The organism is Vibrio sp. J2-3(2022) (assembly GCF_021725735.1).
Taxonomy (GTDB): Bacteria; Pseudomonadota; Gammaproteobacteria; order Enterobacterales; family Vibrionaceae; genus Vibrio; species Vibrio diabolicus.
The window spans coordinates 230687-288357 of sequence record NZ_JAKKCK010000002.1 but is presented as its reverse complement, the minus strand read 5'-3'; the positions used below and the strand labels follow the sequence as shown (position 1 = coordinate 288357).

Sequence of the window (57671 nt, the reverse complement as noted above, 5' to 3'; positions counted from 1 at the left end):
AGCTTCTGCAAGAAGTGGAAGAGCTTGAACACAAATCTCGTCGTCGTGACATCTTGGTGGATGATGATGAGCTGTTTGATTTCTATGACCAACGTGTTGGTACCGAAGTAGTGTCTGGTAAACATTTCGATACGTGGTGGAAAAAAGCATCGAAAGAAGATCCTGAACTGCTGAACTTTGAAAAAGAGATGCTGTTCAAGGGCGATGCTAGCCATGTGACCGATTTGGATTACCCGAACTTCTGGCATCAAAATGGTTTGAAGCTCAAGTTGAGTTACCAATTTGAACCGGGCGATGATAGTGACGGTGTCACAGTGCATTTGCCGTTGCCGATTTTAAACCAAGTTGAGCCAGCGGGCTTTGACTGGCAGATCCCTGGTCTGCGTCATGAGCTTATTGTTAGTTTGATTAAATCGCTGCCGAAGACGATTCGTAAGAACTTTGTGCCTGCGCCGAACTATGCAGATGCATTCTTAGCACGTGTAACACCAATGGAAGCACCGCTGCTAGACTCGCTAGAAAAAGAACTGCGCCGTATGACGGGTGTAGAAGTATTGCGTGAAGACTGGAACTTGGAACAGGTGCCTGAGCACTTGAAAGTCACGTTCCGAGCGGTTGATCATCGAAATCGCAAACTGAAGGAACATAAAGACCTTCACGAATTGAAAGAGAGCTTGAAAGACAAAGTTCAAGAAACGCTTTCCAAAGTGGCAGATGACGATATTGAACAGCAAGGTCTGCATACGTGGAGCTTCGGTGAATTGCCGAAAGTGTATCAACAAAAACGTGGTGGCTACGATGTAAAAGCGTATCCAGCACTTGTTGATAGCAAAGACAGCGTTGAAATCAAACTCTACGAAACGGAGTACGAGCAGATAACGGCAATGCGTGCTGGTCAGCGTCGTTTGATTTTGTTGAATGTGCCGTCTCCAATTAAATATTTGCACGCTAACTTACCGAACAAATCGAAGTTGGGTTTGTATTTTAACCCTTACGGCAAAGTGCTTGATCTGATTGATGACTGTATCGCCTGTGGTGTCGATAAGCTTATCGAAGAGCAGGGGGGCTTAGTTTGGGAGCCCGAGAAGTTCGAAGCGTTGAAAGAACACGTTCGTGCTGAACTGGGTGATACCGTTGTAGAGATCGCTCAACAGGTTGAGACTATTCTGACAACGGCGTTCAGCATCAATAAGAAGCTCAAAGGCAAAATCGACTTCACAATGGCGTTTGCTCTGTCGGATATCAAAGCACAAATTGAAGGCTTGATCTTCAAAGGTTTTGCGACGGAATGCGGCTGGAAACGCTTGCCGGATATTCTTCGCTACATGCGTGCGATAGAGCGTCGTATGGAGAAGTTGCCAATCGATCCAAACAAAGATCGTTTACACATGCTGAAGATTGAATCTGTGACTCAAGACTATAAAGAGTTGCTGAACAAGATCCCGAAAGGTGTGGCCATTCCTGAAAACGTAAAGGAAGTGCGTTGGATGATTGAAGAGCTTCGCGTGAGTTACTTTGCTCAACAATTAGGCACTCCTTATCCTGTTTCTGATAAACGAGTCAAAAACGCGATTGATGCTTGCTAATCAACCAGTAAAATAGCGTCAGATTTGTAATTATCGCGTATGAGGTTACTGGTACACTAATTGCTAGTAACTCAATAAGCGTTATTTTTTAGTTCTGGGAGGCAATGGTTCGCCTCCCTTTATTTGTAGTACCAACGACTGAGTTATGCAGACGTGGGAATAATAAAGAGTAAAGGTAGATGATGAAAAAAACTCTATTAGCAGTGGCGCTACTTGGCGCATCTTCTGCGGCAATGGCAGATTCTTGGATTTACGGTGGTGCAACAGTAGGTCAGTCTGACTACAAAGGTGAGACGGATACATCATACTCTGTTCACGTTGGTACAGGCATCCTACCTATCATTGGTATTGAAGCTGGTGTAACGCAACACGGTGAATTTAACGTAAATGGTCAAGACACTAAGCTAACGTCTTACTACGCAGCACTTAAGCCAAGCATCGACTTTGGTCCACTGCATGTGTATGCAAAAGGTGGTTTCCACCAGTGGGACAAAGAAGTGAAAGGCGGTAAAGACGATGACGATTTGGATCTAATGTACGGTGTAGGTGCTGAGTACTTCATTTTTGGCCCGATGTCTGTTGGTGCTAGCTACATGAACTACACGGCGGGTAAAGACGATATCGGCACGTTCTCTGTTAACGCAACACTGCATTTCCTATAAGCGTCTAGCTTTCTAACACCCATATGAAAAACACCGACATAAAGTCGGTGTTTTTTGTCTGGAAGTCACAAAACAAAAGTTGAACATAAATTATTCACTTTTGGATCTTAAAATGCTCATGCTTTCCAATATATAGTGGCGATTAAATGCGCATGTTTGCGTAATGTTTCGCTTAGGAATCGCTCAGGAAGGGATAGTATGAAAAAAACACTCTCGTTATTAACTCTAACGTTGTGCTCCACATCAGCAATGGCTGACTCATGGATTTACGCTGGCGGTCAAATCGGTCAATCTGATATCGATAGCGAAAACGATACAACCTACGGTATTCATGTAGGTACTGGTATTTTGCCATTCATTGGCATTGAAGCAGGTTACTTTGACCACGGCAAGGTGGATTTATCACTGAGTGGCAGCAGGGGTAGTGCTGATTTTGATTCATTCTATTTAGCAGCGAAACCAAGCATCGACTTTGGGCCGCTTCATGTCTATGCCAAAGGTGGCATCAATGCATTCAATGTTGATTATGACGGCGGACTGAGAAATTTAGATAAAGATGATGGTGTCTCCTACATGTATGGTGTCGGTGCCGAATACTTCTTGCTCGATAATGTTTCTATTGGGGCAAGCTATCAAGCGTTTGGCGTGGATATTGACAGCGATAGTGACACCGTGAGCAGTGTGACGGGGAATATTACCTTCCATTTCCTATAATACTCAATCTATATGAAAACTTTACTGACATGGTTTCATCGCTAGCTTTGAAACCAAGTCAGTGTTACTTATCTCAATTTACGCGTCCATCAATGATAAAGCCACAGAGCGCAAGTATTTCCAGTGCTTTTCGAACGATCAAATTACGATAAAATCAATCGTTAGACCTCATAATTTTTGTGTTGATATTACTTTGTTCTCATCTGCCTTTAACTGAGCCAAAAATGCAATAAATGGCGATTTTTTGCAAAAATATGTGATTACTGCTAAACTTCGCCCCGCTTTAAAACTTTAGAGTTCAAATTAATGGAGGGCGGTATTGGAGTTCTTCTCACCTGAGGGGCGTTTCAAATTCACGTTAAATTTGTATTTATGGATAATGCATTTAAAAAATATAGTATCGACACAACAGACTATCAGGTTGGACAGGACAACGTTCAAAAGTGGGGATTCGACATACATAACCCCGTTTTTGGCATCAGTGCGGGTCTCGTTGTTTTTTGTCTAATTTCACTTCTTCTTGTTGAGCCAACCACTGCTCGTGATGTATTAAACGGTCTGAAAAACGGAATTATAGAACAGTTTGATGCGTTCTTTATGTGGTCGACAAACTTCTTCTTATTATTCGCTGTTGCTCTTCTTTTTTCTCCGCTGGGTAAAATCCGCTTAGGTGGCAAAGAAGCAACGCCGGATCACTCAACCGTTTCTTGGTTGTCGATGCTCTTTGCAGCTGGTATGGGTATTGGCCTTCTGTTCTGGAGTGTGGCGGAGCCGACTGCGTACTTCACTGATTGGTGGGGAATGCCACTGAACGCAGTGCCATACACCGAAGAAGCGAAATCTCTCGCGATGGGTGCAACCATGTTCCACTGGGGTGTGCATGGTTGGAGTATTTACGCACTCGTTGCACTAGCACTTGCGTTTTTTGCTTTTAACAAAGGTTTACCGCTTTCATTGCGCGCGGCGTTTTATCCAATTTTTGGTGACCGAGCATGGGGTTGGTTAGGACATGTTATCGACATTCTTGCCGTTTTATCCACGCTGTTTGGTCTTGCAACGTCGCTGGGTCTCGGTGCTCAGCAGGCGACCAGTGGTATTAACCATGTCTTTGGTCTAGAAGGCGGCATTGGTACACAAATGATTGTGATCACCTTTGTTACCTTTATCGCGGTGCTATCAGTAATTCGTGGTATTGATGGTGGTGTTAAGCTACTGAGTAACGTCAATATGGTGGTTGCGTTTGCCCTGCTTATTTTCATTACCTTTATCACGTTTGATACGGCGTGGGGTTCGCTACGCGACACAACAATGGCTTACATTGAAAATATTATTCCGTTGAGCAACCCCCACGGTCGTGAAGATGAAACTTGGATGCACGGCTGGACGGTATTCTACTGGGCTTGGTGGGTATCTTGGTCACCGTTTGTTGGTATGTTTATCGCGCGTGTGTCTAAAGGTCGTACGGTTCGAGAATTCCTGTTCGCAGTGATCGTTATTCCTACTGTCGTTACCTTGATTTGGATGTCTGTATTCGGTGGTATCGCGCTTGACCAAGTGGTGAATAAAGTGGGGGAGCTAGGTGCAAATGGTCTAACTGATATTTCACTGACTCTGTTCCATGTTTACGATGCGCTACCGTATAGCTCAGTGATTTCAATGCTTTCTATCGTGCTGATTCTGGTGTTCTTTATTACATCATCAGACTCTGGCTCACTGGTTATCGATAGTATCACTGCGGGCGGTAAGATTGATGCACCAATTCCACAGCGTATTTTCTGGGCTTGTATTGAAGGTGCAATTGCAGCCGTTATGCTTTGGGTTGGTGGCAAAGAAGCCTTGCAAGCATTGCAGTCAGGCGTGGTTGCAACGGGATTACCGTTTACCTTTGTTCTGTTGTTGATGTGTGTAAGCTTGGTTAAAGGGTTAAGAACCGAACTGTCAGCTTACAAATAAACACTATCCACTATTGAATTTAAATGCCGAGCCTAATGCGCTCGGCATTTTTTATTTCTACTTTTCTTTTTCAATAATTCCGTTACAGTTTGGGCTTATTCCCACCTCATTTAACAGCATTATGTCACTGGCTAAACTCATTCTTATTCGTGGACTTCCAGGTTCAGGTAAAACAACCTTAGCAAAGCAATTGGCGATAGAGCTTGGTGCTAAGCATTTTGAAGCTGACATGTATTTTGAAAATGATGAAGGTGATTATCACTTTAATCCAACTGAGTTACCCCAAGCGCATGAATGGTGTTTTCAGCAAACTCGAAAGTGGTTGAACAAAGGGAAAGTCGTGATTGTGAGTAATACGTTTGTTCGTCACTGGGAGATGAAGCGTTACTTGGACTATTGCGTGAAGAAGCGCATTGAGGTGGAAGTTAAGGTGTGTCGCGGAGCGTATCAAAGCATTCATGATGTGCCACCAGCGACCATCGAAAAGATGCGACGCCAGTGGCAAGAGTGACCGTTACGAGAATCGAGAAACTACTGGCCTCGTCCATCAATCATCACAACGAATGTTTTACTCATGATTGAAAGGTCCATTGAAATCCAAGAGTAGAACGAACCTAAGCTTAGTGCGTAACTGTGGTCAAAACCAACTTTACGTCTTACATCTTCAATGCATGCATCATAGCCTTGGTTTACTTGCGCTAGGCCTGTAATTCCTGGTAATACGCCATATGTGCGTTCTACAAAATAAGGGATTTCATCTTCCAACTTTTGGTAGAAAGCAGGGCGCTCTGGACGTGGCCCGATCATGGACATTTCACCTCTCAACACATTAAACAGCTGTGGTAACTCATCTAAACGCGTCTTACGTAAAAAACGTCCTACTGGTGTGATTCGAGGATCATTTTCGGTTGCCCAAACTGCACCGGAGCGTTGCTCCGCATCAATATACATGGTGCGAAACTTCATGATTTGAAAAAGATCCATTTTTTCTGGTGTACAGCGCCCAACACGCAGTTGACGATAGATCACTGGGCCTTTTGATGTGATTTTTATAGCTAGCGCGATAAATGGGAATAGTGGTGCAGTGACGAGCAAAATAAACATTGCAACCAGTACATCAAACGTTCTTTTCGCGTGGCATACATTTGAATCGTAGCGTGAGTTTTTCATGATGCTTTCCTTATTGGTTGACGCGTTTCCAACGTCCATTTTCCATTCCTAGCAAATACTTCATACCGCCGATGAAATTGGCGAGATGACCAATGACGATGTAGCTAATCAGTTTAAAAGGTTTGACTGTGTTAAGTGCAGGCACCAAGTAAGTGACAAGTGCGATACCATAAACACAGGCTTGAGCGAGCAGCATTACTTGAAAAAGCGGGTTGTGTGCCAGTAGTAGTGAACAAACCAAGCAAACAATCATCAAATAGGGTGTTGCTAAGCGCAGAACCTTTCCCGATAGAAATGCAAAGGCAGTGCCACGATAGCGAGGTAGCAGTAATTTCTTTAATTGCATGAGCTGCTGCATGTTACCCGCTGAAATTCTTAGGCGTCGCTTGAAGTCTGCGTCGTCTGAGCTTTGTTCGAGTTCAAGAGCTAGCATGTTAGGTTCGTAGATAGCGTTATAGCCTCGCAAAACGATTCTCATAGGGAGAATAAAATCGTCATTGATGGTGCTGACTTCAAGTGGTTCAAATAGGTGGGTTCTGAATGTATAAAACGCACCGTGAGAACCAATCGTTGAACCCAGCAAGGATTCTTGGTGCTTCACTCGAGACTGGTATTGCCAGTACGCTGCTTCACCTTGGTTATCGGTACTCATTATTTGATATGTCGCGTTAACCACTCCAACCTTCTCATTTTGATAATGCTGACTAGCTAGCAACAGAGAATCGCAAGAAATCAATGCCGATGTATCACTCAGTGCGGTAATGTCCGAGCTAACATGACGCATTTCTTCGTTGAGTAGGGCAACTTTACCGCGATTGACTTGGTGGTCATTAATGATGAACAGTGTATCGGAGCAGATTGCTTCTTGAATCGTCGCTTGAGCAATCTCGGCTGTGTTATCTGTGCAGCCATCACATGCGATCACCACTTTCAATTTATCTCTTGGGTAATCTAAGCTCGCAAGGTTGCGGATCTTTTCTGCTATCCACTGTTCTTCATTGTAGGCGGGCACGATGACAGTAACAGATGGTAACTGACTGTCTGTTTGAGAGGCTTTGTAAGCCCGCTCTACAAATGGTGCTGTGGTTTTTTGCTGTTTTAAAGGAAGCCATTTAAGTAGCAATGGATAACCAACATGATGATAGACAATCAAAAATGCGGATAAACCAAAACCTGTAATCCAAAGTAAATCATTCATAGCTAGCCTCCTTGGCCAAACGTGAGTAGCGACTCACCATGTCTCTGATATCAAAATGTTTGAGAATAAAAGTTCGAGGAGAACCATGGGTTGATTTCAATTGCTGCGACAAAGCTTCCGCCAAAGAGAACACTCGGTTGGCTTCAACCAATGTGCTGTTAATCGGGCAGAGCGTCTCTTTCACGCCACCAACATCGGTTGCGACACAAGGAATGTCACATGCTTGAGCTTCTAGTGTTGAGAGGGGGAAACCCTCTTGAAGCGACGGTAAACAAAATAAATCGAGGCTTTGGTAAAAACTGGGCATATCGTCGACCAAGCCTAAAAAGGTAACGCGATCCTCAAGTTTTAACGTTCTAACTTGTGCTTCCAATTGAGCTCGCTGAGAACCATCTCCAGCAATGGCTAGGTGTGTGTTTGGCGTAAGATGAGAGAAGGCTTCGATAAGCACTTTATGGCCTTTAACAGCTTCTAAACGTCCAGCTACTCCAATTACGGTTTTGTTGGCTGGAAGCCCAAACAAGTTTCTCTTGGTTGCTTGATTACCGCTTTGAAATTTCTGGCAATCGATTCCATTATGTATGGTGCAGACTTTGCGGTAATTCAGTTTTGTCTGGATTTGTTCGGCGACAAAGTTCGCATCGGCAACCACATGTGGACGAATCATTTTTAGCAGTAGGGACTGCAGTCGAGCTGACTTTCTGTTATTCAGATGCCAGGCATCGTGCTCAGTATGGATAATTACTGGCACCTGCGCTAAGCGTGCCGCAATCCCACCATATAATAGTGGACCGATATGGTGAGTGTGGACCACATCAGGCTTAAGTCCTTTGAGCATGGAAGTCAGCGTACTGATGGTTGTCCCGCTGAATCCAGGTTTCTTATTGAGAAAGTGCAGTTGGCCTTGGTAGGCCGAGAGTTTTGACCAGCATTGCAGTGCTTGCGCTTTGCTTCCCTCTAAACTTACGACAAACACGGAATGATTCGGTTGCGCAAAACGAAGCATCTCTAATACGAGCGTTTCCAAACCGCCAGGAGCTAAGTGCTGCACGACGTGTAATATCACTTTTTTATTGCGTTGAGTGCTATTTTGTTTTTGTCTGAATTCCATTCTCAAACCCTCGTTGAGTTCTTTGTTTCTTTAGGAATTGCAGACTGCGTGCCAATAAATTAAGTGTTTAAAAACATGAGGTTAATGGCAATGCATATGAAGGGCGATGTTTATTCTCAATTTGAGATTCATATTAGTGGAAACCGTATGCGGAGTTAGAATAAGCACCAAAAGAAAAGCACTCGCTGAACGAGTGCTTGTAATGGAGTGTTAACGGCTGTTAGCTTCCGTATACCACTTTAGGTAGGGTGGTGATCACAGGAACGCCAAGATGCTTTTCTAATGCTCTTTTAGAGCGGATAGAGTTATCGGCTAACTCAAGTATCGTCGCTAATCCAATGCCCAAACCCGCGCCACCGATAAACCCTAAAATGACAAACACAAAACTAGGTAAGTTAGACGGAATGGTTGGTGTGAAAGGTTCATCAATGATTTTCACGCGTTTATTCTCTTCAAATACGCCAAGTGAACCAGTTAATTGAGCCATTTCATAACGCTCCACAAGGTCATCATACATTTCTCTTTTTACCGCTACATCACGAGCTAGGCGGTTGATTTCTGTTGCTGTGCTACCAAATCGATGCGCATTACTTTCTAACTCTTGAATCATTGTGCGTAAGCTATTTGTTTCTTCTGTGAGGGCTTCAAAGCGTCCGCGCATAATTTGCAGTTGGTGAAGCTGAGAGACCAGAAGAGGCTGAGCTTCTCCAAGACTGTTTACGGTGGTATTGCTTGCGATATCCCAAAGTTGGGCGCTGTTTAATTCCGGTTGTTTAGAGTTCAATAGTACTGAGCGCTCTTGCTCCAAGCGGTTTAACTCTCGTAGCTTGCCTTGAACCATGCTATGCGCCTCAGTGTACTTGGCGCGAAGCAAAGTGAGCTCACTACGAATGTCGATGATTTGTTCTTCAAGCTTACCGATAACCGGGTTGGTTTTAGAAAGTTGTTGGTCCAAACTACCTAGGCTTCGGGTAACACCAGCAAGCTCCGCTTCTTTTTCTGCCAAGGTTTGTTTAAGGCTTGCCAGACGAGTCAGGCTTTGTGCTTGCATTTCAGGCGTCGCGTGAGAGTAAGTATTCTTGTATTCCGCGAACGCTTGCTCTGCTTTATCCAGCTCTTCTCTGCGTTTATTAATATGGATGGTTAAAAAGTGACTTGAATCTTTAATTGAAGATCGTTCAGGAGCTAAAAGCTGTTCGACAAAATGTTCGCTGACGGAGAGTAACATCGACTCCATGCCATTCGGTTTGCCACTTCGTAGTTGGATTTGAATGAAGTCCTTACCAAGCTGCTGAACAGACAAACGCGACGCGAGATCTTTAATGATGAACTCTTGCTCTTTGGCACTCATTTCGTCACTAATCAGCGCTTGTTCTTTGGCAACTGAGTACAAAACATGTCGGCTTTTAAGCAAGGTACTGAGTGCGCTCAATCGATCTTTCAGCATGGTTGAGACGGCAAGATCTTGAAGGAATGGGTTCATTTTCGCTGTCTCTTGGATAAGCATACTTGTATGAGCGACATAAGTCGTCGGAACCAGTTTACTTACGATGAAACCCAGCACAGGCAATACAAGCATAGGAATAACGATCATGTAGCGACGTCTCCAAGCACCATGTAACAGTACGCTGAGGTTTTCTCTTAAATCGTTCATAGCGCCCTCACTAATTTATCAACTTGGTTGGCTCTTGCTTCCCAGCTTTGCTGTTGAACAAATGACTTTGAATCTGTCGGTGGCGGTAGGAGGTGATCGAGACTGGCACGCACGTCTTCGACATCTTGAACCACATGGAGCATATGTTTGTAGGGCATTAATGCGGGAAAGGGTGTGCTGATAACAGGGGTTCCTGTTGCCAAGTACTCAAGAAGTTTAAGCGGATTACATGCCTTGATTTGAGCGTTATCAACAAAGGGCAACCAACTGGCATCCCAGTGTTGAGAGTAACGTGGCAGAGTGTGATGCGCTCTCGGGCCCAGGTAGTATATGTTGCTTCTTTGTGGAAGTGGATTGTCACTGAACTCGTTGGGGCCGATGAACACGAGATCCCAGTCAGGCGCTTGGTCTGCGACTTGGGCAATTAAGTCGTAGTCTAACCATTCAGACAAACTGCCATAAAAGCCCAGCACTTTGCGACCATTATTAGGTAAATCTTCAGCCTTAGGTGCTGGCTCAGAAAACAGGCTAAAGTCGACACCGTGAGGTAAAGTGACGGTTTTACCAGATGGAAATTGAGTGGCGAGTTTGTCACTTGCTGTAAAAATCACATCAGCCGCGTTAACCAGTGTACGTTCATGCTTGGCAACCGTGTCGTGGTCAACACCAGCTAAAGCGCTAAAGTCATCGCCACAATAGTAAATTAGCCCACGTGAATTCATTTCCGCACAAACATCTGCGGCCGTCGGGAGCGATGTCCAAAATATAGGCTTATCAAAACCAAGAACGTGTAATTTTTTATTGAGCTGGTATTTCATCATCTTAGCCGCTACTTTTCTTGCCAGCGCAGAACTTGGAGCAGGAATAGTGAGTAGGTTAATGGTGTGAATATTTGGGTTTATTGCAGACTCTAACGTTGGCTTATGCGATCCAGCGTTATTAAATACACGAGTGAGCTTGTTTAACGCACGTTGCATGTCTTTAGTGGTCAGCCTAGGTTGACGAAGACCGATTGAGTTAACCCAAAGGATGCGGTGGCTCGTTGCTAGTCGTTTGACAATGTGTTGAGTGGAGGAGGGTAACCCGCCAAAATCTTCTCCAAATACTACGATGTCTGTCATGTGGCTCTCCTTGAGTCTTTGTTATTTGATTACTAATCAAGAGAGTAATCACAATACGTGCCAAGGATTTATTTGTTATAAAACAGGTGATTGGGCTTTCTGTTGGTATTTGAAATTAGGGTTTCTCATTTTGACAATCACTTTGAACGATTCGACTAACGACTACCGTTAATGCTGCCAGAATGTAAATTGGCCAAGTGAAACCTTGAGTGAGGAAAGTGCCTGATACGATGGTCCCGATCAGCCCACTTAAGACTGCATTTGCTCCAACAGATAGGGTGTAATCCGATGTTGGCGTCAGTAGTGAAATAGAATGCAAAGAGGTTCGAATCAATGACACAATCAATGTAATGAACACGGCGAGTCCAACAAACCCCGTTTCCGCTAATACGCCAAACCAAGTACTGTGTACGGCGTGATTGATGCCATCCCAGTGAGGGCTATAGAAATAGTAATTAAAGTAGAAATTATCAAGCCCAACCCCAGTTAACGGATGGTGGAGAGCCATTTTAAATGCGGCTTCCCACGCGTAAAGTCGCCCCATCGCAGAGGCATCTATACCATCCTCGGCTGCGCCACCCGATTCTCGCCCTGAGATACCAGCAAATGCGTAGAGTACGATGGCTGCTACGGCGCCTAGTACTAAGACTAACGTTTTGCTTTTGATGTGCTTAAAGGCAAAGTACGCAAATACCGATAAAGAGCCTAACAAGCCTCCGCGGCTTTGTGTCTCAATAATCGCAAAAAACAACACCAAACAGGTAACAAGTGCGAAGAGCCGGAGATGCTTAGGTGAACGTTTCTCCATTAACTGACTAACGGTAAAGGCGAGGGGAAACATTAATACCAGCGCCAAGTCGTTCGGATCGCCGAGTACTGAACCTATGGAGCGTCCAATCGATACGCGCGTCCCTTCGACTAAATCAATGCCATTCGCTGCGTTTTGTAATGCGACTAAACCAATCAACAATCCGGCGAAAATTATCGCTTTCGACATTTGTGCTAACTGAGCCGGTTTGGTAATAAGCCAGGTGATCGCCAATGTCATAATGATGATTTTCCAATAGGTATTTTTGAAAACTGTAATGGCAATGTCACGACTGGATGCAAAGACGATGCCGATGATCACCAACCCCCAAAATATGCACAGCCATTTTAATGAAGGGTGCCAAAAAGCAGTAAGCTGGCGACTTATCAAAAGGTGGAAAGCAAGTGCGGCCAGTGCCCCCAATGATAGTAGCAATGGGATCTTAAAGTTATAGATAACGGGAAACGCTTCATGAATACGAAAGAATGAAAAAATAACGAACAGCGTGACAAGCCAAAACGTTTGGTTGAGAACGAACAGTAAAGCCAGCGGGGCGAAACATAATGCGACAATCAAAATAGGGTGAGGCATAACAATCCAAAGCAGGCCGATACAGACGGTAATCGTCAGCGCTGCGATGGACTGCTTTCTTCTCACCTTGCTTTCAGTCATAACGAGTATCTCTTCACCTGTCCACGCCATTTCACCATGTATCGAGTGAGCGCATTTAGCGTCTCTTTACTCATATAGCGAGTGGCTATCCCTGCCAGCAAAGTGCATGTCAAAATGCAAATTGCGATGGCGATGCCTATTGATTGTGAGGAGTGAAGCAGGAACAGTGCCACACCGGAGATAATCTGCAATAAAACCATCAGACTTAGGTGAAAAGGCAACGGCATGCATTGTTGGCCTACCACATAAGTAAGGCCAAGCTTACACAGTTGAGCGTAATAAAGCGCAATGAAAACTCCATAGATACCCAGGGACGATAGGCCAAACAGCAAAGCAATTGCAACGCATGCTGAGACGACATTAATACCCAGTAACCAGCGAGTACGACGCTTGTACAAAATGGAAATATTAATGAGCTCGCTCCACTCTTTTAGCATAGCGATAGGCAGTAAGAACAAGCTGAACAGTACCGCCTCATGATAGGTTTCTGGTAACAGGTAAGTGATCATCACCATTGCTAATGTGCCGACTGCAACACTTAAACCGGTAATGTAAATCATGCCTAGATGAGTGATGCGCACAGCTTCTGTACTCTTACGACCTTCTAGGTAATTAAATCGACGTGGCATCCACCACATGCCAAATGGCTGAACTAAAATACACATGCCAACCGCAAATTTTACGGCTATCGCGTAAATCCCTAAGGTCGCAAGTGAGGCGTTCGCGCCGATGAACCAGCGTTCAGCGCCATTGAGACAAAACGCAACCAATCCAGCCATCATCATTGGCAGACAGTAATTTAGGTATTGTTTCGCCACTGTCATACTTGGCAGAGTCATGCTGTAGCGGTTAATGATGTGCAGCCAGACAAACTGAGTAATAGCAGCCAACAAGCCACCCCATAAAACAGAAATAACATGTGGGTGAACAGACAGCGCCGTGATGATGAAAATGACCTGAAAAACAGTGGTAGTCACCATGACGTTAAGTAGGGTTCTTGCTTTGTCGTCCTGTGTTCTCAACCAAGCTGTGCCGATTGCGATACTGCCTTCTAGAACGATAGCAAACATAACAATAGCAAACTCGACTCGCGTAAAAGGTGCAGGAATAGGCGCGAGCATAATGATAGCGAGTAGGCATAAAGCCACGATGCCAGCGATGAATAAAGCAAGTGAGTACAGCTGGTTTAGAAGGCTTGTGCGCGTATTTTGATCCTTTTCAACCCCGACGAATCGATACAGCGCTTCATGTAAAGCGAAACTGACGAATAAGGTTGTGACAACGCCAAAGGTGGTAAGCAGTTCAAGCTTGCCCATTTGTTCTGGTGAGAGAAAGTGGGGCAATACAGGCAGCATGATTAAGCTGATGCTTTTGTTTATCACTAACGCGATAGCGAACAGCGACATGTTGGTCATTGCTTTAGACATGGTCATATCCTTTGATGTATCGCGGTGTTTTGAGTTTACAATCGCCATTCGGTGCGGATTCTGCTGCAAGGTGCTGAGCGATTGGCAGATAACAACGTTCGGCCGTATAAAGTTGAGAAACGTTGAGTGCTTCGATACCCATTGTCACTTTCATCCATGGAGACTCATTCAAAAGGCGAATTGCGTTATGTAACGACGCCACATTGTTTGGTGTGTACTTGATGCAATTGCGGCCATGCGTCAATACGCGATCCCAGTAGCTATCATCATGTGGGATGACGATGCACATGCCTGCTGCGAGAGCTTCTAAAATGGATAATCCAAAAGGTTCGTTAACACTGGTGGAAACAAACACACCACACTGAGAGCGTAGGTCATCGAGGTTATCTGGGCATTCATGCCATTCAACACCTTTTGTGGTGAAGTCTGGTGTTGAATATTCCACACCTGCCACATTTGGTTTGATGTAACACACGGTAGATTTGATCTCTTTTGTCTTATCAAGTGTTAAAGCATCAAGAAAAAGATCGATGTTCTTCCATTTTAGTAAGCTGGCCGCCCAGAAGACGCGGTTTGAAATCGGATTTGCTTGTTTTGGCCAACGGTCTCTCGATAGTCCGTTAACAAACGTAGACGCATTCAAACCACACCAATAGCGTTCAGTGGCTGGCTTCTCTGTTTTGAGGTAGACCTGTAAGGCCTCTAGCATCGATTCTCGGGTGTTTGCCAAGTAATAAATTGCGGATGCTTTTACCAAGCAGTAGCCGGAAGATCTTGAACGACCAACTGGACCATGAACCATTTGTACCACAGGCTTTTTGCTGATTAATCTTAGTAAGTACAAAGGCATATCGTTACTTGGGCAAGATAGACCTAAAAAGCTATCTATCTTTGGTAGTTTCATGCACGCAAAAATCAGTTGGATAAAGTAATACGCGTTCATTAACCAGTAAGTGAGGCCATGAGTGGAGCTCAGTGGTGATGGTTTGATTTTGATAATCTGCACACGAGGCGTATCGCTAAGTAGTGACTCCCAATGCTCTGGATTCGTGGTCAGCAGATAACCAATTACGTTCAGTTTATCGCACTGTTTGAGGAGCTCTGCATTCGCAATTTTAGAACCACCTTGCATTGGGATGGCGTCGAACATTAATACACGTTTCATGACTGGCCTCCTCAATTGATGCTCAACCAGCGTGAAAGAGGCTTCATGCAGTGAGTCATTGGCATTGGTGTAATACTGTTGTTCTCAAGCTCACCTTCATAAATACGTTCAATGGCGCTTATGGATGCTGCAGTCGTGAGGTTTTGGCTAGCATGAAGATAGGCGTTTTCAGCTAGCTTGTTTCTTAGTGCTGCATCCTGCATGACTTGTTGGATCGCGTTTAATAAGCCTGCCATTCCGCGATTCTGGTACAGTAGCGCAGAGTGATTATGCTCGAACAACTCAGGGATGCCTCCTGTTTTTGGTGCGACGATAGGCAATTGGGCTAAAGCCGCTTCCCCTAATACGAGACCAAAGGCCTCTTCATAGGCGCCGCTAATAAAAGCGTCTGCATTCCCAGACATCCATGCACCAGCATTACTTTTTTCCCCGACAAAGTGGACTCTGTCTTGGATACCGAGATCCGAAGCAAGTTGTTGCAATGTTTCTCTTTCCTCGCCATCGCCAACGATAACAAGATGAGGATTATCGTGATGGTAATTGTGCATGCGCATAGCGCGAATAAGGCGGTCGAATCCTTTTCTTTTAATCAACGAACCCACCGAGAGAAAGGTAAACGCTTGTGGAGGTATTCCGAGGTGAGCCTTGATATCAATGGGCGTATCAGAGTCTTGAAGCGATACACCGTTGTGCACAACATAAAGCTGGTCTTCTGGGTAACCGTCCTGAATAATTTCACGACAGACATCTTTACTAACGCAAATCAATTTTGGGGAGAGGTGTAGCCCAAGAGAGAAGCGATCTCGCAATGTATAGTGACAATGAAGTTGAGTGACAAGTGGGATGTGATTCATGCGTGCAGCCAAACACATCCATTGACAAGGACCACCGCTATTAACGTGTACCAAGTCGATATTGTGTTTTTCGATCAGTGCTGAGCCCTGTTTGATAAGGCTATTCCATCCGCTAATATCCCAGCGAGGCGCACTCCAGCCACCAACGAGATTGAAAACAGAATGTTCCGCTTCAATTCCGAGCGATTGACACTTATCGATTAGTGGCTGGCAGTTTGACCACACGAATGGCTCAAACTTATCACGGTCAATCCCTGAGATGAGATCCAGAAGTACCACTTCACTGCCGCGAATCCAGTTATCACCATAATGAACATATAGAATGCGTTTTGGAGTAGTCATAAGTCACCTCTGTCTCATCATTAACTTGTGTTAACTGCTGAGTTGCAACAGAGATGCCAAAATATGCCATTAGTTTATGTGTTTGAATATTATTAGATATTTGTGCTTGGACTTAAGTGGAGAAGCAATATTCTCATATTGAGAACCAATATGGCTTATTGCTCCGTTTCAATTTGATATTTTCGTAGCAATACAGGAATAACGCTTTGCGCCGAGAAATCATCAATAATGGTCTGCCGAGCGTTTTGACGAATGAGAGATTGCTGCGCTTCATCAAGAGACATCCAATGTTTAAGGCATTGAGCGAGAGATGGGATGTCATTGACAATAAAGCCATTTTCGCCAGTTTGGATAATATCGGGCAAGCGACCCACGCGTAGGCTCATCACGATTATTCCTCTAGCCATTGCTTCAAGCGCCGCCATAGGCAGGCCTTCATAGCGAGAAGAAATTACCAGCACGCCAATGTTTTTCCAAACGGTCTCCATTTCAGTTTGATGACCGAAAAATTTCACATTTGAAGGGGCAATTTGGGCGAGTGATTCTCTTTCTGGTCCATCACCGTAAACACTAAAATGCAGTGTTGGGCAGAGCTCAGCCACTTCGATAAATTGGTCGGCACCTTTTTCTTGGCTCAATCGGCCGACGAAAGCGATTTCTTGATAGTTGAGATTACGATCGGGAATCGAAACAAAGTTATTCAGCAGCTCCGAAGGGAAAATGATTTTACGCTGAATGCTTGGGCTGACGGAAAAGCAGTGGTTAGAGAGGTAGCCTGAACTTCTATCAAGCCAATCATAGAGCCACAGTTTGCCCGAGGATGATTCTCCTGCATGATAAGTTGAAATCAAGCGAGGAAATGTGCGCGTGAGTAGCTTGGCACAGCGCGCTAAGATTGACGCTTTGTAACCGTGGGAGTGAATGACCGATGGTTGGTGATTGGCGACCGCGCTTGTTAGGTGTTTGATCTTTAATGCCTTATGTGGCTCACCAGACAAATGGTTCAAGTAACTCACAGGGATGGTGGATTCTTCTGCTTTCTCTACAATCTGTGCTGGTGGCGAGTACTCAGTCGTTAAGACAACACGTGCTTTGTGCCCAAATGTCATTAATCCACGAGCAAGCTCTATGACGTGACTTTCGATACCGCCAAACAGGCGGCTATCAAGAAAAATCCAAATTTCACCAACGGCAGGTTTCTCAAGATTGTTCGAGATTAATTTCATCCGCTTCCCACGCTTGTTTTTTTCGGTAAACCGTAGATGGGCTTAGCTCCAGCATTACGGCGGCATTGAGGACGTTGCCATCACAGTATGCGATTGCGTTTTGAATCGCCTCACGTTCCACTTGCCACATAGGGCGAATGGTTCCATCAGAGTTAAAGTAAGGCGAGGCAGCCGCTGAGGATTGTATGCTAGGTTCCGTTGTCGGTATTGACGGTTCTCTAGCGGGGGCCGACTGTTCCTCAACATACACAGGTTGGGAGGTTATTGTTGGAGGGGGTGCTGGCTCTTGAGTTACATGTGCGGGAGTGGATGTTCTCACCGTTTTAGACTTTCTAGTCAGTTGGGCGGGTAGGTGATTCACCGTGACTTTTTCGTCATTATTAAGCACTACAATGTTACGTATGATGTTTTGCAATTGCCTTACATTACCCGGCCATTCGTAGTGCTTGATGATATGTTGAGCTTCGCTGTCGATTGTTGAGAATTTCTTTTTGTCCTGTTTGGCATAAGTGGTCAAAAAGTGCTTGGCTAGCGTGACAATGTCACTTCCTCGCTCGCGTAGGGGGGGCATATCGATAGGTATTACGTGTACGCGGTAATACAAATCTTCACGAAAACGACCTTCTTCCACTTCTGTTAATGGATCTCGGTTGGTGGCACAAATGATTCGAACATCCACCTTCATCTCTCGAGTGCCACCAAGCGGTGTGTAGGTTCCTGTTTGAAGAAAACGGAGCAACTTCTTTTGCATCTCAAGTTCCATTTCACACAGTTCATCGAGAAAAAGCGTACCACCGTGAGCCAGCGTCGCAGCACCTTTTCGGTCTGTTGTGGCTCCGGTAAATGCGCCTTTAACGTGGCCAAAGATCTCACTTTCCATTAAATCTCGTGGGATAGCCCCGCAGTTAATAGCAATAAAAGGCTTGTCTTTACGATCGCTCTGACGGTGCACGGCTTCAGCACAGACTTCTTTACCTGTGCCGCTTTCACCCACAATAAAGACACTGGCAGATGTTGGAGCAACGGCATCAATGGTTTTATATACCGCCTGCATTGGGAGACTTGAACCGAGAAATCCGTGATAGTTATGGCGATCAAACTTGGACTGAATGTTTTCTACTAAATCTTCCAGTTTGGCGCGTTTGAGGTGCAATGCAACAGAAGTTTTTAGGCGATCAGCGTTAATAGGTTTTTCTAAGAAATCTTCCGCGCCTTTTTGAATTAGGTTAACGGCTAAGTCTACGCTGCCATGCGCTGTAGCAATAATAACGGAGGTAGGAATGTCATTCTGGTTGATCCAATCCAACACGTCTTCACCAGACATATCGGGCAGTTTCAAATCGAGAATGATGAGCTGAGGTTTGCTTCTTTCAATAAATTGAATTGCTTCGCGACCTGTTTCGACATGAAAAATGTCATAAGGTTCGTCTTTGACATACTGCTTATAAAGTATGGCTAATGAAGTAGAGTCTTCTACCAGTAACACCCTTGGTCTCATAGTCCTATCCCAACGTAGTTCGTTTCACTTTTATGATTTTTGTCAGCACTATTATTTCTATTTGGCGTGATGAGCGAGTTATATGGCTTAGTGCTCTCTAGTGCTGAATATTCTCAATTTGAGAAAAGCGTTATCTAAGTATTAGCACAAGGTGGAAAATTTGCGAAAAATCCATACTTTTTAATTGATTAAGTTAAATTGTAAATGTCTTAGATGATATCGGCATCGCACTTTAATAAGTGCGATGATTCATAAGATAATTTATCATTGAAACTGTTACTCGAATCCTTGATCTTTTCGCTTTTCTAGCGCGTCAAAAGATTCATTTGCCAGCTGGGATAGAGACTCACAGAGAGCCAATGCTTCTAGTGTTTTCCCTTCCACACAATATTTCTCAATCATTCTTGCTTGTCTGGAAAGCGTTCTGTTACCTAAAGCAAGGGCAGAGCTGCCGAGTGTATGAACTTCGAACTCTAATGTTTGGAGGTCTTTCGCGCTTAATGCTTGCTCTATTTTCTCCATGCGCTCTCGTGACTCTTCAATATAGTGTTCAATCAGCGTAGGGATGATTTCGGCGCACGTATCTTTGATCATTTGCTGGAGAATGTGTTCATCCACCAATTCTTGTTCGATAGTCGGTGTGTTATTTGCAGTCATATTGGCGCTCCCTATAACATAAACAGTTCACTTTTCTTAATTTGTTGAGATATCTTTTCTTTCCACTTTTTGGGTAAAAAGCGTAGCTTGGAAACTTGGCGGATCAACTCATCTTTCAGGCTAGGTGTATGCTTCATATTCAGCACGGAACCAATCAAATTCGCATCGCTAGCATCAAGTAGTTTTTTGGCTTGTTCGAGTTGGGTTGCCGTCGTAGAGCCATAATGTGCGACTAATAAGGTGGCATCACATACGCCCGCAATCACTTGAGGGGCAATATTGCTTCGGTTGACACTCAGAAGTGGAGATGTGTCTATCACGACGCGCTCGTACTGCGTTAACCACTCTGCAATATTGCGCTTCAGCATTGTCGGATCTCGGTACGCCAATTGAGTGCTGGCGAGAGATGGAGCAGGGAGACCGACTAAGGTTTGATGCGTATTTTCTCTTGTGATCAGGTGGCCAACTTTTTCTGTATCATCAAACTCGTGAATGGTTCGATAAGCGGGCTTGAACAAGTTAAGATCCACATACAAAGTATTGTGTCCAGCTAAAACCAGACGCTCAGCTAGAGATGAAGCAACGGAAGTGACGCCGTCTTCAGACTTACAACCCACGACACAAATCGTTTTGTGGCCTTTCTGTTCACTCTGAAGATAAATTTGCTCAATCTCAGCGTGAGTGGCAGGAATAGTCATTACAACGCTCCTATTAACACGATGGTTGTGGTGATTTGTAAAATATCTCTTAATCCGGCTCTTGCTTTTTCAGCAAAGCTTTCGTCTTTATGTGGAATGTAAATAGTGTCGCCTGCACGGATGACTGGTAAATCATAAATGTTGGCGGTTTTGCTAAAGTTCACCAAATCAAATGTTCGAGCTTGGCCCTGACAGCAAGACATGTTGACCACACTGATTTTTTCAAGATACGCATTGTTTGTCGGGCCTCCTGCTTCGGCCAGCAAGTCAAGTACCGTCATGTTGTCATTAAATACATAGCGCCCAGGGTCTCTTACTTCACCTAATACACGCACGGTGGATTCTTTGGAGCGATCCAACCAGTTTTTGTTTTTTTCCGGAATGTAAATGGTATCGCCGGGACGAACGTGGGGCAGAATAGACTCATCGCCCGTTTCAAAGTACATCGACAAATTCAATTTACTCACTTTGGCATAGCCTAGGCCACGGTGCGTCACACGAATATTGTGAATATCGGCATCCATTGTTGGTCCATCGGCGGCAGATAAAATATCCAGAAAGTGCATCTCTTCGGTAAAGCGATAGCGGCCTGGGGCATTGATTTGACCGAAAACATATATCGAGGCATCAGAGCTCTGGCTTACCCATTGCGATTTGTTGTCTGATGGATCGTCAGGTAATGCATGGACTCTTACTACCGTGCCAGCAGAAACTCGGGGCAGATTCGATGTTGGTGAGCCATCTAAAATGTATTGATCTAAATCGAACTGTGTCATTTGACCATTATTGGCGACTTCAATTTTGGTGGTGTCAGCTCTACGTGTTGGGCCGCCAACATGCGCAAGCAGATCAATTAAATCCATTTCGTCTGACCATTCAATACGTCCCGGGCGCACGACTTCTCCCATCACAGCGACCGCTCGACTTGGCGCCACTTTTAGCCATGACTTCTCGTTGAAATCGGTTTTCTCAGGGACGAAAATCGCGTCGCCAGGTCCGACATTCGGTGGTCTAACCGAAGACAGCCCCTCGGTATGCGCGGTTAGGTCGAATTTGATGACCTTACCATCGGCTTTTATGACACGAATTTGGCGAGATTCTGCATAGCGAGTAGGCCCGCCTGCATTGGCGAGAATATCCATGAAGCTAGCGTCTTGCTTTCCTTCATACGCGCCAGGGTGGGCAACTTCACCCATGACATAAACCACATTTGCACCCGCTTTGATTTCTTCTTCCTGTTTTGGAACAAAGATGGTGGCACCCGGTAGGATTTCTGGTAGTAAGCTTTGATCACCCGTATCTAGATACTTTTTCAGATTAAACATGGTTGGGTTGTTATTTGTGATCACGCGAATTTGCTCAACACTGGCATATCGTGTTACGCCGCCAGCTCTCATCACGACATCAACGAGCGTGGTGTTCGGTTTGTAAGAGAATGAGCCGGGTGCATTCACTTCACCAAAGACTTTGATGGCACGAGCGGAGTCTGCGCTGTCGCCTGAATTCGCGAGTTTTGCTGCATCAAATTCCTGCTCAATATTCCCAACGAGTGGAGATGCTGGAACAAACAGTACGTCCAGCGATTCCAATTTCGGGAGCTGGCTATTGTCACCAGTATCAAGGAAACGTTTGTAGTCAAACTCGATGTTTTTGTCGCCGCGTTTAACGATCATTTTATCGAGCTGAGCACCAGCGCGAAGGCCGCCAGCTTCGTATACAAACATTTGAATGTTGGAACCTGAAGGTAAGGTATATTCCCCGGGTTTGACCACGTAGCCTTGGACCGACACTAATAACTGTTGTTGTTTGATGAAGACTCGAGCGTTGTTTACGTCACGATACACGGTTTTTAGCGTTTCGATAATCACTTCTTGGAGCTGTTGCTCATTATATCCAGCAACAAATACAGGGCCGACTTCCGGTAAGTTAATACGCCCACGGCGATCGACTTGAAACCCTTTATTTAAAGAAGCTTCTCCAGGTAGGTTAATCTGAATTAAATCGCCGACCTTAACAGTATTGTTTTCATCAGCTGACGAAGTAGGTACCCAAGCGACCAAGCACAAAAGAACTAAGGTGATAAATGGTTTCATCGTGTTCATAGCGCACCTCCTACAGATAGATTGCGATTTACTGAGGTATCGCTATCTGAATTAGGGCTAATAACCTCGATGCTTACCCGGCGATTGGTTAAACGCACGGCAGGTGTTTCACCCTCGTAAAGCGGCAGGCTGTCTCCCACAGATTTGGTGGTTACACGTTCTGAAGTGATGCCAAATACAGTCAGGTAACGCTTCACTTGTTCTGCACGCGCTTGAGCGAGTTTCTGGTTGTAATCTGGTGAGCCAGTGACATCGGCATGCCCAGTCACCACAAGAGTTAGGTTAGGGTGGTCACGTAAAATGTAGGCAGCTTCTGCCAAATGTCCCATGTACTTTGGATTAATTTCTGCTGAATCGACAGCAAATTGATTATCAATATTGAGGAGTGCATAAATTTCAGCGACGACGTTCAAATCGCTACGCAATGCTTCAATATCATCGGGTGGCGTACAAGTGGTTTGGCTTAATACATAGTCGAGTTGCTGTTCAAGTTGGTTTAAACGTCGACGCTGAATCACCAGGTCGTTAGCAGCATCTAGTAGAAGTCCGCCTTCTAACTCACGTGCGATTCTGTTTTGCTTCTCAAGCGCTTGCACTACTGCTGCAGGAAAGCACCAGCGTGCGCCTTCTTGAATCAACGCGTCTAGGTGTAGCTTGGTGAGTTGCCAATCAAACCTCAACCCATGCTCTGGACCTAACGGTTCATCGGGCATGACTGGGGAAAACTGATAATTTTCAATTGAGATATCTTGATAGTTTTCCGCCAAGCCACCTTTTCCGTGGTCTGGGTAGTCAAACGACGAACAACCAAACATGCCGACAACAAGACCGCTTACTACATATCGTCGTATAAGATTTACCATGCCAACCTCCGTTTAAACCGGTATTTTTAGTGTCCTTTTGAGTTAACGGGAATAGCATGGTTAATACGAAGCAAGCTCATGATTTCTAAAGGTTGGCCTGATACGTTTTCAATACTCATGCTTCTTTCACGTTCAACTAGACGCTTATATAAGTAAACAATGGCACCAATCCCTGAAGAATCAAGAAATTGGACGTGCTGTAGGTTAATTTCGACTTCTTTGTGATGATTGTCGTGAATTACTTCATCAATGTGATGTTGTGCTTGTCGACAGCCACTTGCATCTAAGTCACCAAAAAACTCAATGGCTAATTTGTCTTGATTAATTTCTAGTTTGCGTAATTCCATGACTCTATCTCCGTTTGTTTTCTCTACTTGGATATAGAGCAGGTAACGTGCCAAATTTAAATGCAAATAAAATCAAATGGTTATGATTTTTGATTGATGTCATTCAAATTGAGAAGGAATAGGTTCTCAATTTGAGAATCAAAAACGCATAGACGAACGGCTTGTTCAGGAGAGATATCGAATTAATATCGAGCGCTAAAGCAAGAGTCTCATCGAGATTAGATTGCGACTTGATTTGAGACTCACTCATCCCATTGTGAACAATGTGTAAATATTAAATGCAAAATCTGTCTAAAGTTTATGATTGTCCTTGCAAATCATTACTTAAGTTGATTGTTCTGAGTCGAAGAATGACTAGTAACAAATAGGTCATCGAGAGGAGTTACGGTTCAATAAAGGCGCTTTTTTGTACAAGGTCTTCTTATGCCATTAAAAATGACATTAATCGCGCTGGCTGTTATGACAGCGTCTTCACAGCTTCAAGCTGATACTTCTCTCACGCCTCCAGTTTCTCTTGCTCAAAGCTATCAAGATGGTATCGATGTATCTGAATATTGGTATAGCGAAAAACTCGACGGCATTCGCGCCTATTGGACAGGACAACATCTCGTGACGAGAAATGGTAACCGAATCTACGCTCCAGATTGGTTTATCGATTCACTACCTGACTATCCGTTAGATGGTGAGCTATGGGCGGGACGAGGCAATTTTTATCTCGTACAACAAACGGTTTTGGATAAAACGCCTGTGGAGTCAGCTTGGCGAAACATTGATTTTATGATCTTTGATATGCCGTATTCTGCTGGTGATTACCGGAAGCGTTATTACAACATCAAAGACTTAGTGCTCGAAGTAGACCAACCTCATATCAAATATGTCGAACACCGAGCGATCCAAAATGAAGCTCACCTGTTTGCGCAATTGGATAAGATTTCAATATCCGATGGTGAAGGGGTGATGCTACGTAAGGTATCAAGCCGTTATCAAGCTGGACGTGGTAGTGATTTACTTAAACTGAAACGATACGCGGATGATGAAGCGCTAGTCGTGGGCTATAAGCCAGGCACGGGGCGTTTATTGGGTATGATGGGGGCGATGTTAGTTCGCTTACCAGATGGTACAGAGTTTTACATTGGTAGTGGGTTTACCGATGAAGTGCGTCGTCAGCCTCCGAAAATAGGTTCAACCGTCACGTTCAGGTACAATGGTTTTACTCATACTGGTAAACCACGTTTTGCCCGATTTTTGCGTGAGAGGCTGAAGGAATAGAACGCTCTGCACTTACTAGTTGCCAACGGTTACGCCGCACCGCTTGAAGAGACCCTGCCAAAACTGAACGTGGTTTAGGGTTTCTTGTCTAAAGGTTTTGTGTGCTTCTTTTATACCATATTGATGACCATGAAGTTGCATACGCTTTTCTATCAAGGTGGCGCCATCATGAAGTTGCTGATAGGTACTGTCTAAATAGGCTAAGTAAGGTTGCACTTCTTCAACGTAAATGGATTGAAAGACATTTCTTAGGTAGCGGAACTGGGTGGTGTCTCTGTTCGGCCCGCACAATACATTGCTCTGATTCTGCTCAAGTAACTGAGTCGTAGCTTTTAGCCAGTGAGAAGCGTTTATTATCGAATAGTAAAGTCGTCCGATTAAACGAGATTTCTCTAGCTCTTCTTGATATTGCACAACCTCAATATCGGGTAGACGTGAAATGGCGCGATGAGGCAAGCCGTACATTTCACTGAAAAGGCGATAGACGTCGTTAATACGTGCAACATCATTTGCTGTTTCTTGAGATAGCCAATCCGACGCCGTTAGCTGCTTTTGCATTGCATCACTCGCGAGTAGCAAGTTGTCAAGATGAGTACCTAAATGTTGCCACTTAGTCGAATAAAGCTCTGTCAATGTAGCGCGTTCTTCATCGCTGAGCTGAAATTCGGATAAACATCGATTCATAACTCGTAACAGTGAAGTTTGGTAATCAAAATCATGAAAGGCATCCTGCACCTTACCAAGCTGTGAGTTTTTTTCGGCAAGTAGATTGAATAATCCACACTGGCGTAATTGGTAGCTTTCTAGTAAACCAATCGATAGCCTTGGAAGTGGCTCGAATAAGTCACGCTTTGCAGGTATGGTCACCGTAGATTGCGACTCGATTGGAAGAGTAGGAGCGTCCAACACATTGGCGACACGTTGGTGATACTTGTCAAACATTGCGCTTTCTGGGTTGAACCAGTTATCGCAACCGTTAAGAAACAAGACTAGAAACAATAAAATAGACCGCACAAATATCCTTTTTATAACTTCGCATTCGTCACCAAAAGAGCAGGCTGAACTGGCTCACAAGTTTGTTATAAGTATACTCAACAGCGTTATTATTCGATCAAAAAAGCCAGCGTGTGCTGGCTTTTTCTTATTATCACTGAACTGAAAAGTTCAATTGCACCTCTGGTTCTTGGCGGTGCATCCAGCGCATTCTTACCCCTAACATAAGTGCGGCAGAAGAAAGGCCGATGATAAAGCCTAGCCAGAAACCTTGCGCTCCCATTGGCTCGACGATCCAGTCTGTGCGGCCAAGGACGTAACCCATTGGTAAACCAAGAATCCAGTAGGCGATAAAAGTACGATTGAAGATGGCTCGCATATCTTTATAGCCACGCAGTGCACCTGCCGCGATTACCTGAACTGCGTCCGTACATTGATAAACAGCAGCAAATACGAGCAGTTGCATCGCTAGAGTGATGACCTCTGGGTTGCTAGTGTAAAGTTCGGCGATCCATTCACGAGACAATACGGTTAATATCGCTGTAAGAACAGATAAACCTAGACCAACCATTATGCCCACTCGTGAAGCAACGCGAGCGCCATCTACGTTTTCTTCGCCAAGTCGATGGCCGACACGAATGCTCACTGCGGCACCGATACTCATTGGAAGCATAAATACCAACGAAGAGAAGTTAATCGCAACCTGATGCGCAGCAACGATGATTGGTCCTAATGGTGATACCAATAATGCAACGACAGCAAATAGTGTCACTTCAAAGAACAACGCTGCTGCAACAGGAAAGCCGAGTCTGAACAGACGAACTTGCGCTTTCCATTGTGGTCGATGCCATTCACCAAATAAGTTGATGCTTTTAAGTCGATCTGATGTCATTACATAAAGCAATAGTAGGGCAAACATGACCCAGTAAACAATCGTGGTTGCAACACCACAGCCAACACCGCCTAATTCAGGTGCGCCAAACTTGCCATACACGAAAATCCAGTTTAGAGGAATGTTGAGCAGTAAACCGATAAAGCCAATGACCATTGCTGGTTTCGTCAATGACATACCATCCGTAAAGCTTCTAAGCGTTTGAAAAAGCAAGAAAGCAGGGACTGCTAAGATAACAGCATGAATGTACCCCACTGTTTTTTCTGCCATCAGCGTTTCAACATCCATAAATCCGAGAATAAATTGGGTTTGAAGCAGCACTGCAATAATCGGCACACTGATCAACAATGCCAAAACGACGCCTTGTTGAATTTCAAACGGGATTTTTACTCGACGACCAGAGCCATTTAACTGTGCGACAACAGGGACTAACGCCATTAACAAACCCACACCAAATAAAATGGATGGAAGCCAAATACTTGAAGCGACAGAAACCGCAGCCATGTCGGTGGCACTAACGCCTCCGGCCATAACGGTATCAACAAACCCCATACCAGTTTGAGCAACAGATGCGATCAATACCGGGGTCGCCAATTTGATGAGACTTGATGCTTCTTCTTTATAGCGATGCACGAAAAATACTCCAGAGCGGAACAATAAGTTGAAAGAATGAGAGCGCTCGAGGACAAAAGATGTGGTGAACTGATCTGATGGTTGATTTTAGTCACGATAAGGTGAAAAAATGCCTCGGAGAAACTCCGCGCAAATGATAAACAATTGTATGTTTATATTCCATAGTTAGGTTGCGAATAGTGGATAACACTAACTTAATGCTTGCTAAGCTCAGGATACGCTAATACTGAGAGCTGTAATAAATCATGTTAATGTTAGAGGCATGTATGAGAACAAGGCTCCATTTTTCAATAGGTCGTTGCTCTATAATCTACAGGTTTTATCTCGATACACAGTGCTGTGCTTCAGGCTCTGTCATCGATTGCAGCTTGTATGAAATCAATAGGTAAAAAGAATGTTTACAGGAATAGTTCAGGGTACGGCTAAGGTCGTTAAAATTGATAAAAAAGAACGCTTTCAAACGCATGTTGTCGAGTTAAGCGATGAGCTTTGTAAAGGATTAGAAATAGGGGCATCTGTCGCTCACAATGGCTGCTGCCTGACCGTGACCAATATAAATGGCAACCTTATCAGCTTTGATTTAATGCAAGCGACATTGGCTCTCACCAACTTAGGCGAGCTAGTTGAAGGTGACAGCGTAAACATTGAGCGAGCTGCCAAGTTTGGTGATGAAATTGGCGGACATAGCATGTCTGGCCATATTAGTTTGATGGCTGACATTGTCGAGATCATCGATACGCCTAATAACCGCACGATTTGGTTCCAACTGCCGCAAGAATCAATGAAATATGTGTTAGCGAAAGGCTATATCGGCTTGGATGGTTGTTCTTTGACGATTGGTGAGGTTGAAGCGTGTCGTTTTTCAGTACATCTAATTCCAGAAACCTTGCAACGAACACTCTTTGGAGTAAGACAAGTAGGGGACCGCGTTAATATCGAGTTTGACCCTCAGACTCAAGCCATAGTTGATACTGTTGAGCGAGTTCTCGCAGCAAAACAGCTTTAGAATGATAAAAAGGAGCCAAGCGCTCCTTTTTAATTCAAGTGACTTTGTGTTTCCAACGCTTACATGCTCGAGTTGTTATTCGTAATTGTCATCGATAAACAGTTCGACTTTATCTTGCAGCTCATCTACTCGCATATTTAAGTGAATGGCATGGCAACAAGCTGGGCAATCATCATAAAACTCTTGGTCACCATTACTTGCATCTAGTGTAATGCCGATTGAATGTCCACAATGGGGGCATTTGACATGCCTTTCGGTATAATTTTTCATACAACAACTCCTAATATCGCAGGGCTTTTAAACACTCTATTCTTTAAGGAAGTACAGCCCTTCACTTACTTTGCCTACAAGGAAAATAGGCACAATCCAAAGTTAAGTCTCCTTTGATATTAGGTGGAGTTGTTGCTAATTGAGTCGAAATAAGTATAAAACTTGACCCCAAACTCAACCTTGAACTTAGGGTCATTTTCTGTAGTGATGTGCCTCGAGGTTTTACATCTTGAAATATGCAGTGGCTTCCAAATTAATAAGAAATAATTTTATTAATAACTTGTTGAGCCTGCTCCAAGTAATGGCCGCCAAATAAATTGCAATGGTTGAGAACATGGTAAAGGTTATAGATATCTTTACGCTCTTGATAACCAGCAGAAAGTGGCATAACAGATTCATAACCTTGATAAAATTCCGGTTGAAATCCACCAAAAAGCTCAGTCATCGCAATATCACACTCCCTGTCACCCCAGTAGCAGGCGGGATCGTAACAGATAGGGCCACATGCCGTGAGAGCCGCATTCCCGTTCCATAAATCGCCATGCAGCAAGGAGGGCTCTGGAGCATGGTTTGCTAGCAGTTGTTTTACGACATCTATAAAGTCGTCGATATCAACTAAAGTGACGCCTTTTTCTTTAAGGAGCTGTAATTGCCATCCTATGCGTTGTTCAGCAAAGAAGACACACCACTTCTTGTGCCACTTATTGGGTTGTAGAGTGGACCCGAGATAGTTATCCGTATCAAAACCAAATTCCTTTTGCTCGCCCCATTGATGAAGGTGAGCTAATTGCTGTCCTAATTTAAAGCTGTTTGGGCCATCTTCTAATGGCTTTGTTGGAAGGTAGTTAAGAATTAGGAATGAGGCATTTTTGGTTTTACCAACCAACACAACCTCTGGAACAAATAGGGTGGATGTCTCACGCAAAAGATGCAGACTTTCTGCCTCAACTTCAAACTTAGACAAAAACTCGCGATCGTTAATTTTCACGAAATAGCGCTGTTCGCCGTCATTAATCATGTAGCTTTCACTGATATCCCCGCCAGACAGTCTTACTTTTTCCGTGATCTGGTACTCGAATAATAAAGTATCAGAAAGCTGTTGCGATATTGCTTGCCACATACAAAACCTCGCGAATCTATTTGACCACCAACAGTTTAGGATAAAAAGCAAGGTGTTGGCGCTACGTTGAGCATACTTCGTAAAGAAACCTTCCTCTCAGTGTAGTCAATTTGTATAAATGTGAATCAAATCGCTTATAAGCCTCTGATTTGTCGGCATAGCATATGGAGATGAACGTATACAACAGGTATTATTATTTTTTTGACGTTAGTTCCATTGGTGACATGAAAATACTGATATGTGATGACTCAGCGGTTGCAAGAAAGCTCATTGCGCGCTCCATCGTACAAGATACATCATTGCACCTGATCGAAGCTCAAGATGGGTATGAGGCGCTAAATATTCTTGCGGAGCAAAATATCGATATTTTGTTTCTCGATTTAACGATGCCGATCATGGACGGTTTTGAAGTCCTCGAGTCATTACCTGTTAGTCACTACCAGACTAAAATCGTCATTATTTCTGGAGATGTTCAACAAGAGGCAAAACAGCGCTGCATAGAGCTCGGTGCTCAAGCTTTTATCGCTAAGCCTCTGACAGAAGAGCAGGTGATACCGCTCTATGAACAATTGGGGCTGCACTATGCGTTCAAGCCTAGCCATTCGATTGATCCTAAAAGCCAGATTTGCGAGGAGTTCTCCTCATTAGCCAAATTCCGCGAGATTGCAAACATTGCCCTTGGTAAAGGGGCTGCGATTATGGCAGACCACTTACACGAGTTCATCCAACTTCCTGTTCCACATGTTGGTCCGTTATCCTATGGCGAACTTCATATGACGCTTGTCGACGTTGTTGGGCGTGATGGCTCCGTCGCGGTTGCGCAGAGGTTTGTTGGTGGCGGTATTCATGGTGAAGCTCTGGTGTGTCTACGAGGTAGAGACATCAATCAAATTGGTGAGAAGTTAGGCTATCTGCTTGAGTTTACACCTCATAATGAAATCATTTTGAATATCTCGAACTTACTGGTTTCTTCATTTCTCACATCGTTAGGGGATCAGCTCGACAAGCAATTCTCACTTCGTCAGCCAGGCATTGTGGATACGTTAACGCCTTACTGTGAAGAGCAGGGTGAATTAGGTGAGCTGTTTACTATCGAATACACCTACATGGCAGAAGCGCTTGATTTTGAGTGTGAGGTACTGTTTTTAATTGATAAACCATCCGTAGAAATTATTTATGAAATCATGGAGCTAATCTAATGTCCGATATTACGCTGGACATAGCAGACTTTCATTGGGTCACACAAATTCTCGATACGATGGACTCAGGGCTTATCGTGTTGGATCAAGAGTATAAGGTCTGTGTGTGGAACAGTTTTATGCAGTCATACAGTGGCGTTCTGTCACAAGAAATCCTTGGCCAATGTTTATTTGATCATTTTGAAGAGCTGCCAAAAACTTGGCTAGAAACCAAGATAAAAACCGCCGCCGATCTGGAAACTCGTTCCTTCTCTAGCTGGGAAAACCGACCGTACCTTTTTAAATTCAACAATTTTTCTCCGGTTTCAAACAGCAGTGATTTCATGTATCAAGACATCGTAATCACCCCGTTAATTGGGCTCTCAGGAGAGGTCAGCCACATTGCTATTCAAGTGAATGATGTCTCTGAAACGGCAAGAAATCGCATTCATTTGAAAGAAACAAATCAACATTTGTCTGAAATCAGTCGCAAAGATGGTTTAACAGGTTTATTTAATCGCGCTTATTGGGAGCAATCGCTGAAAGAAGAGTTTGCTCACCTAAAAGTTATCGACGGACCATGCTCATTAGTAATATTTGATATCGACCACTTTAAAAAAGTGAATGATACCTATGGTCACCCGACGGGAGATGAAGTCATTCGTCGTACTTCTTCGTTATTAAGAAAGACAGCAAGAAGCAGTGATGTGTGCGGTCGTTTTGGCGGAGAAGAGTTTACGGTATTGCTTCCTCATACGAATCAAGAACAAGCTTGCTATTTCGCGGAGCGTTTACGTAAAAGAATTGAGCAAGAGATCGTGAAAGTGGAAGATTTTTTGATTAATTACACGATAAGTATTGGTGTTTGCGAGTATAAACCTTATTTTGAAACTCACACTCAATGGTTAAAGAGTGCCGATGCTGCGTTGTATCGTGCAAAAGAAAACGGTCGTAACCAAACTTGTTTGCATGAAAATGACTGAAATACAAAAAGGTTTGAAGAAACCCTGTATCCGAACGCAGTGAGGCAAAGCGCAATTGTTTGAAAAACATCCAGTTGGTTCGTGAATGTTTGTTAATATGAAATAAGTTAATGAAATTTTCTCGGCATGTCTTACTATTGAAACTATTCCGCTTTCAGCTTCGAAGGCTTGCAATAAACGGAGAAAAACAGTGGTTTTAGAAACCGATGGATATCTCGCTCTTATCGAGCACTTGTCGCTAAATTTAGATATTTTCACGACTGAAATTGGCGACACTGGATCCGAAAGCATCGAAGATGTCGTCACCGATATGGTGGCTTCAAACATCATGGCGATCTTTGAGCAAAACCCAGAGCTTCACTCAAGCGTACGCTTCAAATTACTAAAAGAGGCGGATGCGGTTGTTGAAGATCTTGGCGAGATATTGGCTGGTGTATGGCATAAAAAAGCGACTAATGAACAGATAACGTTCCTTGATGAATACATCGCTTTGGTTAAAAACCTATTCGATACTGCCGTTGCTACTTACGATTGATATTGTTTGATACCAGTCATCTCCAATTCTAAAAGTAAGAAGAGTTACATTGTAACTCTTCTTACTTGCCAAAACTTAGATGCCCAGTATGGGTTGTCGATTCTTGAAATGATCACACCTTTAGACGTTGACGCATGCATGAACTGCTTGTTACCCAAGTAAATCCCTACATGATAGGTCGTCCGTCTTGTCTTAAAAAACACCAAATCTCCTTGTTTGGCGTCCGTCCAATGTAATTCCACACCTTGTTTCGACTGTTGTCTCGTTGTCCTGGGTAACGATAGCTGATAAGCCTCGACAAAGGCTTTTTGCACAAATGCCGAGCAATCAATACCAGATTTTTGTGTGCCGCCTAAGCGATAAGGTGTGCCATGCCATTCTGTATAAAACTGGAACAAGTCAGGGTTATTGTCCAATAACTGATTTGTAGGTGTTGTCACTTGCACTTGCTCGCTAGGTTCGGGCCCAGAAGAGCAGGCGCTTAGTAGCACACTGATTATCAAAGGAAAATATACTCGACGCAAATCACCACCTGTCATCTCTACGACTCACAACTGAAATATTAGTGTCATAACCAATCCATAGTATGGGCTGCAAATCACGGTTTTGTCTCACAAATGTGACGGAATCACTACAAAACCGATTCAACCTTAAGAAAGAATAAAAATTGATTATGGCAAAGCGAAAACGCTCACGCACATCACTTTCACTGATTCAGGCTGTTAGTGCAACATTTTTAACTATCATAGCTCTTGTTATAGCCCTTTCTGTCTCAAGTTTCAAAGGAATGGAACAGGTAGGAGAGCAATTTGAAGACTTGTCGCAAAAAGCGTTACCAATCGCGATGGCGAACGCAAAGTTAACCAGGAATGTATTGGAGATGGTTAAGCTACTCAACCATGGTATGCAAATTACTGAGCCAAAAGAGTTGCCTCTAATAAAAGAGCAAATCGATTCACTTGCGACTCAAAGTAAAAGTTTGGTTGGAGAAGCTTCTGGTGTTGCTGAGCAACTCTCTGAGGAGTTAGATACAAATTTAGCGCGTTTACATAACATCACGCAGTCCATTTTACTGAAGCAATCTTCAGTGATAAAAATTCAAATGGATATTGATGCAGGAGTTGGCGGGTTCCGCTATGGACTCAGCTCTATCGGCCCGGAAATGAATCGAATTAGCTCGTTTCTTAGTGCCGAAAATCCTGAATCGAGTGATGCCGCCAACCGATTTATTGCCTCGGCGAGCTCAATGGAAAGCACGTTCTTAGTAATGATGATGCATTCTGAGCTGAGCAAAGCCGAAAAAGAATACCGAGAAATGCGTAACCGTATTGCAGGTATTAATCTCGCCTATGAAGATTTCCAGTCTTTACATCCAGAAGTAAGCGAATACGCAAGCCTAACGGCACCGTACGAGATGGTGAAGCAAGGCTTTAGTGAAAAGGGCGTGCTGCGTTTGATCCTCGCCAAACTAGAACAAGGGGAACTGCAACGTTCAGAGTTTAAACAGGCTTCGATTATTGCGGATGAAACCATGCGGTTGCTTGATCAAATATCACAAGCTGCTGGTGAGTTGATTGCGGATAAAGAGAGTGTGGTCAATGACACTATTCAGTCAGTGAGTGTTATGATCGTTTTTGCAGCGTGTGTGATTTCTTTCATTATTCTGATCACTTGGTTCAGTCTGAAGTCATGGACAAACCGAGGGTTAAGGAATGTACTAACGCGTCTTTCTGCACTTACCGAGCATGACTTCCGTGACAATGCACAAGAGGTTGGTCCTTATGAACTAAAAGAAGTGGCACGAAAACTAAACCAAGTGATTGATTCAACAAACAACTCTATCCAAACAGTTACACGTAACTGTGAGACGCTTTATCAGACAGCCGAAGTAAGCCACAGTGCAGCTGAACAAACGAGCGATGGGTTGACGACACAAAATGAAGCGTTGGCGAGCATGATCACGACCATTACGCAACTTGAAGCCTCCATTCGTGAAATAGCAACAGTGACAAATGCCTCGTCACAGGACTCGATGCTTGCTACCAAGCACACTGAAAAAGGCGTTCAAGTTGTGGAACAAAACCGTGAACGTTTGGAATCACTTGAAAGCTCTTTGGATATGAATGAACAATCTATGTTAGAGCTAGACCAACGTGTTAAGCAGATTCGTGAAATGGTCGACATGATCAGTGGTATTGCTGACAACACAAACTTGCTTGCTCTCAACGCAGCAATAGAAGCCGCTCGAGCTGGTGAACAAGGGCGTGGGTTTGCAGTTGTCGCGGATGAAGTCCGCAAACTAGCAAGTGATACTTCTCAACAAACAACGAATATCCGAGCAATGATGAGCGAGCTTATTACTGCCGCAGAGCGTTCTCGCCAAGCGGTAAGTGATTCAAGAGAAGAAATGGCCCACGCACTGCATTCCAGCAATGACGTGAAATCAACCTTCTCGGATATCAACCTTGCGGTCAAACACATTCAAGAGCGTGTTGAGCAAATCTCTGTTGCCACGGAAGAACAAGAACGTGCGACGGCGGACGTGTCTCAATCCATCAATAATATTTCCGAGCTTGGAGAGCGTACAAAGTTACAACTTGAATCCATGGTAGAGAGCTCTGAACAAGTGGCAGAAATTGCAGGGCATCAACAAGCGATGTTGCATAAATACGAGCTACATCAGTCCGCATAAGTGACATGTTTTCATCTTCTAAAAGCAGAACTTCGGTTCTGCTTTTTGTTGCTTCTACGCACCCTCTGATTGCTATTCAAATCGCAAAAGTGAGTTATATCGCATCTTGCTCATTTCTTAAGGGCTGAGTTATCACTATGTGGTGTTAATGCTATCTCGGTGAAACAAGATGGCTAGAATGTTGTCCGAACTCAAAGGAATGGATAATGCAACTTCATGCGATTCCTTTATATCCAGAACAAGCCAAAGCTTTCTGCTTAGACAACGAGGAGTGGTTTTATGATCGATAAAGTCTGTCCCATCGTTCTGCGTAAGCAAAACCAAGAGCTCCTACTTTTTCAGCATCCCTTAGCGGGTATTCAACTAGTCAAGGGAACGGTTGAGACGTTTGATGAAAGTTACATCACGGCTGCAAAACGGGAGCTGGCTGAAGAATCTGGGATTACGTACGTTATCTCCGCTCGGTATTTATGCTCATGGGACAGTGGCTTTCAAAATCAAGTATGGCACTTTGTTTCGTGCGAGTGTGCTGACCTAGCGGATTCATGGACGTTTCATACGCAAGACGATGGCGGACATGATTTTGCGTTCTTTTGGCACGATATAGGGAGCGATATTTCCTCACAAGCGCATACCGTTTTTCAGAACGCACTGGAAAAAGTTCGAAAACTGATAGACCAAGGAGCGGTTTGAATGAGACTTCTGTTCTAACATTGGTGTATTTGAGCGAAATGCCAAAGCTAACACTATGCTTCTATCAGGAGCGAATAAATTTCTTTCGCACGCCTCACGTACTGTTTAAAGGCACTGTCGATCTCAAAAATGGCTATGAGATTACAAATGTTTAACTGACTTCTATATGCTTTGCGCATTCATTCAGATAAGGAAACGATAATGGATAAATTCGTCGTGTTTCTCTTATGCCTTTTTATGACAGTTGGCGGTGTGGTTCATCTTTATGACAACATTGCTAACGGTTTTTTGCCTTATGATTTTGCGCCACGCTGGTTGAATATTTATTGGAGCTCGTTGGGGCTGTTAGACTTACTAGCGGTGTATCTGTTGGTGAAGCACCGTCGCTCCGGATTAGTACTTATGCTATTGATTCTGACGACCAATGTTATTTTTAGCTCGCACGCTCACTATACATTAGAAATATTGGACAACAATGCCGCACTTCAAATGAAAACACTCTTTTTAGGTTTTTCATTCGGCGTATCTATCTGGTTATGGAACGCGCGTAAACATCGACAATCACGCCAGATATTTCGTTAACTTTCACTTTTCATCACTCAATTAAGGATAGTAAGCAGGGATTCGTTATGAACGATTTTAAAGACTTGGCCAGTTTCGCTGGTTTCAGCGTACTGACAGGTTTAAGCTTTGGTACCACTTTCTTCAGTCTGGCTTTTCTATACAGCTCAATAGAAGCACAACAAGCAATGAATACTAATGCTTTGGTGTGCACGGTGCTTGGTGTGGTTGGTTTATTTGTTGGTATTACTCAGTTAAACAAAAAACGTCAACTAACGGAGAGTGAATCCATTAGCTAGCATCGTAAGGATGAAGTGGTGTTTAACTGGTTGGTGTTTAGGTTTAGTCTATTCGCTTTGTTTACGCACTTCATCCACAAAAACTTTTCTTCAACTGTTGCGTCTTCTTCGGTTATAGCGAAAAGGTTGCGTTAACAGCTTGTCTAATCGTTGTTCTGCTTCATTCCTAATTTCCGGTATACCAATTACGACATCATCATGGCCAAGCTCAGGTTGAGCTCGATATGTCCCAAAAAGTCGATCCCAAACAGAAAGGAAGAAACCGAAATTCGAGTTGGTTTCTTTTGCTATCACGGAATGATGAACGCGATGCATGTCTGGCGTCACTATGACGTTTCGCAGTTTCTGATCCGCTGATAAAGCCAGTTTTGCATTACTGTGATTAAACATCGCACTGGCATTGAGCACTATTTCGAATACCACGATAGCGATAGGAGAAACGCCTAAGATAAATACAGTGGCAATTTTGACACCCATCGAGATGATGATTTCGATGGGATGAAAACGTGCGCCAGTGGTGACATCAATGTCGAGATCGGCATGGTGCATTCGATGAAGCTTCCACAGTGGCTTTACATAGTGAAAGACCACATGCTGAACGTAAATGACGAAATCAAGCAGAATAACCGCTAGAAGCACGTTTAACCAAGCGGGCAGGGAGAGCAAATTAAATAGTCCCCATTGTTGCTCCTGAGCGATAATTGCAGCTTGAAAGGCGGCGATAGGCATGACTAACGCAACAATCAAGCTATTCACAGCAACCAGTGATAAGTTATTGACCCAGCGAAACCCACGTGAAGCGGTAAGTGTTTTTCTCGGCAGTTTGTTTTCCCAAAGGGCACAAAGTAATAATACGCCGAGAAAAAAGCCTAATCTTATCCACGAGGGATCTTGAAACGTCGTTTCTGTCACTGTCATTTCCTTATTTATTACTTTATCTATGACCGAGGTAAGGGTGAAATTATTTCAACAAACAGTAAGGTGCGTTGAAGGGCTTATCTTGAGGCGAAACCATAATGTCAGTAGAATCGCGCTCTACTTTTTACTTGGCATTACTTACCATGAGAATTCACGCTTTCCACCGTTTATATCAGTACCGACAATCTATCTCAACCAAGCCTTTCAACGCGCGTGGATGTAAAGTGGTTCGTTGCCAATATTGCCAGGTTTCTGAGCAACACTGTTTGTGCGATCTTCAGCCAAACATCAAGGCTAATATTGCATGTATGTTGATTGTTTCTGAAAACGAAGTATTTAAGCCAAGTAATACCGGTCGTCTAATTGCTGATACGATTCAAGAGACTTACGTGTATCAATGGAACCGAACAGAACCGTCTGAGGAGATGCTGGAGCTACTACAGGATGACAACTACCAACCAGTGATTGTATTTCCTGCAGACTATGTGGATGACCCATCTCGTTTAATTGAAGATCTGGAGCCTGCGCGATTAATAAACGAAGAGGCTCAGAACAAAAAATGGTTGCTGATCTTTATTGATGGTAGCTGGCGTGAGGCACGAAAAATTTTCCGTCGCTCTGAGTTTTTACAGTCTCTACCAGTTTTATCTATCGAGCCGGAGTGTTTATCAGAATACATCATGCGCCGTTCTGAGAACGAGCAGCATCTTTCGACCGCCGAAGTTGCGACTTTAGTTTTGAAACAAGCCGGTGAGAACAAAGCATCGGAATGCCTTCAATTGTGGTTTGAAGCCTTTAGAGAAACCTACATGTTGACCAAGACCCGAGTCAAAAACGATCCCAACCGACCGCATTTAAAACGTTTCAAAGAGTGGGTGAAAACCGAGAGCTGACTCTAAGGAATGAACTTTTGTTGATGGCATGTTGTTCAACTGGCTGCGGTGAGGGTATAAATCTGCATTCGGTCACGGTTTGCAGGCGTACAGATATGGATAATGCCACTAGTTTATACTTTTGACTCCAGCCATTTTTGGAGTCGTTTAAGCATTTTTTAGGAGAGAAATACATGTATTACGGCTTTGATGTCGGTGGCACTAAAATTGAATTTGGTGCATTTAACGAGAAGCTTGAGCGTGTAGCGACGGAACGTGTACCTACACCAACAGACAACTACGAGCTGCTGGTTGATACCATTGCGGAATTGGTTAACAAATACGATGCAGAGTTTGGCTGCGAAGGTACGATTGGTCTTGGCCTACCAGGTATGGAAGACGCCGATGATGCAACTGTACTAACAGTTAACGTTCCTGCGGCAAAAGGCAAACCACTTCGTGCTGATCTGGAAGCTAAAATCGGTCGCAGCGTAAAAATTGAAAACGATGCAAACTGTTTTGCGCTATCAGAAGCATGGGACGAAGAGCTTCAAGATGAGCCTTCTGTACTTGGTTTGATCCTAGGCACTGGTTTTGGTGGCGGTTTTATCTACGATGGTAAAGTTTTCTCTGGTCGTAACCACGTAGCAGGTGAGGTGGGCCATACTCGTTTACCTATCGATGCTTGGTTCCACTTAGGCGAAAACGCACCTCTGTTGGGGTGTGGCTGTGACAAGAAGGGTTGTTTAGACAGTTACCTTTCTGGCCGAGGCTTCGAGCTTCTTTATGCCCATTACTACGGTGAAGAGAAGAAAGCGATCGACATCATCAAAGCGCACGCAGAAGGTGAGGCGAAAGCCGTCGAGCACGTTGAGCGTTTTATGGAGTTGCTGGCTATCTGTTTTGCAAACATCTTTACAGCGACTGACCCACATGTTGTTGTGCTGGGTGGTGGTCTTTCAAACTTCGAATTGATTTATGAAGAGATGCCAAAACGCATCCCTAAACACTTATTGTCTGTGGCTAAGTGTCCTAAGATCATCAAAGCAAAACACGGTGATTCAGGCGGTGTACGCGGCGCTGCGTTCCTAAACATCAAGTAGTGACTGAAACGTTACTCGATATAAAGTAAGAAGAAATCTACGCCCCGTTTAGACCATCAAGGTAAAAACGGGGCGTTTTACTTATATACCCAAGTAATTTCGATATGCTTGGGTCAGCGAAAATAACTTGGTTTGTAGACGAGGCGGCGATTTAAAGAACTAGTGGGTCTAAATCAAGAATCGGCAACATGCATAAAAAAACTCGCGACGAATCGCGAGTTTTCTGTTTGCAGCTAAGCTTATTTGTTCTTTTTGCCTACGCCTAGGTTTTCTTTTTGAGCTAGGGTAATTTTGCTAAAGCCTAATTTTCTGAAGTAGTTATCGCGGTAGTTGCGCACCGCTTTAGTGTCAGACACAGCTTCGATTTGTTGCTCCATCTTTAGGAACTCAGTGATATCGATACCTTCTGCTTCTGCAACCGCTTCTTGAATGTTGCGGTGCTGCTGGTATGAGAACGTCAGTTCTTTGTCTTGGTCTTTGTAAGTGTAAAGAATGGTGCGAGCCATAGCTGTCTCTCTGAAAAGGTTTCTGTATTAAACAAAAAGGCCAGACTCGCTGACCTTTGAATTTCTAGTTTGGGCTAGATTCTGCCTTGAAGTGGGATAATTGTCACGCTTTCTCCCGCTTTTACTGTATCAATAGCTGGGGAGATTTCGATTAAACAGTTTGCTTCACTCATTGAGCGCAAAATACCAGAGCCTTGCTTGCCTGTTGTACGAACGGTTAAACGGCCAGTGTCATCCAGTTCATAGATTCCTCGACTAAACTCGGTACGACCTTGTCGAGAGCGAAGATTCTCAGTTGCGATGGCATTCACTTTCAGAGGCTTCCAGCCTTGTTCGCCTTGCATCTTACGCAGTGCAGGCTCAACAAAATTAATGAAAGAGACCATCACGGCAACAGGGTTGCCCGGCAGACCAAAGAACGGCTTGTTGTTGATTTGACCAAACGCTAGTGGACGTCCCGGGCGCATGTTGATTCGCCAAAAATCGATTTGACCAAGTTTATCCAAGGCAAGTTTGATGTAATCCGCATCACCAACGGATACGCCACCAGAAGTCATAACCACGTCCGCTTGCGCCGATGCGTTTTCCAACGCTTCAATCATTAACTGTTCGTTGTCTTCCAGAATACCGAAATCCAAGATCTCGCAGCCGAGCTTTTCAAGCATGCCCATGATGGTAAAACGGTTGGAATCGTAGATAGAATTCGCTTTTTGCTCTGTTCCCGGCGCTTGTACTTCGTCACCGGTGGAGAACACGGCAACTTTCAATTTGCGGAACACATTCGCTTCACCAAAACCAAGAGAGGCGATCATGCCCATTTCTGGAGAGGCGAGGCGAGTGCCTGCGGTAAAGACGTCACTGCCGATAGCGAGATCTTCACCTGCTTGACGAACGTTTTGGCCTGCTTTGATATTCGCACCGTTAAAGGTGACCTTGTCACCTTCTTGAGAGGCTTGCTCACGCATGACCACTGTGTCGCCGTTAAGTGGTGTCGGTGCGCCGGTCATGATCTTCACCGCTTGACCAACTTCCAGAGGCTGATCGTACGCATGGCCCGCCATCACTTCAGCAACCACTTGGTAGCTATCGCGGTCAATATCATCACTGCGGATGGCATAACCGTCCATCGCGGAGTTGGTGTACTGCGGCACGTTTACTGGTGAAATGATATGTTCCGCGAGAACGCGGCCATAGGCGTTTTCAATCTTGCATGCTTCTATTTCCGAAACCGTGTTCACCAAAGAAAGGATTTTTTCTTGGCCTTGAACCACAGAAAGGAAAGCCGGAGAAAGTGTGTCGCAACATGCGGCGTCTTTCTCTTTAGATTTTGGTGCTTTTGCATCTTGAACGTATTGAAGAACAAATTGAGCGATGGCATCCAAATCATTGATGTTCATTTGAGGGAGCTCAGAATCTAACTCCGCACTGTCGGAAGCGATAGCAATGATGTTTTCATCGTGAGGGTAAAGCCAAGGTTTACCCACTTCTTCACGGTGCAATTCAATTTTAGGAAACGCGATGTTTTTACAGCCTTCGACCAAAACTACATCGAGGTTGTCTTCATCAAAACGAGTTAAGAGGTATTCAAACTCCGCTTCGGCTTCTGGCGTTTCTGTCATTAACGCAAAACGGTTGCGAGAAGCAATCAGCATTTGAGACGCGCCAGCTTTGCGTAAACGGTAGCTGTCTTTACCCGGCTTATCGACATCGAAGTTGTGGTGTGCATGTTTTAGCATGCCAATGCGTAAACCTGCTTCAGTCAGCTTTGGCAATAGGGCTTCAAGTAGCGTGGTTTTGCCTGTGCCTGAATAAGCTGCAAAACCAAGAATAGGAATGTTTAGCGTGTGTTTCATGATTCTAATTGTCCAAATTGCGCCAGTTCTTCCGGAGTGTTCAAGTTGACGAAACAGTTTGGTGAGTCGCTAAAGTCAACGTAACTGGTGTTGCACTCTTTGTAGAGCAGAATGATTTTGCGGTCGCCACGTTCTAAAAATGCGGTGAGTTTTGGCAGTACGCGTTTGTGGTAGAGCGTGAAAACAGGTTGCTGATGGTCACCATCATGCGCGACTAAAATATCACTGTCTTCTTTGACGGCCTGGCAGAAACGCTCGACAAGGTCGGTGTTAATTTGAGGGCTATCGCAAGGTACAAATCCAACCCAGTCAGTTTCAGCATGCATCAAACCCGCGTGAATACCGCCCATAGGTCCAGGGAAATCTTTGAATTGATCACTAAATACGAAACCAAATTTGCTGTACGCATCTTGGTTTCGATTGGCATTAATTAAAATGCGTGGTGTTTGTGGAGATAAACGTTTAATAACGTGTTCGATGAGTGGCTTCTGATTTAATTCAATCAGACCTTTATCTTTTCCACCCATACGGCTGGCTTGGCCACCAGCCAAAATGACCCAACTAGTTTGTGTTGGTTGAAGCATATGCATTCTCTTGGGATGTTTCTTTTGGTATGACATACAACAGAGGAGACTCTATCAAAGTCTTGTCTTTAATCCACCACTGTTTTTTACATAAGTCGGTCAGTGCGTTGGTTTGATGGCTTGTCACCACGATACTGGAACCACGATCCAAAAGATCTTTCGCCATCACCACCAATCGCTCAATGGACTCTTGGTCTAAAGACGCACTTGGCTCATCCATCAATAAAATCGACGGTTTTAAGATCCAAGCTCTTGCCATGGCAACACGCTGTTTTTCACCGCCGGACAACACGGAGATATGTTCGTCCGCTAATGTTTCTAAACCTATCATGCGTAGTGCGTGAATAACTTGAGCTCGCTTATCTTTTGGTGTGTCTTGTTGATATTTCACTCCATAGACTACGTTCTCATAAACAGTGCCGTCAAAAAGGTAAGGAGATTGATGGAGATAAATCACATCGACACGGCCGTTGCGGCGCGTCAGTCTTTTTAGCCACGTATCTTTTGGCGCAACAACATCGCCAGTAGAAGGTTTTAGCAAGCCAGCAAGGATTTTGAGTAGGGTAGTTTTGCCCACACCATTGTCACCCTTGAGATAAATGGCATCATTTGGGCCGATGGCTAACTCAGGGATGTGAAAAAGCACACGCTCTTTAAAGCGCATGGATAACTGCTCGGCGGTGATTTTTATAGTCATAATGCGCCTCTACATGGGGTTAATGGTGAGTCGTTTGTTTGCTTCATGTTCTATGTTCTGAGGTAGCCTTTGCCTCTCATGCTTGATAAGAAGAAGTTTAGTGCCAACGCTAAAGATAGTAATACAATTCCTAATGCAACTCCTTGCGCAAAAGCACCTTTGCTGCTTTCCATTGCGATAGCGGTCGGAATATTGCGCGTTACGCCCATAATGTTTCCGCCCACCATCATTGAGCAGCCCACCTCGGTTACGATACGTGAGAACCCGGCAATGATAGCTGCAAGTAGAGGAAAGCGGGTTTCCCAAATCATCGTAGCGGCCACGCGCGGAATGGAGACGCCTAGAGTGATGGCGGTTTCAACTGCGCGACGGTCGCTAGATTGCAATGCACCATGCATCATCGATACCAAAACAGGGAAGCAGATCACCATTTGGCCGAAGATCATCGCCTTCTGAGTGAACAGCATTTGCCAGCCTCCCCAAGGGCCAGCGCGTGATAGCAACATATACAGCAAAAGGCCAATCACGACGGTAGGGACCGCTTGCAGCGTATTCACGATCGACAGCAAAAACCATTTACCGCGAAAGTCGGTATACGCCAGTACAAATGACATCAAAATAGCCGGCAATACCACTAAGGATATTGCCGTGATAGAAACACTAAAGGAGACCGCAACGATCTCCCATAAGTCTGCATCAAAATTCACCAGTAAACGAAGCGCTTCCAGTGTTGTATCAGCAAGATTCATATTGCGTTATTTGCTCTCAGCATTCGCAACAAACAGTTGTTTACCGTTTAGGCGGAAACCATTGATAAGTTCCTGTCCGCGAGGGTTCACCAACCAATCACTGAATGCTTTCGCGCCTTGGTAGTTGATTGTTGGGTAACGCTCAGGATTAACAAGAATAACTTGGTACGGGTTAAACAGTTTTTCATCGCCTTGGAACAGAATTTCTAGATCCAATTTGTTTTGATAAGCCAACCATGTGCCGCGGTCTGTCATGGTGTATCCTTGCATTTCAGACGCCATGTTAAGAGTTGGGCCCATACCTTGACCTACGCTGCGGTAACCGCCAAAGTTTGGTTCGATTTTAGTTTGAGCCCAGAAGCCCATTTCTTTTTTGTGCGTACCAGAATCATCGCCGCGAGAGATGAACGTTGCGTTTTTGTTTGCGATCTCTTTGAATACATCTAACACGCCTTCGTAATTTTTGATTTTTGCTGGGTCAGCTTTCGGGCCAACAATTACAAAGTCGTTATACATCAGTTTACGAGGTAGAACGCCGTAGCCTTTCTCAACGAATGTGCCTTCGGCTTTTGGTGCGTGTGTCATCACCAAATCTACGTCACCGTTTTCGCCCATTTTTAAGGCCTTGCCAGTACCCGCAGCGATAACATCGACTTTGTAGCCAGTGTCTTTCTCAAATTGTGGAAGCAGGTAATCAAGTAACCCTGAATGGTAAGTACTGGTAGTGGTTGCTAGGCGAACGTGCTCGCCATCTTGAGCGGAAAACGCAGAGTAACTTACAAGCGTGATTGACGTCGCAGCCAGAGTTAGCGCAATTTTTTTCATTTTTATGTGTTCCTTTCCAATGATTATTTGGCATTTCTCCCGATGTATTGGAAGAGGCCTCTTGGGCGAGAGCGATTAGTTCAAAGTGCAAGTTGCCTTAGGGTGTTGGAATAACAAACACCAACATCCTGAGATCACTTGAATACGCCCTGTAGCTACCTTATAGCAAACAAGATGCCAACCTTTTACAAGCGAAAAGTGCTCGATTTATGCACTAAATCATGGGGTTATTTGCACAAAAGTTTGCGTTGGTACAAAATGTCGCACTTTTTGTAGGGTATCTCTGTTTAAACTTGGTACACTCTGTCCCATCCGAAGCCATCTGGGGTAAATATGTCTACTCAATCCCATATTAGTACAAACCAACAATATAACGCCTTTTCCGTACTGGTCGTTGATGATGAATTGGGCATGCAAGCCATTTTGAAAAAGGCATTGGGGAAGCTTTTCTCACATGTCGACACTGCTGGCAGCATCGAAGAAGCAGAGCAACTGCGTAATTCTCGACATTATGATCTGATTTTACTGGATATTAATCTGCCGGGGCGCTCTGGGATTGAGTGGGAAGAAGCGTTTGAAGATGACGACAAACGTGCCGATGTGATCTTCATGACGGGCTATGCGGATTTAGAGATTGCTATTCGCGCACTTCAACTTGGTGCTTCTGACTTTATCCTCAAGCCCTTCAACCTAGAACAAATGCTAAAAGCGGTCAGCCGCTGTATGGATCGTCGCTTGAACGAGCGCATGCAGTACGCCATGAAGCGCGATTACCAACGTCACAATACCTCCGAGATCATCGGTGGTTCAGAAAAAACGCGTCAGCTTAAGCAGCTTATTAACCAGTTTGCACCGTCGCGTGCTTCTGTTTTGGTCGAAGGTGAGTCGGGTACGGGTAAAGAGCTGGTTGCACGAGGTATTCACCAAGCGAGTGGGCGAACGGGCCCATTTGTGCCAATCAACTGTGGCGCCATTGCGCCAGAGTTACTTGAAAGTGAGTTATTTGGTCATACATCGGGCGCGTTTACCGGTGCGAAAAAATCGCGTGAAGGTTTGTTCCGTGTTGCGAACGGTGGCACCTTATTTCTTGACGAAATTGGGGAAATGCCACTTGCAATGCAGGCATCATTATTGCGTGTGTTAGAGCAGCGTACTATCCGTCCTGTTGGTTCAGAAAAAGAAATCAGCATTGATGTCCGTATCGTTGCTGCAACCAACCGAAACCTGCAAGAAGAGGTCAACCAAGGCAACTTCCGCAGTGACCTGTATTACCGTTTGAATGTGCTCAAAATCGAAGTGTGTCCTCTGCGTGAGCGCAAAACCGATTTGTTTGAGTTAGTGCCATTTTTCAGCAATATGCTGACGCGGGAGCTTGGTATGCCTGCGCCAAAATGGGCGCACGAGGACATGGAAGCCATGAGTGAGTACGATTGGCCAGGCAATATTCGTGAACTGAAAAACTTGATTGAGCGATGCATTTTGCTTGGCAAACCGCCTGCGCATTATTGGCGGGAGCTGAATGGTGGACACTCATTGCCTAATGTGTCGATTACCGTTTCTCATTCTGCTGAACTACCGACGTTTAAAGAAGGTAGAGAGTTCACTGGTGAGGGGTATCCAAACAACTGGACACTGAAAGAAGTCGAAAAAGCGCATATAAAACAGGTCGTTAATTTGCACGAAGGCAACAAATCAGCCGCTGCCCGTGACTTAGGCGTGGCGCGTAAGACCTTAGAACGTAAGTATAAAGAATGGGATTCTGAGGATGAGGAATATGCCGACTAACGGCCCACAGCACAAAGGATTGTCGAAATGGACGCACCGTTTTAAAACCATGGTGCGTTATCGCTTATTATTTTTAACCTCCGCACCTATCTTCCTCACTTTGATAGCCCTGATCGGGATTACCATTTATTGGTCCATCCATTATACGTGGCAAAATGCACTGCTTGATGTTTCTGAGCGTCTTGGTGTTGCGAATAACAGCGTAACGTTGTTACAGCAAAAGCAATCGAATTACGTACGTGCGTTTGCTGACTCATACGATTTTCGTATTCGCATCAATCAAGGGATACCGCAAGATGAGCTGCAAAAGTGGGTCACTGAGCAGAAGAAAAGATATGCTTTAGATTTTCTCTCTTTCCAACGCGTCAACTCGATGGAAAACAAATTCCGCTTTATGGATCTCACTAAGCGAGAATCGTTTTTTGATGTACTCAATAAAGATGAACTCGAACGCCTCGATCCTGAACTCGCTAAACGAGCGGAAGTGCCTATTCTTGCTGATGGTGGCATGGAAGCGCGTGGGTTAGTCAGTCGAACCGTGATTCCTGTGCATAGCCAAACGAATGATTTGATCGGCTTTCTTGATGGTGGTTTGCTTCTCAATAACAGCACTGTATTGGTAGATCAAATTCGCGACTTAATCTATCTCAGCGATAATGATCGCCTTCGTCCGGTTGGCACATTGACCGTATTTCTTGATGATTTGCGTGTAAGCACCAACGTTCCTCTAGACAGCGAGCATAGGCTAGGGCGCGCCATAGGCACTCGCGTGAGCGCAGAAGTGTATAACCAAGTACTTTCAAAAGGTGAGCAGTGGGTTGACCGAGCCTATGTGTATGACGCTTGGTATATTACGGCGTATCAACCGATCAAAGACCAATACGACAACGTCATTGGTATGCTTTATACCGGTTACCTAATGTGGCCATTCGTTAAAGCCTACATGACCAACATTGCCGAAATTAGCTTGATTACCATTATGTTATTGCTGGTTTCCGGCGTGATGGTATATCGCGGTTCTTATGATCTGTTTCGACCGATCGAACGCATCCATAAAGTGGTGAAGCAGGTCCAACAAGGAAAAGAAAAACGGATTGGTCCGTTGGGATTGGATGCCGATCATGAACTTGCGCAGTTAGCCAGACAGTTTGATGATATGTTAGACGCGCTAGAAGAGCGCAAAATTGAACTGAAGAACTCCGCAGCGCAACTTGAATGCAAAGTTCAAGAGCGTACGGCAAGCCTTAGAGAAAAAACCCAAGATCTAGAGCTGCATATTCAATTGCTTAACCAAACCCGCGACAAACTCGTTGTTCATGAAAAACTGGCAGCACTGGGAGAACTCACCGCGGGGATTGCTCACGAAATCAATAACCCAACCGCCGTGATCCTTGGCAACGTGGAGTTGATCCACTTTGAGTTGGGTGACGATGCAAGTCGAGTACAAGAAGAGATTGATGCGATTCACGCGCAAATCGACCGTATTCGCAATATCACGCGCAGTTTATTGCAATACAGTCGCCAAGGTGGTGTTCAAGATGAAATCACTTGGCAACATGTCAATCCTATCATTGATGAAAGCATCACCTTGGTTAAAACGGGCACCAAGAAACGCGACGTCGAGTTTGTGACTGATCTACAAGCGCATACGTCCGTTGAGATAAACCGTCACCACTTGCTACAAATCTTAGTTAATTTGCAAATGAATGCCATTCACGCAATGAACGGCAAAGGCACGTTAACAGTAGTCAGTGAAGACTGGATTGAAGAGGGCGAAGTGAAAGGAGCCGCGATTCATGTTATTGACGAGGGTTGCGGTATTAAGCCAGAAAACTTGAACCGAATCTTCTCACCATTTTACACGACGAAGCGAGAGGGTACTGGATTGGGACTGTCGGTCTCTCAAAGTATCCTCAGCCAAACGGGTGGTGAGCTAAAAGCCGAGTCGGAATGGGGAAAGGGCAGTAAATTCAGTATTTATTTACCTAAAAAAGCCGAGCTGATCCTAGAGGTGACGAATATCGCTTAGTCACTTGTTGTAAGCATTACGGAAGAAAGAGCCAGTTATAATACTGGCTCTTTTTTGTATTCAATGACGCATTTGTGCTTGAGCTTTTTGCTTTGAAGAAGCACTGCGATGGTTTCACTAGCAATGAATTAATAAAAACAACACTTGCAGTATGTAGCATGAACAAGTACCGTTGCCCGGTTTTTCTAAATACACCCCAATTGCTAAGGTAAAGGTTTTGATCTCCACAGCGAATATTACTCAACAATTCGGCGCTAAGCCGCTATTCGAAAACATTTCAGTTAAGTTCGGCGAAGGTAATCGCTACGGCTTAATTGGAGCTAACGGTTGTGGTAAATCAACCTTTATGAAGATCCTCAGCGGCGAGCTTGAGCAAACCAGCGGTAACGTGAGTTACGATCCAAACGAGCGCGTTGCAAAACTAAACCAGGACCAGTTCGCTTACGAAGAATTTACGGTAATCGATACCGTTATCATGGGTCATAAAGAGCTATGGGAAGTGAAGAAAGAGCGTGACCGTATCTACTCACTTGCTGAAATGAGTGAAGAAGACGGCATGAAAGTGGCTGACCTAGAAGTTCAGTTTGCGGAAATGGACGGCTACATGGCAGAAGCCAAAGCGGGCGAGCTTCTTCTTGCGGTGGGTATTCCAATGGAGCAGCACTTCGGCCTAATGAGTGAAGTGGCGCCGGGCTGGAAACTTCGTGTGCTTCTAGCGCAAGTTCTATTCGCAGACCCAGACGTTATGCTGCTTGACGAACCTACCAACAACTTGGACATGGATACGATCCGTTGGTTGGAAGACACGCTAAATGCGCGTAACTGCACCATGATCATCATCTCGCACGACCGCCACTTCCTAAACTCAGTATGTACGCACATGGCGGACTTGGATTACGGTGAACTGCGCATTTACCCAGGTAACTATGATGAGTACATGACAGCAGCTTCTCAAGCTCGTGAACGTCTATTAAACGACAACGCGAAGAAGAAAGCACAAATTGCTGAGCTACAAACGTTCGTTGCACGTTTCTCAGCAAACGCATCGAAAGCAAAACAAGCGACATCTCGTGCTAAGCAAATCGACAAGATCAAACTGGATGAAGTTAAAGCGTCTAGCCGTCAAAACCCATTCATTCGTTTCGAACAGTCGAAAGAGCTGTTCCGTAACGCTCTGATTGTTGAAAACCTAAGCCAAGGTTTCGAAGAGGACTTGTTCTCAGACTTCAATGCAATTTTTGAAGTGGGTGAGCGCGTGGCGATCATCGGTGAGAACGGTGTGGGTAAAACAACACTTCTAAACACGCTTGCTGGTGTGCTTGAACCGCGTGCGGGTGAGTACAAATGGTCTGAAAACTCAAACATCGGTTACTACGCGCAAGACCACGCGCATGACTTTGCAGAAGACATGAACCTAACGGATTGGATGGGTCAATGGCGTCAAGAAGGTGATGACGAGCAAGTCGTTCGTGGTTTCCTTGGTCGTATGCTGTTTGGTCAAGACGACATTAAAAAGTCAGTAAAAGTACTGTCTGGTGGTGAGCAAGGTCGTATGCTGCTTGGTAAGCTGATGATGCACAAACCAAACATGCTGCTAATGGACGAACCTACCAACCACATGGATATGGAATCGATTGAATCTTTGAACACCGCGCTTGAGCAATACAAAGGCACGTTGTTCTTCGTATCTCACGACCGTGTATTCGTAGACTCGCTAGCAACGCGTATTATCGAAATCCGCGATGGCAAGATCACGGACTTCAAAGGCACGTATTCTGAGTTCCTAAAATCTCGTGGCGTTGACGCGTAATTACTTGCAAAGCGTTTAAAAAGCAAAAGCCTCGCTATTTAGCGAGGCTTTTTTAATTGGTCTTAATCCTTAAACTGACCGGTTATATACGCATATATGCCGACGACACCAAATGTAATGATCATTGAGAGCATGATGCCACTGGGCGTGAGCAAAAAATTCCACAGTTGGTCATTGTCCATAGTTCACATCCTTTGTGAATGAGCTGTAGTTAGCATCAATTAAAGCAAGCGTTGTTATTGCTACAACACATGTTGCTATTTCTGACTTATATCGTTTAATTAAGCCTTCATAACGTGATGATTTACTTATCCCAATTGTTATAAGTTTACACGAATCGACGGTTTTGTATTATTTTCTCGTTAACGAGATGCACTTTCGCCTTTCACATCAAACTCAATCTTGTCGGCTCCGGTAAATACTTGGAAGCGTAAACCTTTTGCTCGCGCAATCGTCGTAATGCCAAATTGTTTCGCAAGATCTAACCCCATTTGAGTAACGCCAGAGCGAGAAAGCAGAACAGGAATGCCCATTTGGGCCACTTTAATCACCATCTCTGAAGTAAGGCGACCAGTTGTGTAGAAAATTTTATCTTCACCTGTTTCTTCTTTGAGCCACATCTCACCTGCAAGCGTATCCACAGCATTGTGGCGACCGACATCTTCCACAAATGACAATACCTCATTGCCTTTGCAAACCGCACAGCCATGCACCGCACCTGCTTTTTTGTAGGTGTCGTTGTAATGAGTCAACGCTTCCAATGCGGAATAGATTTCTGATTGTTTAAGCGGAACTTGAGGCACTTGATAGTTCTCAAGCTGCTTCATCACATTGCCATACATGGTGCCTTGACCACAGCCAGATGTGACGGTTTTCTTTTTCAGAGCGCCTTCTAAATGTTCGGTATTTTCTTTAGTAATCACCGCTGCGGAATGTGTTTCCCAGTCAATAATGACGGATTCAATCGCTGCTGGATCGGACAGGAAGCTTTGGTTTTTCAAATAACCTAGTACTAACGCTTCTGGGCGCGAACCTAGCGTCATGAGCGTGACTACTTCTTTCCAGTTCAGCATGACCGTAAGAGGACGCTCGCAAGCGATTTGCTTCGTGAGCTTTTCGCCGTACTCGTCGTACACATCGACTTCAATGGTTTGCAGGGGATTTTCACTGGTTTTAATAATATTTGGTTTCAGCACAGTCGTGTCCTAGTGATTAAGAGCGTTAGGTTGCTACGCATTTAACTTGCTAAGTGGTTAGCAAAGCAAATCTCGTTCCAAAATAGCGGTTCCCACAAAAATTGCGAGGTTTTATGTCAACAATGCATTAAAACTGCGAGTTCGCAGTAATGACACATCCGTACATTTGAGTTTCGGCTAGTTTGGTACTTATAGCCAGAGGACATGAATAGGCTAAGCTTTATCAGTGTGGCTCGTTTATTGCTTATAAGTCAATAAAATGGTCGAAAGTAAGGTCAAAGTGTCCTGATTGCTTTCAGACCAAAAATAGAAAAACTGGGTGAGTTATGTCGGATAAGAAAGATTTCGAGAACAATTACGAGAAGACCGAAGACGCATGGCCAATTGGCGTAGAGCTGGTTGAGCATGAGATCAGTACAGGGATTTGGGTGACAACCCAATGGCAGTTGACGGGATTTACGCTAAATCCGACGGAAGAGACTCCCGATGTTTGTCTGTTGCAATTACACAAAGACGAGCGTACAGACTACCGCTTTAACTTAAGCTCTCAGCAACCTAAACTTTTTTTAGTGATGGATAACGTCGAGTCTGGTGAAAAACCAGCGATACAGTTACTAACGGCTTCGCAATCTGTCGCGGCGCAATATATGGATGGCGACAACCTTGTACTATCCAACGATATGCCGTTAGCCGTTCAGGCTTGGATGGAAGCCTTTATTGGTCGCCACGGTGAGTTGTTAGAAGTAAGACGTAAGAAACGCAAAGGAGCGGGTAGAGCAAATGGCAACTAGTTTTTTAAGCCGTTGGTCGAAACGTAAATTAGAAGAATCTTCCCAATATGATGAAGAGATAACGCCGATAGCAGAGACGGAGCAATCCGAAGATAGTGTCACAGCGCTTTCAAACGCTGACGAAAGCTCAGACGCTTTGAACGTCAATGAGGTTAGTCAGGCTCCAGACATTACCGCGAGTGTAGAGACTGAAAAGCCCGAAGAAATGTCTGTGGCGCAACTGCTGGTTTCTGAAGCTTCAGAAAGCGTTAAGAAAGCCGCGCTGCGCAAAATGTTCTTGTCCGAAGAATTTAACGTGCGTGATGGCCTAGACGATTACGATGATGATTACAGTAACTTAAAGTCACTTTCTAAAGACGTCGCAGAGACGCTGCGTGATTGGGTTAAAGAAAAAGTGGAAGAAGAACCAGACGTTGAAACGGCGCAAGGATCTGAACTTAACGCTGACGATATCGCATCTGAAGTGGTTGAAGACGCAGAACCAAACGCCGAAAAAAGTGCCGGAATTACCCAAGATGAAAACGAACTGTATATAAATACAGTGTCTGGTGAAAGTGATACTTTTTCTGAGGAATCACCGCCTAACGAGGTGAGACAAAATATACCACACAAAGAATAGGTACATTTTGACTAAACACTCAATGAATCGGCTGGGACAAAATGTCTCAACCGGTTTTTTTATCCCTACTATTTGTCGGTAAAATGTCTAAGTGATTGAATTTTAGTTGATATTTTATTGGCATGACATTTGCTGCTTGTTGCTCAATACCAATCTGGTTGAAGTTAGTACGGACCCACTGCGTAGTATTCATCGCCTATAAATGGCGGAATAAGAATACTCATTGATAAGTTAATCAGCAGAATCTCCGGCGCTAACTACACTAAGAGATGGAAAAGACTATCCATGTTCATAAATGGAATTGAGCAATGCTGAAACAATTATTAGAACAAGCAACTTCCAATAACGGTAAAGCGAGGCTGTACGCTTTCGAAAATACCGTAGAGTTGACCAATCTTATTCCACCAACCGTAAGCTATGAAAGCGGCGGTAATACTTTGATTGTGGGTCCAACGGCAATCATCGAAAGTGCGGCAGCGCAATTGTCGCAAATGAACAGCCTAACGCTGCTTTCTACCGACGGCGAAAAGGGCACAAATCCCGAGCTTTACTACGCCAATTCGGTTCAGGTTTCAGGGTTCTTAGGTACGTTTGAAGTTCTCATTGAAAATCATGGTTCGACCAACAACCTTGCCAAGGTCGCGATCAATAGCGATTGTTTCGATATCGTACTCGATCTTTGCCTAAACAGCTGCATGTCGGAAGAAGTACCAGTACCAGGCTACTACCCAGTCGGTCGTGGCTATCCGAAACTGGCTGAAGCGTTGGAAGAAATTCCAACCTTGATGGGGACGTTCGATAAACCGAAATTCTTCCGTTTAGATACCGATCTATGTGCACACAGCTCTCGTGGCGTAAAAGGTTGCGAACGTTGTGTGGATGCTTGTCCGGCAGGGGCACTATCGAGTGAAGGCAGCGACAAAACGGGCCATCGCATCGAGATCAACCCATACCTATGTCAAGGCGTCGGTACTTGTGCTACAGCGTGTCCGACAGAAGCGATTCATTACGCACTGCCAAACCCTGAAGATACGCAAAAGTTTATTGAACGTACGCTCGCCAACTATGAGCAAGCGGGTGGTTTAGAGCCTATCGTATTGATTTGCAGTTCTCGCCACGAGAGCTACAACGTAATGGCACTAAAAGCACTGCCAGATAATGTGATTCCAATTGTGGTGGAAGAACTGCCTTCGGTTGGTATTGATACTTGGTTCGCTGCGCTTGTGAACGATGCCACTCAGGTGCTGTTTGCGGCTTCGCGTTTTATGCCTCAAACCATTATTCGTGTGCTTAATAGCGAAGTAGGTATTGCTCAAGAGTTGCTCGACCAGCTTGGTATCGCCAAAGAAACCATCGACATTCTGTATCTAGAATCACTACGTGAAGGTGCTCCGACACTTTGTACCGAGTCTTTTGATTTGGCATTAGGTGATTTGCAAGGTAACAAACGTCAGCGTCTATTTACGGCGTTGGATGCGTTGTCATCATCGCGTATTCCAGTTGAGAACATTGTTGAACTGCCAGCAAACGCACCTTACGGCACGGTCTCTTGTGAAAGCAAAGATTGTACGTTGTGCATGAGCTGTGTGGCGGTGTGTCCAACACGTGCATTGCATACGGATGGTCAATCTCCGTCGCTTAAATTCGTCGAGCAAGACTGCATTCAATGTGGGCTGTGCGAGAAAGCGTGTCCAGAGAAAGTGCTGACGCTTACTCCTCGTATGAACTGGGTGAAAGAAGAACGCCAGAAAGCGGTTGTGATTCATGAAGAAAAGGCAGCCGAGTGCATTCGCTGTCACAAGCCTTTTGCTCCGCAATCGATGATCGACATGCTGCAAAACAAGCTTCGTGGTCATTCTCATTTCTCTGATGAAGCTGCCATTAATCGCATCGCCATGTGTGAAGACTGTCGTGTGATCGACATGTTTGAATCGATGGCTGCAGATCCAATGAATCAATTGAAATACTAGGAGCTCGCAGTGGATACACAACAAGAACAAACACTGAGAACAGACATTTATCTCGTTCTATCCGCACTTTTTCGTAGTGCGCCAAGTGATGAAATGCTGGCGTTCCTGAAATCGCTAGAAATTGAACCGTCTGAGAGCGCGATGCAAAAAGCTTGGCTCGCACTGCAACAAGCCGCGAACGAAGCGCAGCGAGAAGCGTTAGAAGAAGAATATCAAGATCTGTTTATTGGCATTGGACGTGGTGAAGTCGTGCCATTCGGATCTTGGCATCGCACTGGCTCGATGATGGAAAAACCGTTAGCGGAAATTCGTCGCGATTTGGAACTTTTAGGCATCGAGCGAGAAGAGAACGTGAAAGAGCCTGAAGACCATATTTCTGCACTGTGCGAAGTGATGGCAATGCTGACGGGTGAAGAGGAAGAACTTCAACAAGCGGTGTTTAACAAACACATCGCCCCTTGGTTCCAATCTTTTACGCGCCAACTAGAGAACGCCGAAAGCGTGAACTTCTACAAGCCAGCTGCGCAGCTTTGCGATGCGTTTTTAACGCTAGAGCAAGTGCGCTTTAGCGTGAACACCAAAAGCAGTAAGAGCAAATTAAAAATTGATGTGAAAAACGTCACTGATTACGAGTAATCGAGCAGTACTTGGTCATATCGATAGAGAGGCATGAGTCTCCAAAGATCTACCGTAAGGTAAGGAAGCAATGATGAAAGATAATAAAGAAATAAACACAAGCCGTAGGGATCTCCTAAAAGGCTTCACAACCGCTGCCGTTGCTGGTGCTGTTGTTGCGGGAACCACGAAAGTGGCCGTTGCTTCAGAAACGGTTGAGCCTTCTGAAAAAGACGTGAAGAAGAAAGGGTATCGTGAAACTCAACACATTCGCGATTACTACGGCACACTTTAGGAGATAACGGATGAAACTTGTCAAACGCTCCGACAGTGTGAGCAAAGAAACGAACCAGCTTGGCGTATCTCGTCGTGCATTCATGAAAAACACTTCGCTTGCCGCTGGTGGCGCAGTGGTTGGTGCTAGTCTATTCGCACCGGGAATGATGAAAAAAGCGCAAGCAAAATCCGTCGATCCAGAAGCGAAAACAGAAGTAAAACGTACTATCTGTTCTCACTGTTCAGTGGGTTGTGGTATTTACGCAGAAGTTCAAAATGGTGTTTGGACGGGTCAAGAGCCTGCATTCGACCACCCATTTAACGCCGGTGGTCACTGTGCAAAAGGCGCAGCACTGCGTGAACATGGTCACGGTGAGCGCCGTCTTAAATACCCAATGAAGCTTGAAAACGGTAAGTGGAAAAAGCTTTCTTGGGATCAAGCGATCGAAGAAATCGGTAACAAGGTGATGGACATCCGCAAAGAGTCTGGGCCTGATTCGGTTTACTTCTTGGGAAGCGCAAAGCACAGTAACGAACAAGCGTACTTGTTCCGCAAAATGGCATCACTTTGGGGCACTAACAACGTTGACCACCAAGCGCGTATTTGTCACTCAACAACCGTGGCGGGTGTAGCAAACACTTGGGGTTACGGTGCGATGACCAACTCTTTCAATGACATGCACAACTGTAAGTCGATGCTGTTTATTGGTTCAAACCCAGCTGAAGCACACCCAGTAGCGATGCAGCACATTCTGATCGCGAAAGAGAAGAACAACTGTAAGATCGTCGTAGCGGATCCTCGTCGTACACGTACGGCAGCAAAATCGGATCACTATGTCTCACTTCGTCCTGGTTCTGACGTAGCATTCATTTGGGGTGTGTTGTGGCACATCTTCGAAAACCAATGGGAAGATAAAGAGTTCATCCGTCAACGTGTATTCGGTATGGATGAAATCCGTGCTGAAGTAGCGAAGTGGACGCCAGCAGAAGTTGAGCGCGTAACAGGCGTAAGCGAAGAAGACGTTTACCAAACAGCAAAACTGCTTTCTGAAAATCGCCCGGGCTGTATTGTTTGGTGTATGGGTGGTACTCAGCATACTACTGGTAACAACAACACACGTGCTTACTGTGTGCTTGAGCTAGCGCTTGGTAACATTGGTAAATCAGGCGGCGGCGCAAACATCTTCCGTGGTCACGATAACGTACAAGGCGCGACCGACCTTGGCGTACTTTCTGACACGCTACCGGGTTACTACGGCCTTTCTGAAGGTGCTTGGCGACACTGGTCAAAAGTGTGGGAAATCGATTACGAATGGATTAAAGGTCGTTTCGATGACAACGCTTATAGCGGTCAGAAACCAATGCACAGTGCAGGTATTCCTGTATCTCGTTGGGTGGATGGCGTACTGGAAAACAAAGACAACATTCGTCAACGCGAAAACATCCGTGCAATGTTCTACTGGGGTCACGCAGTGAACTCTCAAACACGTGGTGTTGAGATGAAAAAAGCGATGCAGAAGT

Annotated in this window: 54 protein-coding genes (2 of these 54 running past the window's edge); 25 read left to right on the top strand and 29 right to left on the bottom strand. The window is 44.6% G+C overall.

Features of this window, described 5'->3' with window-relative positions; translation table 11 throughout:
* From hrpA to L3V27_RS09395, 5 genes are all read left to right on the top strand, one after another.
* Nucleotides 1-1586, top strand: partial view of an ATP-dependent RNA helicase HrpA gene (hrpA, locus tag L3V27_RS09415; RefSeq protein ID WP_237311692.1) — the end only. The gene continues 2401 nt to the left of window position 1, outside the view; the window shows 1586 of its 3987 coding nt (coding positions 2402-3987); the start codon falls outside the window, past its left edge; it ends in the stop codon at nt 1584-1586.
* 182 nt (nt 1587-1768) lie between these two features.
* Complete coding sequence (locus L3V27_RS09410) at nt 1769-2248, top strand: outer membrane beta-barrel protein (RefSeq protein ID WP_005394221.1); 480 nt, start codon at nt 1769-1771, stop codon at nt 2246-2248.
* Between the two features lie 198 nt (nt 2249-2446).
* Nucleotides 2447-2962 (top strand): outer membrane beta-barrel protein, encoded by a 516-nt coding sequence (locus L3V27_RS09405; protein WP_237311690.1) that lies wholly within the window; start codon nt 2447-2449, stop codon nt 2960-2962.
* A 372-nt stretch (nt 2963-3334) separates the two neighbouring features.
* Entirely contained in the window at nt 3335-4915 is a 1581-nt protein-coding gene (locus tag L3V27_RS09400; protein ID WP_005394224.1) for a BCCT family transporter, read from the top strand.
* Nucleotides 4916-5036: 121 nt separating this feature from the next.
* Nucleotides 5037-5426: an ATP-binding protein gene (locus L3V27_RS09395; RefSeq protein WP_005394226.1), complete on the top strand. Its 390-nt coding sequence runs from the start codon at nt 5037-5039 to the stop codon at nt 5424-5426.
* Nucleotides 5427-5446: 20 nt separating this feature from the next.
* On the opposite strand, the gene L3V27_RS09390 is transcribed toward L3V27_RS09395, so the two are convergent.
* The 16 genes from L3V27_RS09390 to L3V27_RS09315 all read right to left on the bottom strand — a co-directional run bounded on the left by L3V27_RS09390 (nt 5447) and on the right by L3V27_RS09315 (nt 23828).
* On the bottom strand, nt 5447-6085 hold the full coding sequence (locus L3V27_RS09390) for a sugar transferase (RefSeq protein WP_005394228.1): 639 nt from the start codon (nt 6083-6085) through the stop codon (nt 5447-5449).
* A gap of 10 nt (nt 6086-6095) precedes the next feature.
* On the bottom strand, nt 6096-7283 hold the full coding sequence (locus tag L3V27_RS09385; RefSeq protein WP_237311688.1) for a glycosyltransferase family 2 protein: 1188 nt from the start codon (nt 7281-7283) through the stop codon (nt 6096-6098).
* Nucleotides 7276-8394 carry a glycosyltransferase gene (locus L3V27_RS09380; RefSeq protein WP_048626362.1) on the bottom strand — a complete coding sequence of 373 codons (1119 nt, stop codon included), beginning with the start codon at nt 8392-8394 and terminating at the stop codon, nt 7276-7278. Before L3V27_RS09380 ends, L3V27_RS09385 begins: the two co-directional genes overlap by 8 nt.
* Nucleotides 8395-8614: 220 nt before the next feature.
* A complete protein-coding gene (locus tag L3V27_RS09375) occupies nt 8615-10048 on the bottom strand; it encodes a chain-length determining protein (RefSeq protein ID WP_006742947.1) in 1434 nt (477 codons plus the stop codon).
* Nucleotides 10045-11169, bottom strand: a complete 1125-nt coding sequence (locus tag L3V27_RS09370; RefSeq protein ID WP_005394237.1) for a glycosyltransferase — start codon at nt 11167-11169, stop codon at nt 10045-10047. Before L3V27_RS09370 ends, L3V27_RS09375 begins: the two co-directional genes overlap by 4 nt.
* 115 nt (nt 11170-11284) lie before the next feature.
* Nucleotides 11285-12649 (bottom strand): O-antigen ligase family protein, encoded by a 1365-nt coding sequence (locus tag L3V27_RS09365; RefSeq protein WP_237311687.1) that lies wholly within the window; start codon nt 12647-12649, stop codon nt 11285-11287.
* A complete protein-coding gene (locus tag L3V27_RS09360; RefSeq protein ID WP_193621573.1) occupies nt 12646-14076 on the bottom strand; it encodes a lipopolysaccharide biosynthesis protein in 1431 nt (476 codons plus the stop codon). The genes L3V27_RS09365 and L3V27_RS09360 overlap by 4 nt, the downstream gene beginning before the upstream one ends.
* Entirely contained in the window at nt 14069-15241 is a 1173-nt protein-coding gene (locus tag L3V27_RS09355) for a glycosyltransferase family 4 protein (RefSeq protein ID WP_006742943.1), read from the bottom strand. The genes L3V27_RS09360 and L3V27_RS09355 overlap by 8 nt, the downstream gene beginning before the upstream one ends.
* 11 nt (nt 15242-15252) lie before the next feature.
* On the bottom strand, nt 15253-16437 hold the full coding sequence (locus L3V27_RS09350; RefSeq protein ID WP_237311685.1) for a glycosyltransferase: 1185 nt from the start codon (nt 16435-16437) through the stop codon (nt 15253-15255).
* A 155-nt stretch (nt 16438-16592) separates the two neighbouring features.
* Nucleotides 16593-17663, bottom strand: a complete 1071-nt coding sequence (locus L3V27_RS09345) for a glycosyltransferase family 4 protein (protein ID WP_237311683.1) — start codon at nt 17661-17663, stop codon at nt 16593-16595.
* Complete coding sequence (locus tag L3V27_RS09340; RefSeq protein ID WP_237311681.1) at nt 17638-19161, bottom strand: sigma-54 dependent transcriptional regulator; 1524 nt, start codon at nt 19159-19161, stop codon at nt 17638-17640. Before L3V27_RS09340 ends, L3V27_RS09345 begins: the two co-directional genes overlap by 26 nt.
* Before the next feature lie 276 nt (nt 19162-19437).
* Complete coding sequence (locus tag L3V27_RS09335; protein ID WP_046875251.1) at nt 19438-19818, bottom strand: Hpt domain-containing protein; 381 nt, start codon at nt 19816-19818, stop codon at nt 19438-19440.
* Nucleotides 19819-19829: 11 nt separating this feature from the next.
* Nucleotides 19830-20516, bottom strand: a complete 687-nt coding sequence (locus L3V27_RS09330; protein WP_047008761.1) for an AAA family ATPase — start codon at nt 20514-20516, stop codon at nt 19830-19832.
* Nucleotides 20516-22618, bottom strand: coding sequence for an SLBB domain-containing protein (locus tag L3V27_RS09325; RefSeq protein WP_134646648.1), 2103 nt, complete (start codon nt 22616-22618; stop codon nt 20516-20518). The genes L3V27_RS09330 and L3V27_RS09325 overlap by 1 nt, the downstream gene beginning before the upstream one ends.
* Nucleotides 22615-23481: an OmpA family protein gene (locus L3V27_RS09320; RefSeq protein ID WP_046875254.1), complete on the bottom strand. Its 867-nt coding sequence runs from the start codon at nt 23479-23481 to the stop codon at nt 22615-22617. Before L3V27_RS09320 ends, L3V27_RS09325 begins: the two co-directional genes overlap by 4 nt.
* 26 nt (nt 23482-23507) lie before the next feature.
* Nucleotides 23508-23828 (bottom strand): STAS domain-containing protein, encoded by a 321-nt coding sequence (locus L3V27_RS09315; RefSeq protein ID WP_005394270.1) that lies wholly within the window; start codon nt 23826-23828, stop codon nt 23508-23510.
* A gap of 423 nt (nt 23829-24251) precedes the next feature.
* Between L3V27_RS09315 and L3V27_RS09310 the strand changes: the two genes are divergently transcribed.
* Nucleotides 24252-25097, top strand: a complete 846-nt coding sequence (locus L3V27_RS09310) for a DNA ligase (protein WP_237311679.1) — start codon at nt 24252-24254, stop codon at nt 25095-25097.
* Between the two features lie 15 nt (nt 25098-25112).
* On the opposite strand, the gene L3V27_RS09305 is transcribed toward L3V27_RS09310, so the two are convergent.
* Nucleotides 25113-26111, bottom strand: coding sequence for a DUF3080 domain-containing protein (locus L3V27_RS09305; RefSeq protein ID WP_109168359.1), 999 nt, complete (start codon nt 26109-26111; stop codon nt 25113-25115).
* Between the two features lie 133 nt (nt 26112-26244).
* Complete coding sequence (locus L3V27_RS09300) at nt 26245-27615, bottom strand: MATE family efflux transporter (protein ID WP_005396222.1); 1371 nt, start codon at nt 27613-27615, stop codon at nt 26245-26247.
* A 394-nt stretch (nt 27616-28009) separates the two neighbouring features.
* On the opposite strand from L3V27_RS09300, the gene L3V27_RS09295 reads away from it, so the two are divergent.
* A complete protein-coding gene (locus L3V27_RS09295) occupies nt 28010-28621 on the top strand; it encodes a riboflavin synthase (RefSeq protein WP_054867079.1) in 612 nt (203 codons plus the stop codon).
* A gap of 75 nt (nt 28622-28696) precedes the next feature.
* Here L3V27_RS09295 and L3V27_RS09290 read toward each other — a convergent pair whose 3' ends face one another.
* Both L3V27_RS09290 and L3V27_RS09285 read right to left on the bottom strand, forming a co-directional pair.
* Nucleotides 28697-28891 carry a CPXCG motif-containing cysteine-rich protein gene (locus L3V27_RS09290; protein WP_005396219.1) on the bottom strand — a complete coding sequence of 65 codons (195 nt, stop codon included), beginning with the start codon at nt 28889-28891 and terminating at the stop codon, nt 28697-28699.
* Nucleotides 28892-29144: 253 nt separating this feature from the next.
* Entirely contained in the window at nt 29145-30011 is an 867-nt protein-coding gene (locus tag L3V27_RS09285) for a fructosamine kinase family protein (protein ID WP_005396217.1), read from the bottom strand.
* Nucleotides 30012-30235: 224 nt separating this feature from the next.
* Here L3V27_RS09285 and L3V27_RS09280 point away from each other — a divergent pair, with 224 nt between their 5' ends.
* From L3V27_RS09280 to L3V27_RS09270, 3 genes are all read left to right on the top strand, one after another.
* The gene (locus L3V27_RS09280) at nt 30236-31210 is read left to right on the top strand and encodes a response regulator (protein ID WP_005396215.1); all 975 of its coding nucleotides are present in this window, start codon (nt 30236-30238) and stop codon (nt 31208-31210) included.
* Nucleotides 31210-32172, top strand: a complete 963-nt coding sequence (locus L3V27_RS09275; RefSeq protein WP_005396213.1) for a diguanylate cyclase — start codon at nt 31210-31212, stop codon at nt 32170-32172. Before L3V27_RS09280 ends, L3V27_RS09275 begins: the two co-directional genes overlap by 1 nt.
* Before the next feature lie 190 nt (nt 32173-32362).
* Nucleotides 32363-32707, top strand: coding sequence for a DUF3802 family protein (locus L3V27_RS09270; RefSeq protein WP_005396212.1), 345 nt, complete (start codon nt 32363-32365; stop codon nt 32705-32707).
* 44 nt (nt 32708-32751) lie between these two features.
* On the opposite strand, the gene L3V27_RS09265 is transcribed toward L3V27_RS09270, so the two are convergent.
* Nucleotides 32752-33246, bottom strand: a complete 495-nt coding sequence (locus tag L3V27_RS09265; RefSeq protein ID WP_065646735.1) for an NlpC/P60 family protein — start codon at nt 33244-33246, stop codon at nt 32752-32754.
* A 134-nt stretch (nt 33247-33380) separates the two neighbouring features.
* Between L3V27_RS09265 and L3V27_RS09260 the strand changes: the two genes are divergently transcribed.
* From L3V27_RS09260 to L3V27_RS09245, 4 genes are all read left to right on the top strand, one after another.
* Nucleotides 33381-35399, top strand: a complete 2019-nt coding sequence (locus L3V27_RS09260) for a methyl-accepting chemotaxis protein (protein WP_237311677.1) — start codon at nt 33381-33383, stop codon at nt 35397-35399.
* 279 nt (nt 35400-35678) lie between these two features.
* The gene (locus L3V27_RS09255) at nt 35679-36092 is read left to right on the top strand and encodes an NUDIX domain-containing protein (protein ID WP_237311676.1); all 414 of its coding nucleotides are present in this window, start codon (nt 35679-35681) and stop codon (nt 36090-36092) included.
* A gap of 201 nt (nt 36093-36293) precedes the next feature.
* On the top strand, nt 36294-36674 hold the full coding sequence (locus L3V27_RS09250; RefSeq protein ID WP_005396203.1) for a hypothetical protein: 381 nt from the start codon (nt 36294-36296) through the stop codon (nt 36672-36674).
* A gap of 47 nt (nt 36675-36721) precedes the next feature.
* Entirely contained in the window at nt 36722-36952 is a 231-nt protein-coding gene (locus tag L3V27_RS09245) for a hypothetical protein (protein WP_005396201.1), read from the top strand.
* 90 nt (nt 36953-37042) lie between these two features.
* Here L3V27_RS09245 and L3V27_RS09240 read toward each other — a convergent pair whose 3' ends face one another.
* Complete coding sequence (locus L3V27_RS09240) at nt 37043-37864, bottom strand: sterol desaturase family protein (protein ID WP_012841839.1); 822 nt, start codon at nt 37862-37864, stop codon at nt 37043-37045.
* A gap of 149 nt (nt 37865-38013) precedes the next feature.
* Between L3V27_RS09240 and L3V27_RS09235 the strand changes: the two genes are divergently transcribed.
* Together L3V27_RS09235 and nagK are read left to right on the top strand one after the other, a co-directional pair.
* Nucleotides 38014-38763, top strand: a complete 750-nt coding sequence (locus L3V27_RS09235) for a tRNA-uridine aminocarboxypropyltransferase (RefSeq protein ID WP_152812493.1) — start codon at nt 38014-38016, stop codon at nt 38761-38763.
* Nucleotides 38764-38936: 173 nt separating this feature from the next.
* Nucleotides 38937-39845 (top strand): N-acetylglucosamine kinase, encoded by a 909-nt coding sequence (nagK, locus tag L3V27_RS09230; protein WP_006742573.1) that lies wholly within the window; start codon nt 38937-38939, stop codon nt 39843-39845.
* 239 nt (nt 39846-40084) lie between these two features.
* Here the strand turns inward: nagK and L3V27_RS09225 are convergent, their stop codons facing one another.
* The 6 genes from L3V27_RS09225 to L3V27_RS09200 form a co-directional block, all read right to left on the bottom strand.
* On the bottom strand, nt 40085-40351 hold the full coding sequence (locus tag L3V27_RS09225; RefSeq protein WP_005377584.1) for a DUF2960 domain-containing protein: 267 nt from the start codon (nt 40349-40351) through the stop codon (nt 40085-40087).
* Between the two features lie 74 nt (nt 40352-40425).
* Nucleotides 40426-42204: a bifunctional molybdopterin-guanine dinucleotide biosynthesis adaptor protein MobB/molybdopterin molybdotransferase MoeA gene (locus L3V27_RS09220; protein WP_006742574.1), complete on the bottom strand. Its 1779-nt coding sequence runs from the start codon at nt 42202-42204 to the stop codon at nt 40426-40428.
* Nucleotides 42201-42788, bottom strand: coding sequence for a molybdenum cofactor guanylyltransferase MobA (mobA, locus tag L3V27_RS09215; RefSeq protein ID WP_025441842.1), 588 nt, complete (start codon nt 42786-42788; stop codon nt 42201-42203). The genes L3V27_RS09220 and mobA overlap by 4 nt, the downstream gene beginning before the upstream one ends.
* Nucleotides 42766-43485 (bottom strand): energy-coupling factor ABC transporter ATP-binding protein, encoded by a 720-nt coding sequence (locus tag L3V27_RS09210; RefSeq protein WP_237311674.1) that lies wholly within the window; start codon nt 43483-43485, stop codon nt 42766-42768. The genes mobA and L3V27_RS09210 overlap by 23 nt, the downstream gene beginning before the upstream one ends.
* 50 nt (nt 43486-43535) lie before the next feature.
* Entirely contained in the window at nt 43536-44234 is a 699-nt protein-coding gene (locus L3V27_RS09205; protein WP_237311672.1) for an ABC transporter permease, read from the bottom strand.
* A gap of 6 nt (nt 44235-44240) precedes the next feature.
* The gene (locus L3V27_RS09200) at nt 44241-45059 is read right to left on the bottom strand and encodes a substrate-binding domain-containing protein (RefSeq protein ID WP_237311670.1); all 819 of its coding nucleotides are present in this window, start codon (nt 45057-45059) and stop codon (nt 44241-44243) included.
* Between the two features lie 333 nt (nt 45060-45392).
* On the opposite strand from L3V27_RS09200, the gene L3V27_RS09195 reads away from it, so the two are divergent.
* The 3 genes from L3V27_RS09195 (at nt 45393) to L3V27_RS09185 (ending at nt 50683) form a co-directional block, all read left to right on the top strand.
* Nucleotides 45393-46844 (top strand): sigma-54 dependent transcriptional regulator, encoded by a 1452-nt coding sequence (locus L3V27_RS09195; RefSeq protein ID WP_005396186.1) that lies wholly within the window; start codon nt 45393-45395, stop codon nt 46842-46844.
* Nucleotides 46834-48873 carry a cache domain-containing protein gene (locus tag L3V27_RS09190; protein WP_237311669.1) on the top strand — a complete coding sequence of 680 codons (2040 nt, stop codon included), beginning with the start codon at nt 46834-46836 and terminating at the stop codon, nt 48871-48873. Before L3V27_RS09195 ends, L3V27_RS09190 begins: the two co-directional genes overlap by 11 nt.
* 217 nt (nt 48874-49090) lie before the next feature.
* Complete coding sequence (locus L3V27_RS09185; RefSeq protein WP_012841837.1) at nt 49091-50683, top strand: ABC-F family ATPase; 1593 nt, start codon at nt 49091-49093, stop codon at nt 50681-50683.
* Between the two features lie 362 nt (nt 50684-51045).
* Here the strand turns inward: L3V27_RS09185 and L3V27_RS09180 are convergent, their stop codons facing one another.
* Entirely contained in the window at nt 51046-51879 is an 834-nt protein-coding gene (locus L3V27_RS09180) for a formate dehydrogenase accessory sulfurtransferase FdhD (protein ID WP_005396179.1), read from the bottom strand.
* A 326-nt stretch (nt 51880-52205) separates the two neighbouring features.
* On the opposite strand from L3V27_RS09180, the gene L3V27_RS09175 reads away from it, so the two are divergent.
* From L3V27_RS09175 to L3V27_RS09150, 6 genes are all read left to right on the top strand, one after another.
* Complete coding sequence (locus L3V27_RS09175; RefSeq protein WP_024699490.1) at nt 52206-52670, top strand: DUF3305 domain-containing protein; 465 nt, start codon at nt 52206-52208, stop codon at nt 52668-52670.
* Nucleotides 52660-53289, top strand: a complete 630-nt coding sequence (locus tag L3V27_RS09170; RefSeq protein ID WP_237311667.1) for a DUF3306 domain-containing protein — start codon at nt 52660-52662, stop codon at nt 53287-53289. Before L3V27_RS09175 ends, L3V27_RS09170 begins: the two co-directional genes overlap by 11 nt.
* A 308-nt stretch (nt 53290-53597) precedes the next feature.
* A complete protein-coding gene (locus tag L3V27_RS09165) occupies nt 53598-55259 on the top strand; it encodes a 4Fe-4S dicluster domain-containing protein (protein WP_237311665.1) in 1662 nt (553 codons plus the stop codon).
* A gap of 9 nt (nt 55260-55268) precedes the next feature.
* A complete protein-coding gene (locus L3V27_RS09160; RefSeq protein ID WP_006742580.1) occupies nt 55269-55895 on the top strand; it encodes a molecular chaperone in 627 nt (208 codons plus the stop codon).
* Between the two features lie 73 nt (nt 55896-55968).
* On the top strand, nt 55969-56169 hold the full coding sequence (locus tag L3V27_RS09155) for a twin-arginine translocation signal domain-containing protein (RefSeq protein WP_237311663.1): 201 nt from the start codon (nt 55969-55971) through the stop codon (nt 56167-56169).
* Between the two features lie 10 nt (nt 56170-56179).
* Nucleotides 56180-57671, top strand: the 5' portion of a protein-coding gene (locus tag L3V27_RS09150; RefSeq protein WP_005396169.1) for a formate dehydrogenase subunit alpha. It continues 1364 nt past the right edge of the window; only the first 1492 of its 2856 coding nucleotides appear in the window; it begins with the start codon at nt 56180-56182; its stop codon lies off the right edge, out of view.

Excerpts from the sequence above, each read along its gene's own strand:
- L3V27_RS09165 (WP_237311665.1), top strand. The coding sequence starts at position 53,598 with ATGCTGAAACAATTATTAGAACAAGCAACTTCCAATAACGGTAAAGCG.
- L3V27_RS09275 (WP_005396213.1), top strand. The coding sequence starts at position 31,210 with ATGTCCGATATTACGCTGGACATAGCAGACTTTCATTGGGTCACACAA.
- L3V27_RS09200 (WP_237311670.1), bottom strand. The coding sequence starts at position 45,059 with ATGAAAAAAATTGCGCTAACTCTGGCTGCGACGTCAATCACGCTTGTA.
- L3V27_RS09340 (WP_237311681.1), bottom strand. The coding sequence starts at position 19,161 with ATGAGACCAAGGGTGTTACTGGTAGAAGACTCTACTTCATTAGCCATA.
- L3V27_RS09210 (WP_237311674.1), bottom strand. The coding sequence starts at position 43,485 with ATGACTATAAAAATCACCGCCGAGCAGTTATCCATGCGCTTTAAAGAG.
- L3V27_RS09225 (WP_005377584.1), bottom strand. The coding sequence starts at position 40,351 with ATGGCTCGCACCATTCTTTACACTTACAAAGACCAAGACAAAGAACTG.
- L3V27_RS09220 (WP_006742574.1), bottom strand. The coding sequence starts at position 42,204 with ATGAAACACACGCTAAACATTCCTATTCTTGGTTTTGCAGCTTATTCA.
- L3V27_RS09360 (WP_193621573.1), bottom strand. The coding sequence starts at position 14,076 with ATGTCTAAAGCAATGACCAACATGTCGCTGTTCGCTATCGCGTTAGTG.
- L3V27_RS09155 (WP_237311663.1), top strand. The coding sequence starts at position 55,969 with ATGAAAGATAATAAAGAAATAAACACAAGCCGTAGGGATCTCCTAAAA.
- L3V27_RS09350 (WP_237311685.1), bottom strand. The coding sequence starts at position 16,437 with ATGACTACTCCAAAACGCATTCTATATGTTCATTATGGTGATAACTGG.
- L3V27_RS09205 (WP_237311672.1), bottom strand. The coding sequence starts at position 44,234 with ATGAATCTTGCTGATACAACACTGGAAGCGCTTCGTTTACTGGTGAAT.
- L3V27_RS09310 (WP_237311679.1), top strand. The coding sequence starts at position 24,252 with ATGCCATTAAAAATGACATTAATCGCGCTGGCTGTTATGACAGCGTCT.
- L3V27_RS09255 (WP_237311676.1), top strand. The coding sequence starts at position 35,679 with ATGATCGATAAAGTCTGTCCCATCGTTCTGCGTAAGCAAAACCAAGAG.
- mobA (WP_025441842.1), bottom strand. The coding sequence starts at position 42,788 with ATGCTTCAACCAACACAAACTAGTTGGGTCATTTTGGCTGGTGGCCAA.
- L3V27_RS09330 (WP_047008761.1), bottom strand. The coding sequence starts at position 20,516 with ATGACTATTCCTGCCACTCACGCTGAGATTGAGCAAATTTATCTTCAG.
- nagK (WP_006742573.1), top strand. The coding sequence starts at position 38,937 with ATGTATTACGGCTTTGATGTCGGTGGCACTAAAATTGAATTTGGTGCA.
- L3V27_RS09285 (WP_005396217.1), bottom strand. The coding sequence starts at position 30,011 with ATGTGGCAAGCAATATCGCAACAGCTTTCTGATACTTTATTATTCGAG.
- L3V27_RS09365 (WP_237311687.1), bottom strand. The coding sequence starts at position 12,649 with ATGACTGAAAGCAAGGTGAGAAGAAAGCAGTCCATCGCAGCGCTGACG.
- L3V27_RS09170 (WP_237311667.1), top strand. The coding sequence starts at position 52,660 with ATGGCAACTAGTTTTTTAAGCCGTTGGTCGAAACGTAAATTAGAAGAA.
- L3V27_RS09195 (WP_005396186.1), top strand. The coding sequence starts at position 45,393 with ATGTCTACTCAATCCCATATTAGTACAAACCAACAATATAACGCCTTT.
- L3V27_RS09290 (WP_005396219.1), bottom strand. The coding sequence starts at position 28,891 with ATGAAAAATTATACCGAAAGGCATGTCAAATGCCCCCATTGTGGACAT.
- L3V27_RS09375 (WP_006742947.1), bottom strand. The coding sequence starts at position 10,048 with ATGAACGATTTAAGAGAAAACCTCAGCGTACTGTTACATGGTGCTTGG.
- L3V27_RS09175 (WP_024699490.1), top strand. The coding sequence starts at position 52,206 with ATGTCGGATAAGAAAGATTTCGAGAACAATTACGAGAAGACCGAAGAC.
- L3V27_RS09235 (WP_152812493.1), top strand. The coding sequence starts at position 38,014 with ATGAGAATTCACGCTTTCCACCGTTTATATCAGTACCGACAATCTATC.
- L3V27_RS09320 (WP_046875254.1), bottom strand. The coding sequence starts at position 23,481 with ATGGTAAATCTTATACGACGATATGTAGTAAGCGGTCTTGTTGTCGGC.
- L3V27_RS09385 (WP_237311688.1), bottom strand. The coding sequence starts at position 7,283 with ATGAATGATTTACTTTGGATTACAGGTTTTGGTTTATCCGCATTTTTG.
- L3V27_RS09355 (WP_006742943.1), bottom strand. The coding sequence starts at position 15,241 with ATGAAACGTGTATTAATGTTCGACGCCATCCCAATGCAAGGTGGTTCT.
- L3V27_RS09395 (WP_005394226.1), top strand. The coding sequence starts at position 5,037 with ATGTCACTGGCTAAACTCATTCTTATTCGTGGACTTCCAGGTTCAGGT.
- L3V27_RS09405 (WP_237311690.1), top strand. The coding sequence starts at position 2,447 with ATGAAAAAAACACTCTCGTTATTAACTCTAACGTTGTGCTCCACATCA.
- L3V27_RS09280 (WP_005396215.1), top strand. The coding sequence starts at position 30,236 with ATGAAAATACTGATATGTGATGACTCAGCGGTTGCAAGAAAGCTCATT.
- L3V27_RS09390 (WP_005394228.1), bottom strand. The coding sequence starts at position 6,085 with ATGAAAAACTCACGCTACGATTCAAATGTATGCCACGCGAAAAGAACG.
- L3V27_RS09250 (WP_005396203.1), top strand. The coding sequence starts at position 36,294 with ATGGATAAATTCGTCGTGTTTCTCTTATGCCTTTTTATGACAGTTGGC.
- L3V27_RS09190 (WP_237311669.1), top strand. The coding sequence starts at position 46,834 with ATGCCGACTAACGGCCCACAGCACAAAGGATTGTCGAAATGGACGCAC.
- L3V27_RS09400 (WP_005394224.1), top strand. The coding sequence starts at position 3,335 with ATGGATAATGCATTTAAAAAATATAGTATCGACACAACAGACTATCAG.
- L3V27_RS09410 (WP_005394221.1), top strand. The coding sequence starts at position 1,769 with ATGAAAAAAACTCTATTAGCAGTGGCGCTACTTGGCGCATCTTCTGCG.
- L3V27_RS09245 (WP_005396201.1), top strand. The coding sequence starts at position 36,722 with ATGAACGATTTTAAAGACTTGGCCAGTTTCGCTGGTTTCAGCGTACTG.
- L3V27_RS09265 (WP_065646735.1), bottom strand. The coding sequence starts at position 33,246 with ATGACAGGTGGTGATTTGCGTCGAGTATATTTTCCTTTGATAATCAGT.
- L3V27_RS09345 (WP_237311683.1), bottom strand. The coding sequence starts at position 17,663 with ATGAAATTAATCTCGAACAATCTTGAGAAACCTGCCGTTGGTGAAATT.
- L3V27_RS09335 (WP_046875251.1), bottom strand. The coding sequence starts at position 19,818 with ATGACTGCAAATAACACACCGACTATCGAACAAGAATTGGTGGATGAA.
- L3V27_RS09370 (WP_005394237.1), bottom strand. The coding sequence starts at position 11,169 with ATGACAGACATCGTAGTATTTGGAGAAGATTTTGGCGGGTTACCCTCC.
- L3V27_RS09295 (WP_054867079.1), top strand. The coding sequence starts at position 28,010 with ATGTTTACAGGAATAGTTCAGGGTACGGCTAAGGTCGTTAAAATTGAT.
- L3V27_RS09260 (WP_237311677.1), top strand. The coding sequence starts at position 33,381 with ATGGCAAAGCGAAAACGCTCACGCACATCACTTTCACTGATTCAGGCT.
- L3V27_RS09315 (WP_005394270.1), bottom strand. The coding sequence starts at position 23,828 with ATGGAATTACGCAAACTAGAAATTAATCAAGACAAATTAGCCATTGAG.
- L3V27_RS09380 (WP_048626362.1), bottom strand. The coding sequence starts at position 8,394 with ATGGAATTCAGACAAAAACAAAATAGCACTCAACGCAATAAAAAAGTG.
- L3V27_RS09325 (WP_134646648.1), bottom strand. The coding sequence starts at position 22,618 with ATGAACACGATGAAACCATTTATCACCTTAGTTCTTTTGTGCTTGGTC.